This window comes from Lacinutrix sp. MEBiC02404 (assembly GCF_053601575.1).
This window is the reverse complement of the sequence record NZ_JBSHNV010000180.1, coordinates 1-57,671: the sequence shown is the minus strand read 5'-3', so window position 1 is coordinate 57,671 and position 57,671 is coordinate 1. Positions and strand designations below refer to the sequence as shown.

Sequence of the window (57,671 nt, the reverse complement as noted above, 5' to 3'; positions counted from 1 at the left end):
TTCCACACCACCTTGTGTTTCGGGGTTTACAAGCCATTTTTTACCACGATTCATTTTAAGTTGCAAAGTGTCTAGCAATGCAACTTCTTCCGTTTCTGAAATGCTCTTTTCTACTTTTTTAGTTTCTGGTTTACAACCAAAAGTTACAACCAAAAGAAGTAGCATTAAAGTATATTTTGTTTTCATACGTTTTTATATTTAATGTAAATTATGAATTTAAAAGTCTTTCCTCTTCGATTTATATACGATTCTAAAAACGGGTAAAATCACCCAAACAGTTAACATTACGAAAGATACAATAAGTCCGAAACTTGTACCGAAAAATTGTTTAAAAACGGCTCCTGTATATCCCAATAATGCCGAGATATCTAATTTTAATAAGATTAGCGTTCTGGATAAATCGATAGGATTAAGCATGGTACCAAGCAAAGATAGTTTGTCTAGCGGATAATCTTCAAACATAATTAATGTCATTAAAAACAGTCCGTCATAAATTACCGCAAGAAACAGCCAAAGTAAGATGGCGTACCCAAAACCTTTGATTTTGTTTTCATTGGAAAGTGCAATATTAAAAGCTAATGCGGTAAAAATTAAGGTTAAAAATGTTCCTGTAATGAGCAACAATGAAAAATCCCAAATCGCACTACTTTCAAACAAACCATAAAAAACAAACGGAATTCCTAAACCTAGAATTAAACTCATAGAAAGCGATAATGCAACGCCTAAATATTGTCCTAAAAATATGGAAGATCGTTTTATAGGCTGCGCTAAAAGCAACTCTGTAAACTCTTGGGAATTATAATAATACATGACGCCAAAAATGGTTCCAATTAAAGGTACTAAAACGATAATAACATTCATTAAAGTAATTACTGCTTTGGATAAGTCGTTGTTTAAAAATAGTAACACAACACCAAGCAATAAATAGAATGCAAAATAGACGTAACTCCAACGACTACGCATTAAATCGAAAAAACTATATTTTAATATTTTAAGCATGATTATCTGTTAATATAGACGCAATGGCATGTTCAAAATCTTGCTGATTGGTCTTGGTTTTTAATTCGGAAATAGGTCCTTTAAAGTAAATTTTCCCTTCTAAGATAAATACAATTTCATCGGATATTTCTTCCACAAAACTCATGATATGCGAAGTAATAAGTATTGTTTTCCCTTTTGCCTTTTCCGATTGAATTAAATCTTTTAAACGAATCAATGAAATAGGATCTAAACCTGTTGTTGGTTCATCTAAAATGATTAATGGACTATTAAACATAAAAGCTAAAACCAGGTTTACTTTTTGTTTTGTTCCTCCAGAAAGGTTTCCTAATTTTTTATCTAAAAAAGGTTCTAACCGAAACAATGCTATTAAACGTTGATCTTCGTCTGTAGGTTTACGCAAATCTTTAATCATTTTAATTAATTCCTTCACCTTTAAATTACTCGGAAAGTTGGCTATTTGTGGTAAATAATCAATTTTATGTCTGTAATCCGAATTCTTTTTAATGTTTTCTCCTAAGACTGTAATTTCACCTTTATCTGGAATTACCATTCCTAAAACGGCTTTAATTAAAGTTGTTTTTCCGGAACCATTTGGACCAAGAACTGCAAAAATCCCGCCTTCATTAATCGTTAAGTCCAAACCACTTAACACTTGGTTTTTTCCGAACTTTTTATGTAAATTTTGAATGGTTACCATGTAATTTTTTTAATTTGTGGATTGTTATCAAGTAAATCATCTGGAGTAAAAACAGGCGACACTTTTTCAGAAAAATCAATAATATCTATAAACATACTACGCAATAAAATAATGGTTTCTGGCGTACGATTTACGATGTACGAAAACAGTTTAACAGGTCGAAAAGGGATATCTCCTACACCATTTTTATCGAGATCATAACCGGTATAATTGCTCCAATAGTTTTTATCAAAAATATTATCATTTACATTACTATTATATGCAATATCGAAAGAGTTATAGAGAAAATTATTTTGGGTAAACGTATTGGTATAGCAAGCACCTTTTACCTTAATTGCCCAACCATTATTCTTGAAATTATTGTGTTTATATACAATTCGGTTAGAACCTTCTATATTAATACCAATGGTATTATCTTCAAAAGTATTCCCTGTAATTTCGGCATCATTAATTTCTTTAAGTAGCATACCATACGATGCTGTTCCCCAATTTTCTTTAAAAAGGTTGTTATACATTTTTATACGTTTAGAAAACATTACAGCAACTCCAGCGCCATTATTTTCGAAAGTATTATCCTGATAAACATCATCATTAGAAAACATAAAATGCAATCCGTAACGCACATTTAAAGTGCTTACATTATTTTTAATAGTACAAAAATCCGAAAATTCTAAATAAATTCCATCCCGAACATGTTGCACAAAATTATGTTCAATTTGTACATTTTTACTATACCACAATTGTATACCGTTTCCGGAATTGTATTCTTCCACAGCATCCCCAATTATCTTATTATGATAGACTTTGCCATCTCTTGATTTTTCGATATAAATTCCGAAGAAAAGCTTTTCTAATACCAAATTCTGAATCACAAAATTCTTGCTATTCTTTACTCGAATAGCAGCATAATCTTCGGTATAACTGGTACCAACATTAATAATGAATAAACCGTCCACGGTTACATTATCGGAAACAATGGTGATAATTTCACCTTTTAGCTCCCCATCAATTATAGGATAATTTTCGCCTATAATAGTTAGCGGCTTATCGACTATAATAGTATGCTCTTTGTAAGTTCCTTTTTTAACAAGTATGGTATCGAAATCCTTAGCTTGACTTATAGCTTCTTTTAAACTGGAAACAGGACATGTTTTACAAACGGCAATAGTTTGCGCAATGGAGGTATTATTAATTAAGATAATTATAAGAAAAAGAAAAATATTTTTCATAACACTATTCTTTAAGATGGACCAGTAGCGCTTCCCAAGAATATAATTCGCCTCCTTTTTCAGATTGAACTTTTTCTGCATCTTCTTTATTTTTAAAAGCGGAGAGAAAAGCTCCCATTGGACTTGGAATATTCTTACTTATTAAAAAGGTTGCTTGTGTTGCATCTATTAGTGTTTCGGGTTCTGTGAAGTTATTCGTTAAATAAAGTTTAATTTGTGAAGTATCAAAATCTTCCATAAAATGCACCATACACTCGGAAGCATCAAATTTATAAACTTTACCTTTTTTAGTAACAATTTCTGCTGCGTGAATTTTATCTACTATAGTCATTTTACAAAACTGACAACCATCACTACCATATTCTATGGCTTTTGGTGATACATTACAGCTTATAAAAATTAAAAGTAATACAAGTACAGAATAGTGTTTTAGTGTTTTCATTTTTTTAGTGTTTTGAAAATGTAAAATTACTATTTTGTTTTCTTTATACTCATTTTTCGGCCTAACCAAAAAGCGACAAGTGTTAAAGACATTCCTATAAACATTAAGTATCCTCCAGTATGTGGTAAAGAAGTAACATCAAAGTTTAATAGTTTTTTAAAACCAATTAATGGTGGTTTATACGACATTGGTGTACCGTCTGGATTGGTTACTTTTATAATTGCGTGCGGATCTAAATTTCCTCCATAATCTACTAACCAATTATTAAAATCGTACATCCCTAAAATACCAAGTACGGACATAAATAGAAACCAGCCTAAAAAATATTTATAGCTAACTTTCTCAAAATAACCTAACAGACCAATAACAACACCTAACATAGCCATGCCAAATATCACCTTTGGAAACATAGAGAATTCCCACATTTCGTCTGCTTTTGGGATGGTTTTCATTCCGATATAGTGATTTAATCCATCTATATTTTGTAAATCAAATTCAGATACGCCTTTAATACCATCAATATAAATATTCATTCCTAAAGGATCTGGATATTGAGGTGCTCCAAGCATAATGTTCCATAACGGAAATTTAAAAAGCCCTAATAACAGTAATGAACCAATAATCATTATAATGCTAGCCTTTTTCATGGTATTTAAAATTTAATGTTATTCAATTACGTGAAGTTTCTGTAGTAACAGATTGTAGTGTTTTAGAAAGAAAGGCGAGAGCGAAATAAACAACTCTCGCCTTTATTAGAGAAATAAACACTAAAACAAAACTTCTCTAATTATTTTTAATTAATTATTCAATATCTTCTCCAAGAGACCACTTGATTGGTGTGTCTGAATTTGCAGCAGATACTCTAATATATCCTTGCATTTCCTGGTGTAAAGCAGAACAGAAATCGGTACAGTAAAATGGCCATACACCAACTTGTTTTGGTTCCCAAACAGATGTTTTTGTTTGCCCTGGCATTACTAGTAATTCTGAATTGTTTTGACCTATTACCGCAAATCCATGAGGTACATCAAAATCTTGTTCTAAATTAGTCACGTGAAAGTATACTTTGTCTCCTACTTTTACACCTTCAATATTATCTGGTGAGAAATGACTTCTAATCGTTGTCATGTAAATATGCACGTCTTTACCTTCTCTAACCACCTTAGTATCATCATCTGATTTAGCTGCATAAGGATGCTTATTATCTGCTAACTTATAGATTTTTTGAGATTGCTCTTTAATGATACTTGCTTCCATTGCTGCAGCATAATGTGGTTCTCCATGTGTTGGGAAATCTAAAAGTAATTCCATTTTATCTCCAGAAATATCATACAATTGCGCAGAATGCTCCATTTCTGGACCTGTTGGCAAGTATCTATCTTTGGTAATCTTATTCATTGCAAACATGTATTTACCTTGTGGTTTTCCAGAATTTCCTCCAGGAATAGTTAAGTGACCCACAGAGTAATATGTAGGTTTTCTATCTATAACTTCCCAAGTACCTAATTTCCATTTTACAACTTCAGAAGAAATAAAGAATGTAGTATACGCATTTCCTTTACCATCAAACTCTGTGTGTAATGGTCCTAATCCTGGTTGCTCTACAACTCCTGCTAAAACATCTTCGAAGTTTAAAATTGGAATTCCGTACGCTTCCCCTGCAAATTTTTTGTTTTCAATAGCATCTAACATTTTTGTAAAGGAATGCACCGTTAAATTAGCCGATAATTTACCATTACCTACAATATATTCTCCAGAAGGATCTACATCACAGCCATGCGGTGATTTTGGTGTTGGTATAAAAAAGACAGCACCAGGTACCTCTAATGGATTAACCACACGTACTTCTTTTTTCATAGTAGAAGTTGCGGTATGTGTATCTTCGTCATATAAATTGTGTGCATAATTAGCAGGCATCATTGTTCCTCCTCCATTATTTACATATTCTTCAATTTTTTTCCAGTTTATTGCTGCTATAAAATCTTTATCATTTTGTGAAGCATTAACCTCTAAAAGCGTGCTAGCTTCTTCTGTATTATAGGTAGTAAAGAAGAACCATCCATGTGATTTTCCACGTCCAGGATGTGATAAATCATAGTTAAATCCTGGCATCAATACTTGAAATTTTATATCCATATGTCCTTCTACAGGATCTACAGAGATAAAAGATAACGCCCCTTTAAAGTTCCCTTTATATTCTTTAATAGGCATATCTCGTTGCGGAATTGGCACTGAAAAACGTGTTCCTGCAACGACATACTCTGTGTTTTCAGTAACAAAAGAAGAACTGTGATTACCTGCACTATTTGGTACCTCAATAATTTCTTCGGTTTCAAATGTGGTAAGACTAAGTCTTGCAATACGTGGTGTATTGTTTTCATTTATAAATAGCCAACGACCATCTAACTCTCCCTTAGATTGCGAAATATCTGGATGATGCGCATCTCCCCAAGGGATAAATCCATGTGAAGTGTTTAACATAGGTTTCGTTTCTTCTGAATACCCATAACCAGAGGTTGGAAATTGAGAAAACACAGGAATTTCTTTAAACATTCTACCAGAAGGCAAGCCGTAAACCGTTACGTTACCGCTGTAACCTCCAGATAAAAAGGCGTAATGCGAATCGTACTCTCCCGGAGCAACATATACTCGTTCGGCAACATTACTCGCTAATGCACCAGATTTAGAACCTGATTTGTTGCCGTTATTACAACTTGTAAACCCTAAAAGGATAACGAGCATTGCAATACTTGATGTTATTATATTTTTCATTTTTTATTATTCTTTAGTTCGTATTTTAATTATTCTGTTGGAGGTAATAAAACTTTGTCTATTACATGTACAATTCCATTTCCTGCAGGTATGCTTGCCAATATTTTAGCTCCTCCAATCATTGGTTCACCGTCTATAACTTCTACTTTTACATACCCATTATTAGCTTGTCCTAATTTTTTAAATTTCTTTAAAAAGTCTTTAGAGTAGTTTCCAGGAGTTACATGATACTTTAAGATATTAGCTAAAGCATCTTTATTTTCTGGTTTTAGCAAATTTTCAACGGTACCTTCTGGTAGAGCGGCAAAGGCTTCGTTAGTTGGTGCAAATACCATTAGTGGTCCTGCATTTACTAATACGTTTTCTAACTGTGCTGCTTGCACCGCTGCAACTAAAGTAGTGTGATCTTTAGAGCCCATTGCAATACTTAGAACAGTGGTACCTACATCTCCCTCAATAAAGGCTTGACCTGATTTTTGTGTTGTGGCTTCCGTCTTTACTTGTGTAGGTGTATTTTCATTATTGTCTTTGCAAGCACTTACTAAAGCCATCGTTGCAAAAACAAGAAACAAGTTTTTAATTGTTTTCATAATGGAATTATTATAAGGTTCTAAAATATTCTAATACTGCTCTAGCATCTTCTTCTGTAAGGTGTTGGTTTGCCATTGGCGCTCCATTAAATTCTATTAATAATTCTTTAGCTAAAGGATCTTTTTGAGTCATTTCTTCTGGGTTTAAAATCATATTCATTACCCATTCTGGAGTTCGTCTTTCTAAAATACCTGTTGGTGCTGGACCAATAAATTTTTTATCTGCTCTATGGCAAGCGGTACACATTTTTTTGTACACATCTGCGCCATGTGTAGCCATTTTTTGATCTACTTCTGCACCAAGCGTAACAGAAGTAATTGGACCAACACCTTTATTAGATAAATCTATTTTTTTAGATGCAGGAACTTTTTCTGCTTTAGGAGCTGTCGCTTTTTCTGTTGTTGCTTTCTTTTGATAAGAGAATCCTTCTTTTTTCTTTTCTTCTTTGCCTCCACAACTTATTAGAAGTGTTACAAATAATACCATCAATACTTTTAGTGTTGTTTTCATCTGTTTTAGTTAATTGTTTATTTTAATACTTCAAAAATACGTCCTAAAATTATGTTAAAATATGACATTTATCATATTTCGGATAAAAATGTCTTAATTGAAATTTAGTCCTCAAAAAAGCCAAACAATGTTTGGCTTTTTACTCACTTTAAAAATTTATTTAACTAACTTAAGACCTCTTTTTAAAGTGAAAAATCAATATTTTTTTTTATAGAATCAGCGTTTCCTCTAATTATTTATAATTAAATTTTAAATGTCATCACTGGTAATGTAGAGTGGTTTGCAATGTCTTCAGAAATACTACCTTCAAAAAAATGTGCTAAACCAGTTCTTCCATGCGTTGCAACAGCAACTAGATCTGCACCTATAATATTAGAGTAATTTAAAACCCCTTTTTCAATAGAATAATCATTTACATAAGCCACCTCTTTCATTTTATCTAGATTGCCTTCTGCAGCTTTTAAAAAGTCGGCCACACGTTTTTCTATTTCTGTAGAACTTCTAAATCTATTATCTGGAAGGTTTACATATACCAAATGCATTTTAGCATCTAATGCTTCGAACATTCTACTTGCATTTAAATATGGTTTTATTGCTTCTTCAGAAAAATCGGAAGCAAAAATCACGTTTTCAAAATCTGTTAAAATAGGATTCTCCTTTATAACTAAAACCGGAATATTAGAGTGTCTTACTACTTTTTCGGTATTAGAACCAACAAGTACTTCTTTTAATCCACTTGCACCATGAGAACCCATTATGATTAAATCTACACCCTGTTCTTTAGCTACCTCACTAACCTCACTAAACACTTTAAAATGTTTTACTAATGGCGTTACCTTAATATCTTTTAAATAGGCTTTATCTAAAAATTCTTGAAACCTTTTTTCTGCAAGTTTTAAATAGAAAACGGTTTCTTCTTGTTGCATATTTTCTGCATTAGAAATAACTGCGTTAGAAAGTTCTAACATGTGTAATGCTACAATTTCTGCATTATATTTTTTAGCTAAAACAGCTGCGGTTTCTAATGCATATTCTGAATGCTCAGAAAAATCTATTGGTACAATAATTTTTTTCATGATATTTTGTTTTAAATGGTCATTGAAAATAGTTGTGCTTCGGGCTTATTACGTTGTAAAAGCAAATCGAAAGCCATACAAATATTTCGAACAAAGGGTTTTCCTTTTTCTGTTATTATTATTTTATTGGAAAAGATTTCAACTAGTGCATCTTGTTCCATTTCTTTTAATTTTATTAATGTATCTGGTAATTCTGAAAAATAATTTTCTGTTGCTGACCAAGAAGTTTCCAATTGGCACATGAGATTTAAAATATGATTTCTAATAATTAAATCTTCTTCGTTTAAAATATGACCACGATATATTGGGATGATATCTTCCTCTATTAAATGGTAATATTCTTCTAATCCTTTTACATTTTGCGCAAAACCATACCAACTATCACTTATGGACGAAACTCCAAGTCCTATCATAACCTGCGTTTTAGAAGCACTATATCCCATAAAATTTCTATGCAACTCTTTATTGGTTGTAGCTTGATATAGAGCATCTGTTTGTAATGCAAAATGGTCCATTCCAATTTCTACATAATCTGCTTCAAACAACATTTTCTTCCCTAATTCGTATTGGTTTCTTTTACTTTCAGGAGTTGGTAAATCGCTGTCTTTATAACCACGTTGTCCATTTCCTTTAATCCAAGGTACATGTGCATAACTATAAAAGGCAATTCTGTCTGGCTTTAATAACTTGGTTTTATTAATGGTTTCTTCTACATGTGCTTCGGTTTGAAAAGGCAATCCGAAAATAATATCATGACTTATCGAAGTATAGCCAATCTCTCTCGCCGCTACTGTAACACGTTTTACGTTTTCAAAAGGCTGTATTCTATGAATTGCTTTCTGAACGGTTTCATTATAATCTTGCACACCAAAACTTACACGTTTAAATCCTAAATTAAAAAGTGTTTGTAAATGCGCTTTAGTGGTATTGTTTGGATGCCCTTCAAAACTAAATTCATAATTTTCAGCACGTGTGGCTTTTCTTAAAAGACCTTTAATTAAACGCTCTAAATTTTGTGGTGTAAAAAAAGTTGGTGTTCCTCCACCTAAATGTAATTCCTTAATATTTGGTTTCGTTTGTAAAAGATTACAATACAAATCCCATTCTTTTAAAACTGCAGTGATATATGGAGACTCTACTTCATGTCTTTTAGTAATTCGTTTATTACAACCGCAAAAGGTACATAAACTTTCACAAAATGGTAAATGAATGTATAAACTAACACCTTCTGCATCATTACTTTCTTGAAAAGATTGTATTAACGATGTCTTCCATTTTTTTAAGGAAAAGGTTTCGTTATTCCAATAAGGAACAGTAGGATAACTCGTGTAACGAGGTCCTGCAACATTATATTTATTAACTAGTCCGTTTACCATACCCCAAAACTACATAGGTTAAATCATAAAAAATATGACATATATCATATTAATAAAAATGGATAGCATTAAGATGTTCGGTTGTGCTTGCATGAACGCTTTTATCTACTTAACTTTACGGAAACATTTAAAAATTAATCATGAAAATCACAAAACCTTTAACAATATTAGCAGTTAGTTTATTATTATTTACTTCCTGTAAAGAAGAAAAAAAAGAAACAGAGACTCCAGTTATAACAACTACGGAAGCAACTAGTTCTTTTATTATAAAACCGGAAGCAACTTCTGTAAAATGGACGGCATTTAAAACAACAGACAAAGTACCAGTTGGTGGAGAGTTTGCAACGCTAAATTTTAAAAACAAATCTGGAGCTACGCCGGAAGAAGCTTTAAACAATTTAGAGTTTACCATTCCTGTAAGTAGTTTATTTACTAAAGACGACACTAGAGACGCTAAATTAAAAGCCTCTTTCTTTGGCGCTATGTTAGATCCTGATTTAATAAAAGGAACCATAACCAATACGAATGGTAATTATATCGCTTCTATAACTATGAATGGTGTTACTGCAGATTTACCTTTAGATTACAGCATTAGCGATGAAAGACGTGTAACAATGAAAGCTACCATGGATCTTAAAAACTGGAATGCTTTAAGTGCTTTAGAAACATTAAATAAAGTTTGTTTGGATTTACATAAAGGAGCAGATGGCGTAAGTAAGACTTGGGAAGATGTAGAAATAGTAATCACTACCTATTTACGCGATAAATAAACAACTAAAACCCTTCCGTTTTATAATTTGTTTTTCCCTAAATATATTTTAACTTTAGTACTTAATCTAAAACCTGTATAATAATGAAAAGAAGTAGCATTTTTATTTTAGCTTTAAGTATGCTTTTTGCAATTGGTTGTAAAAAGGAAGTAAAACAAGAAACAGGAACGACCAAAGCGATGACCGCTAAAAAAGTGAAGATGAAACTGGAACCAAAAAGCGATAGTAAGGTGAAGGGTGATATTGCTTTTACGGAAGAAGACGGAAAAATTAGAATGGTTGCTATTATTGAAGGAATGGATCCAGGAACAACACACGCCATGCATATTCATGAAAAAGCAGATTGCTCTGCTGCAGATGGGACTTCCTCTGGAGGACATTGGAACCCAACAGCACAACCGCATGGAAAATGGGGAGATACTGCTGGATACCACAAAGGAGATATAGGCAATTTAACTGCGGAAGAAAATGGTAGAGCATATCTAGAGTTTTCTACAGACGAATGGTGTCTAGGTTGTGGAGATCCAAATAAAGATATTTTAGGAAAAGCTATTATTGTTCATGCTGGAGCAGATGATTATGGTCAACCAACAGGAAATGCTGGTGGACGCATAAGTTGCGGAGGTATTATTGAATAAGAATCCTACATTTATAAAAATAAAAAAGCACCGTTTGGTGCTTTTTTTATTACTTATTAATTTACTACATTACACAACTAATAATACTATATGCATTTAGACCTACTGGTTACTAAATTTCAAGACAAGGACGAAAAAGCCTTTGAAACACTTTACAATATGTATAGTGATAGTATGCATGGTGTTATCTATAATATTGTTAGAGATCATGACATTGCACAAGAAGTTATGCAAGATGTTTTTATAAAAGCATGGAATAACGCAAGTACGTACTCTTCAAAAAAAGGTCGGTTTTTTACTTGGATTCTAAACATAGCACGCAATGCGGCGATAGATCAAACACGTTCTAAAAACTTCAAAAAGGCAAAACAAAACCTTAACTCCGATTTTTTCGTAGATATCATTGAAAGCAACGAAAGCTTAGATAATCAAACAGATGCTATTGGCATTAAAGGATTTGTATCTAAATTAGCTGCAAAATGTAAAGAAGTAATTGAACTGTTATATTTTAAAGGATATACACAAAAAGAAGCTTCCGAAACATTAGAAATGCCAATTGGTACAATAAAAACAAGAAATAGAAAATGCATAAGCGAATTACGTAATATGCTAGAAGTTTAATATGGATATAAAGGAATACATAGCATCTGGAATTTTGGAACTTTACGTTGCAGGTACGCTTTCTGAAGAAGAAAGTAAGGAGGTCTATAGACTTACTTTAAAACATCCTGAAGTTCTTGACGAGGTTTTAAAAATTGAAGCAGCAATAATTAAACTTACAGCAGCAGCTTCGCCAAGTGATAGTAAATTACTCTATCCTTCTATTAAAGAAAAAATAACAACAGATACCACAAAAGTAATACCTCTAGATACAAAACCTAACAAACAATGGTTTACGTACGTAAGTTGGGCAGCTTCTATTGTATTTGCTGCAGGTTTTTTATATTTCGCTAATCAAAACAACCAGCTTAAAGAACAAATACGTGTTGCTGATATAGATAAAGAATTACTGGAAGTACAAATAGAAACAGGAAATTCTAGTTTAACCGAAGCTAAAAAGCTTATTTCGGTATTAAGAGATAAAGATATTATACCAGTTGCACTTGCAGGACAAGCGGTTTATCCGGAAGCATACGCAAAAGTATATTGGGATAAAAAGAGTAATAGTATTGTATTAGATGCGCAAGGTTTACCAGAACCTCCAAAAGGAAAGGTATACCAAGTATGGTCTTTAAAGTTAAACCCTTTAACACCCACAAGTTTAGGTATAATAGCTGATTTTTCTACAGACGAAAACAAACTATTTACTATAGAAAATGCTAATGCGTCTGAAGCATTTGGTATTACATTAGAGCCTGAAGGAGGAAGTGAATCTCCTACTCTAGAGCAACTTTACACACTTGGTGCTGTTGCTTCTACACCTTAAAAAATAATATTATTTAAAACAATTCTTTCTACAGATAGAACCTTAAAACGGTAATATCTGTAGAAATTCTTATGCGAAAATATTGTGTTTATTGGTAATGCAACACGGTGATTTGATAAATTAAGGACTCGAATAGGATTGCATATTTCAGTTCTATAAACAGGTCAAAATCACTATATAACCTGCGTTTTTCCTATTAAAGAATTTCCTTCCTAAAATAAATCCAAAAAAAATAATTTTAAAGTGTAACAAATACTGTTTTTTTTATCCAAGAGGTATAAACCAATTAAAAACAATAGTATTATGAAACATTGCATTAGAATTACCACCTTATTTTTATTCGCTATTATAATAAGCACCACCAATAGCTTCGGAATAAACAAAGAAATCAAACCGCTTAAAAACACAGAACCAAACCCTATTAGTATAGAAACTATTGGACAAGGAAAACCTATTTTATTTCTTCCTGGTTTTGCAACTCCGGGTTCTATATGGAAAGAAACTGCCATCAATTTAAATATAGATAGAAAATCTCACTTCTTCTCTTATGCAGGTTTTAATGGTAACAACCCCATAGAAATGCCTTGGTATGCTTCTATCAAGAAAGCAATACTAAAATATATAACCGACAATAATATGCAAGACGTTCTTATTATTGGTCACAGTATGGGTGGAAATCTAGCCGTAGATATTGCTGCGGAATTACCTAATATTATTTCAAAAATTATAATTGTAGAAGCATTACCTTGTATGCGAGAAGTGATGATGCCTCATGTACCTGCTGAAAGTCTATTTTATGAAACCCCTTACAATACACAAATGCTGGAAATGGACCAACAGCAATTTAAAAATATAGCAGTTATGATGGCTTCCAACATGACACTAAAAGAAGATAAAAAAGAGGTAATAACCAATTGGATGGTAGAAGCCGACCGAAAAACTTGGGTTTATGGATATACCGATTTACTAAAACTAGATTTAAGAAATGTATTACATAAAGTGACATGTGAAACACTAATATTAGGCGCATCGTTTCCAGATGTAAACATAGCAAAAGAAAACTATGAAAAACAATACACCAACTTACCTAACAAAACAATACTAATGGCTACCAACAGTAAGCATTTTTTAATGTTTGATCAACCAGAATGGCTTTATAAAACAATAAATGATTTTTTAGTGCATGAAAATAAATAAGAACGAAAATTTTGAAACCATATATCGTGAGCAACACCCAATGGTTTTACAAATGTGCTTGGGTTTTGTTAAAGGCGATAAAGATGCTGCGAATGATTTATCCCAAGAAATTTTTATTAGCGTATGGAGTAACTTAGACAAATTTAGAGGCGCATCTTCCTATAAAACTTGGATTTACAGAATAACAGTAAACACATGTTTACAGTATGTAAAAAAAGATAAAAAAGTAAGAATACTTACGCCCTTAGAAATAGAAAACCAAACGTCTATTACGAATTCCGATACCACGGAAAAAGATAATATATCGCAGCTATACCAAGCCATTGGACAATTAAAAAAAATAGATCGTCTAATAATTATGATGGTTTTAGAAAACCAAGATTATGATAGTATATCTGAAGTTATAGGAATTAACCCCATAAACGTTAGAGTAAAAATACACAGAATAAAAAAACGTCTTGAAAAAATAATGAAAAATGAATAACGATTTTAAAAACTTACAAAGTAAGTGGGAAGACAGCAAAAAAAGCATGGAACCTGCCGCTATAAACTTAGAGAACTTATATAAAAAAATAAAGCGTAAAGAAAAAGAGAACTACTTTTTCTATTATGGTACTATTAGTATTTTGCTAATTACACTAATTGTCATTTCCTTATTCTTTATTTATGTAGCTCCTGTAGAAGAAGTATTAAGTAAAATTGGAGCAGGGTTAATGATTTTAGGTTTAGTCTTTAGAATAGGTATTGAAGTACTTAGTATTCATAAAGCTAGACAAATAAATGTGTTAGATGACACCTTAAAAACGGCAGAGAACTCGATACATTTTCATCAATTTAGAAAGACCATTCATCAAGTTATTGCACCAATAATAATTGTTTTATACACCATTGGTTTTTTTATGATTACACCTGAATTTAGTGCTTATATGGAACTATGGAATATTATACTAATTGATATCTCCTATGTCGTTATTGGAATAATTCTTTTTATCGTGATTAAAAAAGGAGTCAACAAAGAAATGCAAAAACTAAGCGATATTGTGCAATTAAAAAATGAAATAACGGAATAAGCATTAAGAATAAACTACTAACATCGTTACATATTAATTGCTAAAACACAGAGTTTTCACAACACAAAACACAATTAAAACGCTAATAATCAACACTTAAATGCACCATGAAATAAGATTAACCTATCTTGTTAGGTAGAAAACATGAAATTATAGAAATCAACAACACTTAATACATGATAATTACGCCAATTCCGCCAGATTTGTATGCATACGCAGCACCTGATGCTGCGCATGAGGGTAATACTAAAATTAATATTACCACCCAAAATGCAGCGGTTAGTTTAGCAATTCAAAATGAAATCGAGCATATTAAAAAATTAAAATATCAGATCATCATTGTTCCTGGTTTTACACCCAGAGATATAACCAATCCACAAGGCGTTAATAAGAAAGAAATGAAACGATTGGAACGCGCTATAAAAGCCATGCGAAAATTCAATATACCTGTAATTATGGTTTCTGGAGGTAATGTTCGGCCGCCAAAAACACCAAAAAATGAGGCTTTTGGTATGAAACAGGCATTATTACAAAAATTCAACCTCAACGAAAGTCAGATAGCCATGGATCCATACGCTAGAACTTCGGTAACCAATATGAGAAATTGTGGCAGGTTTATGATTAAACATAATCTGGTAAGAGCGTTAATTGTAACCTCTTTTGGTCAGAACTTTTATTTTGGAGCGCAAGCAATAACCACCTATCAATCTGCAAGTAAAAAAACCTTAGGTTATAAGGTTGGAAAGTTTCGTTTTTTATCGCTTTACAGAACGAGCTTTATTCCAAGTATGGATGTATTGAGAAGAGATGATAATTCATTAGATCCATAAAAAAACATTCTTTTATTTGAAATTCATATGATTCTGCTTGAAAGTTATAATAAGACTTTCGTCGGAAATATAAGAAACTTCGCATCGAACTAAAACGATCATTATTTATGTACAAATCCTTATAAATCAGATTTTAGAAGAAACAATACTCCCTTATTAAATTTCTATTTCTTTGGTACCTTGGTATCAAACTCTGAAAAATTCTTCCTTTTTAAGGAAACGCTTAGACTATACCTTAGGAAAGCGCAATTTTTATTCCGAGTAAAATAAAGGCTAAACCGCTTAATTTATTTATCCAAATACCAGTGGTTGGATTGTTTTTAATTTTTTCAGAAAAAACACTTGCGAATAAACTTAAGCCTATATACCAAATAACACCAATGATAGCAAAGGTAAAACCCAACAAAATAAATGGAATAGGGTTTTCTATTTGATTCGGATTAATGAATTGAGGAAAAAAAGCCACAAAGAATAATGCAACTTTGGGATTTAATGAGTTTGTTAAAAATCCGGACCAAAAATCATTTTTCGAACTTTGCTGCTTCTTTATTTGGGTATCTACGGTTAAAAACGCTTCCTTTTTTATCAGTTTAAAAAAACCTAAATAAATTAAGTAAGCAGCGCCTACAAATTGAATTAATGAAAATGCGAATGCAGATTTAGCGATCAAAACAGACAATCCCAATGCTGCAAAAAAAGTATGCGTCAAAACACCTGTATTAATACCTAGCGTAGCATAAATACCAGATTTCTTACCTTGACTAATAGACTTATTTAGTATAAACAGCGTATCTATTCCTGGTGTCATAATAAAAAATAAAGCTGTTATTGCAAAAGTGATAAAATTTTCAATTCCCATAATCTGTTTTTTTATTTCGTAATTAAAACAACAAGACAAAGAAATAATTTTGACACCTTTAATAAAATACATATTTTCAACCAACTAATGCAAAAAACGCATTAATCATGACGATTCAACAAATAAAGTATTTTCTAGCGCTTGCTAATGAGCTTCACTTCTGGAAAACTTCGGAAAAGATATTTATTTCCCAATCTACATTAAGCAGGCAAATTAAATCGCTAGAAGACGAACTAGGAATACAACTTTTTGAAAGAGATAAAAGAAATGTAAAACTCACGGATGCTGGAAAATTTCTACAAGAAAACTGGACAAATGCCATAAACAATTTAGATCAGATACAAGAACAGGCAAAAAAAATTGACCAAGGAACTTCTGGTTTTGTTTCCATATCGTATCCTGGTTCTATTGCATTTAGTTTTTTACCAAAATTCCTGAGTGTTTTAAACACCAATCTTCCGGATTTAAAATTAGAGCTGACAGAACCAACAGATGAAAATCACGAAAAATTATTGTTAGATTATAAAACAGATATTGCCTTTAATAGAGATGAAATAAAAAACGCGAATATTGAATCTTTAAAGTTATACGCCGAACCTATTTGCTTGGTTGTACCAAATAATCATTGGTTAAACAACGAACCGATACAAGACCTTAGTGAGTTAAAGAACGAAAAATTCATTATATCTGGTTTGCATCAAGCTACTTTTTTCGCCTCCCTTTTAAGGAACTTATTTAACAAGCATGATTTTGAGCCCAAAACAGTTATTGAATCTGATTTTGGCGGCATGATTTTAAATCTGGTATCTAAAGAACTAGGAATTTCTATTCTTCCATATTCCTTTAAATTTGCCAACACACACAACGTGAAATTTATTGAACTTAATGAAGAAATAAATTTATACATCAACTGGCGAAAAAAAGAACCAAACAAAACAATAAAGCGATTAATTGATTATGCCAAGAATATTGAAATAGAAACTAGTAAAGTATAAAAATAAAGAAAACGCTAGTTTATTTCTAAACATAGCGTTTCCTAACCAACAAAAAACTTCTTTAAAAACTCCCTTAAAATTTTTCTAGATTATATAGCATATATCGTTACTTGTTGGCATATAATATATTCATCTTATTAGAAGGTATAACTAATACTTCCTTTTATAAAAAACGGTGTACCAGGTGTAAAGTGAATTTCTTCAACAGACTGTGCTTCGTTTTGTAATCTAGATTCTGTTGCAAATTGTGTTTCATTCCAATCTAGGTCAAACATATTTTCTATAACCATACCAAGAGTTACGTTATTAAAGGTATAGTTAACATTAAAATCGGTTACAAAATAACCTTCAGCAACTATAGAATCATCTTCATTTGCCGGTCTATCATCTATAAATCGGTATCTAATTCCGCCTGAAAAACCATTTAAATCTTGAACAGACAATCCTCCTGCCATGGTGAAATCTGGTGCTAACGGAATATAATTTGCTCCATCTGGCTCTTCTACACTCCTTGCATGTGTAAGTGTTGCATCGGTATCGAAATACAGCCAATCATTAAATTGATAGCGCAATCCTAAATCCAATCCGTAACGTTCACTTTCTCCACTTGGCTCTACAATTCCTGCATCTCCAACATATACAAATTCTTGTTCTGAAAATAAATACCATAAGGCAGAGTTCACTACTAACTTTGAAAATGGCTTCCAGATATTTCCAACATCTACTCCGTACGCTCGTGGTAAAATTTCTTTTCCATTTTCTGCTACTACTACTCTAGTATCGTTGGAATGAAATCCAATTCCCGACTTTACAAACAGTTGTAAATTGTCTTTTGCATCATAGAAAAAATTTAGTTTCGGACTAAGGATTGTTTTTGATTCGGATAGTGTGCCTTGCGTAGGCTGTAATTTATCATTATACATAAACTTAAAATAGTCTAAACGTAACGCTGGAGCGATTGTAAGCTTCCCTAATTCTACCTCAGCAGAAACAAAAGCGTCTAAATTGGTTTGGTTAATATCTCCTAACTGCACAGGCTTTATAACGGTTGTTTTGTTTAGTGTTTTTGTTAATTCGGTATCGTTTGCAATATCGTGTCTTAAACCTAATCCGTAGACTAATTTTAATGGAGCATTACCTACAACTAAATCTTTAGTAATCTCTGTGTTTACGCCAAAAATGTGTCTGTTTTCTTTTTGTTTTATCTGATCTCCATGTATTGGATCTTCTAAAAAGAATGTAAAATTAGAATATAATTCAAAAGCATAATGCGAATAAAACGCATTGGTTTTAAGTTTTGTATTCTCTGAAATATATTTGTTATATACCACATTAAAGTTTGTACGTTCTGTGTTACCACCTTCGGTATCGTCAATGGCTCCAAAACGAGAAATGTTTCCATTATCTACTTCTCTTTGCGGTATTTGCCCAGAAGCATCCCAACGACTTGTAAAATGCGAAGCCGTTAAAGAAAGCTTATTATTGTCTGGTGTGTACATTACATATTTACCAAAAAGATTTAATCGGTTAAAGTTTTGAGGCGACTCAAAAGGTCCGTCTGTTGCAATATATTCTGCCGCTATGTATGCATTTTGATTTTGCTTATCTTCTAACAAGTTGAACATAGCCAACGTTTTTAAAGAATTAAATTGTCCTGCAGAAACTTTAATAGTGCTTTCTTTTAAATAATCTTTAGTTGAAAAATCTACATATCCCGCAGTATTAAAATCACCTTGTTTTCCATAATAAGGTCCTTTTCCAAAATCTATTTTATTTATGGTTTCTGGAATCACAAAGTGTAAATCACTATATCCTTGACCATGCGCATGAGAAACCATATTTACTGGCATACCATCTACACCTATGGAAATATCTGTTCCGTGATCTATATCAAAACCTCTTAGAAAAAGTTGCTCTGCCTTTCCTCCTCCTGCATGCTGACCAATAATTAATCCTGGTACTTTTCTTAATATCTCTTGTGATGAATTTACTGGTGTAATTGCTAAATCTATTTTTGTAATCGTATTCACAGCATCTAACTGTTCGGTTAGAACAAGCTCATCTAGCATCAATGTTTTACTTTCTAAAGTAATTTCCAATCCTTTATAAAGATGACTTTTAGCAACAATTATAGTTTGCTTTTTAAAACCAAGTAATCCTATATTTAAGGTATCCCCAACGGTATTATTTTCTAAAATAAAAATCCCGTTTGTTAAGGTATGTGCGTGTGTATTTGCATTGGTATTAAACACATACACATTTTCTAAAGGCTGTATAAAATTATCTGTTATTTTCCCTTTAATATTTTGTGCAAATATTGTAGAAACGGAACAAAATAAGATGATCGCTAGTATTATATTTTTCATATTTAAATTTTAAAATAAGCGAAATTAAATATTTTTTATTTCTTTTTCTACTAAAGGACCAAGTTCAAAGCTGCTTTCCAGTAATTCTTTTTTAAGTTTTTTAGCTTCCGATAATTTACCATTCGCTTTATATATTTTTGCTAGATGATACATCGCTTCTGGTTCAAAGGTTTTATTTAAAACGTTCTCTTCAGCTATATGTAACGCATTTTCGAAATGTCCTTTATTATAGTATGTCCAGGCTAATAAATCATAAGATTGTGCTGTTGGTCTATTTTCAATTTCTAATCGAGAAAGTGCTAAAGCTTTGTCGGTAAGGTTTAATTCTTCAGCAAATAGTTTTGCGTTGTATGCATTATACATATCGCCATATTTAGAGTTGTTAACTGCTTCGGCGTATAATGTTAAGTTTTTTGTTTTAGCAGATGTATCGTTACTATATTCTGCTATTTCTGCTTTTAGTAAATAATAATCTGGTGCAATATGTTCTTTTGTTATGGTATTTAAAATACGTAGTGCCTCATCCGGATTACGCTCATAAGAATATACTATCCAAGCAATACCTTTTTTTGCATAGGCATCATTTGCATTTATGGCTAATGCTTTTAAATAGTAGTTGTATGATTTTTCTATTTGTCCGTCATGCCCGTAATAATCCGCAATATTAGTATACGCCCATAGCATTAATCCTTTGTTTTTAGACGACTCTGCAATTGCCATTGCTTTCTCCATATATTTTATGGTAGACGTTAAATCTCCTTCATGATCACTCCATTTAGACAAGCGAATTAAAAATCCGAAATCGCTTAGATTTTTTACCTGTGCTAAATAATGAGATGCTTCTTTAGCGTTTCCTAATTCTAAATGCACATCAAATAGCATTTTTTGTGTTCCTTTTAAGTTTTCACCAATAGTTTCTGCTTTTTCTAAAAGCGTCAATGCTTCTTTAAAACGGTGTTGTGAAATATAGTTTCTAGCTAAAGCACGCAGATAACCAGAATTAGTATAATTAAGTCTTTCATTAGCCTTCATTAGGCTTTCTTCTGCATGAATTAAATAATCAATATTTCCTGTTGCAGTAAATAACTGAGATTGAGACGCTGCTAATTTTACTAAATAAGGATATTGATTAGGTTCTTGTTCTAGCTTATTTTCCCAAAATTCATGATCTCCTTGAATAGTTTGCAATGTCTCGCTCTCTGTTAATTCTAGATATGCGCTGTAATCATTTAGACTTGTTATTTGCTTATTACTTTTATTACAGCTTGTTATTGTTAAGACTAGTAATAAAATAAATAGTAGTTTATAATTTGCTGTTTTCATTTTGTTGGTTTTTGTTGTTTTGTTGGTTGTAATTGTAGGTAGTCTGGTTGTTTAAAAAACATTAGAGTGCGCTATACACACTCTAATGCTATTATATATTTTACCAAGCAGAAGCTAAGTAAGGAAATGAGGCAGAAAAAGGCTTATCGTTAGCATCTACATTATCGTTAGATAATTGCGGATTTTCAGTAAAATCTTCACCACCAAATATTAATAATAATTCTACTGTTATTACATCATCGGTTAAATTTCTTCCGGTTAACAATGCTCCAGATACTGGATTAAAAAAAGTAGTTTCTCCATCTAATGAAAGATTAAGTACATCTGTAGCTAATAATCCTGTAAATTCTGCAGAAGTTTGCATTAAAGCATTCCTATCTCCTGGATTAGCAAAAGCAGGGCTTAAAGCTTCTAAATTATTTTGAAACATAGTTTGAAAAGCAGCACTCTGCGTTGATGGTGTAGTTACATTAAATGTGTTTTTACTAGCCGCACCAACAAATACAGTATTCACAGCTGGTCTACCCATTTGGTCTTGTTGCGCATACGTTCCAGAAAAGTCTGTTTCTGTTGTTGTCATTTCTACACTAGAATTATCATCATCGCTAGAGCAGTTAAATGCAAAGGCTGAGATTAATATTGCGCTTAGTATTAATTTTATATTTTTACTCACGTTACTTCTATTGTTTAAGTGTTCGTGAAAATTCTTTGAATTTTTCATAATTGTACGTTTTAAATAAGTTAGTTTTTATTGTTTTGTTTTCGCTTCTACCCAAGTATTGATAGTTCCTGAACCACCAACCATAGATTTTGGCACTTCTACTACAATAGACATTACATTTGTTCCAGCAAAGGTGTCTGAACCTGGACTATTAAAGCTTGCCGCATTACCTGCAATGATCTCACCGTACTGTGCAAAATCCATAAAGAAAGGATCATCACGAGGACCAGCGAAAAAAGTCATTCCTGCGTTTGTTGTTGCTATTGCACCCATTCCATAAGTAGAAATAGCTACCGATGATTGTACTGCATTTGTTTCGATAGCACTATCTAGTCCTACACTTCCTGGTGCCGTTGGACCAAAGAAATACATTTTACCATCTCTTGGTATTGCTTGTATTACTAAGTCTTCTACATTATCACCTGTTGTGTCCATGTTAAATTCTATTAATACATTTTCATCAAATGCTGCTGAAGCTGTTGCACTAGGGCTTAAAAGTCCTTGTACATTTGCAATAAATACAACATTGTTTGGGTCTTGCGCTTGAAATGCGTAGAAATCTGTGATATCTGCTGCACCACCTGCAACTGCTGGAGCTTCAATGTGATCTGCCGCTACCATAAAGAAACCAGCTATTGTTAAAGCTCCAATTCCTAAAATAATTTTTAATTTTTTACTCACGCCATTAAAATTGTTTGCGTGTTCGTGAAAACTTTTAGTGTTTTTCATAATAAATGAGGTTTTAGTTAATTAATTTTTGACTCTCAACCATACCTACGCAAAAAAGATAAAGTCGGTTTTAAAAAAGTTTAAATAGTTTTCTTTTACAGAAAAAATTATCTTTACACCAACTTAATAAATCAACTATGAATCCATCGGCAAATGGCTGGATAAATAAACTAGTAAAAACGCTAGAAGTCAATAATACTCTAGAAGAATCTTCTAATAATGCCTTTTATTTAGCATTAAGAGAAAGCGGATTTATCTATGGAAATAATGTTGGTATAGTTGAAAATTTATTGGATAAAAAAGATTTTACAAATGAAGAAATTTGTAAAACCAACCTTTTCTTGGCCCTATATTTTTCACATAAAAAGATAGATAATTCGGAAAACTTCATAGATAGCACTATAGAATTCTATACGCAGATTGAAGAATATAAGACCTCTTACTTTAAAGAACTTCTAGGTGAAAAAAAATCGGCAGGACTATTAGAAAAAATAATTCATAAGCGGGTTTTAATTGATGACAACCTCATCTCTAAAAGCTTTAACTATTTTATTACAAATGCCCTATTATATATAGATGTACTTGCCTACAAACACTATTTAAGGAATAAAACAATAACCGTCAACTATATTAAGAATTTAGAATCTTCACTAGAGACTATTGTTTTATGTGTTTTAAATGCGAAACAAACGAAGAGCGAATATGACACTAGTTTAATTAAACTATTTGAACAATCGTTACGCTATCAAAAGAAATATAATATTACCTATATTCAAGCAATATCTTTTATTAATAGCGAGTTTGAAACGCAGTATATAATAGACATGGCTTGTATGGCAACTTGGACAGATGCATCTATTGATAATAAAGAACATGCCTTTTTAAACCAGTTGGGAGCAGATTTACAATTAGAACAGAAAACGGTTAGCGAAGCTAAAGCCTCTATTTCTCTGTTTTATCATACGTATAAAGAGCAGATTGTTTTGCTTGGTTCTAAAAATATTGTAAAAACTTTTTACGATAATTCGAGTAAAATGGTAAGCAAGCTTATTTCTAGAAATAGTAAGCGTTTGTATAAAGAATTGGGTGAAAGCAAAGAGTTAGTGCGTTTAATCTCCCAATCCACGGTTAGAGATCTAAGCGAAGAAGAACAAAAAAAAGTACAAAGTCAGTTATTAGATATCTTTAAATCGATACCAAGTTTAGCTATTTTTATGCTTCCTGGCGGCGCATTATTACTTCCTTTAGTTATAAAGTTTATACCAAAATTATTACCTAGTGCTTTTGATGATAATAGAATTGAAGAAGATTAACGTTTATGTGCTCTATTTTCTATATAATTTAAAATAGCGTCTTTAGTGGTAAACCAAACGCGACCTTCTTTATGTGCATCTATTTTACCTTGCCTTGCTAACAAACTAACATATTCTTGTCCATAAGGGACATCTGGTTCTTTAACAATATTAGAAATTGCATCGTACTCTTGATCATTATTAGGAATAGTACTTAAATAAATATTTAAACTACGCTCTACAGCTTGACACATAAGTAACATAAGCTTAAGATACTTACCGTTATTTGCTTGATTTAAAGCTTCATAATATTTTTTCCTATCTGTTGTTAAAATAATAGCTGGAGGAAAACCTGCTTTCATTAATAGTAAATTCATAGCAAGACGAACGGTTCTACCATTACCATCAAAAAACGGATGAATATGTACAAATTGGTGATGAAAAACTGTAGCTAACTCTACGGCATTTAATTGCATAGGATTTGTATTCACAAAATCCACCAAGTTTTCAAGTAAATCTGAAACTTTTCGTGCATTTGGCGGAATAAAATTAGCACCAGAAATACGAACAGCAGCATTTCGCAATCTACCAGCAAAATCATTTTCAATTGCTCTTAAAAATAAAGCATGCAAAGACAATATATCTTTACTGTTTAGTTTATAACTAGGCTTAATTAAGCCATATAAATAATGTATTGCATCTTCATGGTTTTTTGCTTCAAAGTGCTCACGTAAAGATTTCCCTTTTATTGTAATACCTTCTTGCAAAACCATTTGTGTTTCACGTAAACTTAAAGTATTCCCTTCTATGCTGTTAGAATTATACGTCCATTCTATTAATAAAGATTCTCTAATGCTATTTAACGAAGCACTAGGCAAAGGTCTGGCCGTATTTAAAAGATTTAGCTTGTCTTGTAATCTTAAAAAGGTTGTATTTAATTCTTCTCTGTATGTTAACTTAAATTCTACCACATACAAATATACAAAATCGGAAGGAGAGTAAAAAACACCTTGCCGATATTATAAATTTACTCCAACCAATTTTTAAAATCCTTAACGCGCTCTCTTGCAACGATTACTTCTTGTTCGTTAAAGGAATTTAATTTTATTTCTAAACGCGAATTGGTGTAGCTTACCATATCTTTTATTGCATGAATGTTTACAAAGAATTTTCTGTTAATTCGGAAGAATTGCTGTGGTTCTAATTCGTTTTCTAATTGTTCTAGCGTTGTATCTAATAAATAGTTTCTTCCTTCTGTAGTATATAAATACGTTCCTTTGTTTTCACTGTAGAAACACTCAATATCCTCTATATTAATGAGTTTTAAATGTTGTCCGACTTTAACTGAAAATCTTTTCTTGTATTCCCGTTCTATAGGATTCACTAAAAGTTTTTTAATATCCTCAAAATCTAAAGTAACATTTTGTTTTGTTGGGATACGTGTTTTGTACTTGGCAACTGCTGTGGCTAAGTCCTCGTCATCAATTGGTTTTAATAAATAATCGATACTATTTAATTTGAAGGCTTGCAACGCATATTCATCATAAGCAGTAGTAAAGATTACGGCAGATTGAATATCGATACTTTCAAAAATCTCAAAAGATAATCCGTCACTTAATTGAATATCTAAAAAAATAAGATCTGGATGGGCATTTTCATTAAACCACTGTATAGATTCTTCTACAGAATGCAACATGGTTTCTGCCTTTACTCCTAAAGTATCGAGCATACGTTGTAAACGTCTTGCAGATGGCTTCTCGTCTTCTATAATTATTGTTGTCATAGTACTATTTGCGTTAGCGATTGAAACGTTATCCTTTTTATGTGGTTTTTACTGCGAAAGCAGGAAGAACTGCATAAAAAGATTTAAGTGGAAAGCGCGACCCTTGTGGTAACGCCCAAAAATTACTCCCATTTCTGATTTTCTTCTTTCTCTAAATATTCTTGCACTTTTTTATCTTCCCAATTCTGACCAAAAATCATATTTTTCCCAAAAACGCCCATGGCATGAAAAGCGATTCCTATGCCCCAAAACGTCCAAATGGCAAAGGTTCCAAATTCAAAAAAAGAATCATTAAAAGATTTCCCTTCATTTAAATCGCTAGAAACTTTACTCACGGTAATAAAAATGTTTACCGCTAAATACCAAAAAAAATGCCAGTAGAAACCTTTTAATTGCTTGACACGTTTTTTAGCTTTATCATAAGCTTCTTGACTACTCTGTTGGTTTTCGTTGTACATTTATAAACTGTAATTTACGTTCATGATTTCCTTATTTAATCCCATTGTTGGTGTTTCTCCTCCTTCTCCATAAACTTCTTAATCTTACGTTCTTCCCAATCACTACCAAAAACAAAGTTTGGTAAGAAAACAGAAAGAGCATGTATAATAATTGCGATTCCCCAAGTACCAAAGGTTATAAAATTATGTATTTGAAAATAACTTTCACCTGGTTCTAAATTCTGAATATTTATAAATACAAAAATCAAGTTTATTATAATATAAAACAGTAAGTGTGTATAAAAGCCTTTTATTCTTTTTACTTGCTTTCTTGCGCGTTCTACACGGTCGTTATTAAAAGATTTTGTGTCCATAATTATCGCCATTTATTTTGTTGCTCTTCTTTTTCTAAAATCTCATTTATTTTACGCTCTTCCCATGTTTTACCATAACCAAATACGGTAAATCCATGAATTACAACTCCCATTCCCCAACCAAACATTGGAAACCAAAACCATTGAAAATTCCATGAAGTTGAGTAGTTTATAAATATTAGAAATGGGATAACTAGGCAATAGGAAGTTAGATTGCCATAAAAGCCTTTGATTTCTTCTACGCGTTTTTTTGCTCTATAATAAGCGTCTTCTTTAGTGTTTGTATTTATACGTTCCATACTTGTGATTTGTTTTGTTAGCATTGGTATTGCGACTGCAAAACGGTTTGCTTCTTGATTGATGTGTACTTTTTTGGTAGTTAATAATTGGTAACGTTGTGTAATATTATTTAAACCAACACCACTACTCTTTTTCACTATTTGCTTGATTTGCAAATTATTCTCTACGATTAGATTTCCATTTTCTTCATATATTTTTATATGTAATGGTTTACTAGAAGTAACAATATTATGCTTGACTGCGTTTTCTAATAGCAGCTGCAGCGATAATGGTACTACTTTACTTTCGGGATTGGTGGCTTGCTTCGGAATTTCAAAAACAATGCTATCTTCAAATCGCATTTTTAAAAGCGACATATAGGTTTTTGCAAAGGCTAATTCTTCATCTACAGAAACCAGGTCTTTATTTTTTTGCTCTAAAACATAGCGATATACTTTAGAAAGCGATGTGGTGAACTTTTGTGCGTTATCTGGATTCTCTTCAATTAAACTTGTTAATACATTTAGACTATTGAATAAGAAATGCGGATCTAACTGATTTTTTAAAGCATCAAACTTTGCACTTGCCGTTCCTGCAATTACTTTTTGTTCTTTAATTTTATTTTGCTGTAGTTTATTGAAAAAGTAAAAGGCATGAAATGTAATAACAATAGACAGTGTAATCCATACACCAAAAGAATAATTCCTCCAACTTTCTTTAGTTATAAAGGTTTCAAAAGTAGTCCCATCATAAACCACGGCGGTCATTGCTCTTAAAATAAACAAACCGATAAGTGTTATTATTATGGAACCTACAATTCCTATAATTAGACGTGTAACACTGATACTATTTTTAGTTTCCCATGTTCTATTTTCTAAAAAATTAAAATAGTACATATTAGAATACCCTAAAACGAATGCATACAACTGGTAAAAGCCAAAATTGATTGAAAAATCTTGAATACTTTTAAATGCAAATCCGTTATAAAAAGCATTACCAATAACAAATACGATACAGCCTATTGCAAATGTTAATATTATATTTTTCAGGTTTTTACTCATGGCTCTTAGTTTGTGTATTCTGTTCTATTTACAGCTAGCAATAATTTCTTGGGCGCGTTCTCTTCCCCAATTTGGATGAAATTCTGTTTCTGGTTTAAAGGTAGCAAAAAGTTCTAAAGCCCTTTCTACTTCTGTACAAAATGGTTGGATGTCTTGCCCAAAATAACGTGCGCCACCAATATTCCAATCTGCTTTGTTTAAAACAACTCTTGGATTATTGGGTGCTAATTTTTCTGCTTGTGCATATAGCGCCATTACTTTAGCCGAATACATCATACCATAAGTTGCACCATCGCTTGCCACATAAACCGTGTATAATATGGCTTGCATTACCATGATTTCGGGATTGTCTTTAGAGATTGCAGTGGCATCATTTAAAAAGCATTGTGCTTGATCTAGTTGCACTTTTAAAGCATCTGCATCTTGCATTTTACGAAACCCATCTAAAATTAGAGTTTCTGCTGCATAATAAGGAGGCAACCAATTATCTGGTTCTGCTTTTGCGATACGTTCAAAAAGTTGCGAAGCTTCTATAGGATTCGTTTTCCAAAGGTCTAATGCTTTATGCATGCCTTGTTCGTATTTGGTTTGTGCAGTAACGATACTTGTTATCAATAAAGTTACAATGATGATTAGATGTTTCATTTTATATTATGGTTTTAATGGTTATACAAATATCTATGGAATCTACTTGTTTTAAAAAAGTGTTCTACTGAACTGTTATTATTTTAGGACAGACTGTTATAAATTATCTAACTGATTATCGGTTCCTTTTTCACTAATAGTCCAGAAGAATCCAACAAAAAAGAATTGATCGGTTGCAGGACGTAAACTTCTACTTGCAAAATTGCCATTTATGTCTGGTGTGTTTGCAAATTGATAACCGTTAACATTTTTAAAACCTAGCGCATTGTTTACCGATAGATACAGTATTTTTTGTGGCGAAATCAAATATGCCCAGTTAATACTTAAGCTATTGTATGCTTTTGTTTTCTGATCTAAAAAACCGGTTGTATTCGGATTGCTATACGTTCTGCCAGAAGCTAGAGAATAACTCATACCTACTTGACTTCTCCAATTGTCAATCCAATATTTACCAACGACGGAAAGATTGTGTGTATTCGCAAAATTTGGCTGTGCAGATTTTGAATAATTAAGGTAGTTTCTCTCACTATCTAAAAACGAATAACTCACCCAATAATCTACATTTTTAATACTATTGCTATCTCTCCAAAACAAGTCGATTCCTTTGGCAAAACCATACCCTTTGTTGTTATAATTACTATCAAAGCTGGCAAAATTGCTATCGTATTTCACTAATTGATCATAATCTTTATAATAGGCTTCTGCACGAAACAATTGTTTTTTACCATTATACTGATAGTTTAAAATATAATGCGAAGTCTGCTGCGCTTGCAAATCTTGTTCAAACTTTAAGATGCTACTATTAGGGTTCTGATAAAAATCGCCATACGCCAACGAAACCTGACTTTTTGCTGACGTTTTATACGCCATCGAAACTCTTGGAGAAAGTGTTACTTCATCAAACAACGCGCTATGTTCTAATCGCAATCCAGCTTTTAAGGCTAGTTTTCTAGAAAAGAAAATATCTGCTTCGGTGAATGCTGCGCTAATATTATTGTTAAATCCGTAATCTACGGAAGGTGTAAAAGTATCCTGATACCCTTCGTTAAAATTGGTTGCTAAATATTCAGCGCCAAAATTTAATTTAAAACGATTATTAAAACGATGTTTCAGTTTTACTTTACCATGAAAAGAGTTTTGTGTATCTTTAATAGCTGCATCGTCGATGTTTATTTTATCGTTGGCAAGTGTATAACTCATTCCGGTTTCTAAAGTCCAAGAGTCGCTTAACATTCCTTTATAGGAACCATTAAAATACAAGTTGTTATTTTTCAGTTTAAAGTGCACACCTTCAGAAGCATTTATATCTTCCTGTGTCAATTCAAAATTAGTAGATTCAAAAGCGGTATATAATTTTAACATGCCGTTATTGACTTTCTGACGAAAAACAGCCTCACCAGAAGCAAACTCGGCAGGTTTCTTCCAATCGTTTCTACTATTAAAAACAGCATTATAAGGCGCCAAATTAATATAGGAAGCATTGACACTTAAGGAGTTGTTTTTCCATTTTTGCGTATTACCAAGAGAACCTCCAAGCGTCATAATACCAATATCGGTTTTTTCTTGATCGGGTTCTCCTGTAGTATTTAAAAGTAAAACACTAGATAATGCTTGTCCGTACTCTGCCGAATACCCACCAGTAGAAAAAGTAATTCCGTCAAACAAAAATGGAGAATAGCGTCCGCGAGTTGGTGTATTATTGGTCGTTGGACTATACGGCGTAAAGACTTTGATACCATCAATAAATATTTGTGTTTCTTCTGCTTCACCACCACGAACAAAAAGTCTTCCATCTTCGGCAACCGTTGTAGTTCCTGGCAAGGTTTGTAATGCACCAACAAAATCACCCAAAGCACTTGCAGTGGTTACTACGTCTAAAGGTTTTAATACATTTACTTTTGAGTTATCTCCTGCAGAAAACGTTCCAGCAGAAAGAATAACGGTATCTAGAGAATTAATATCTTCTCGAAGGGCAATTTTTAAATCTTTCATATAAGAGATATCGCCAAGCATGGTGTAAGTCTCAAAGCCGACAAAAGAAACGATTAAATTTTGAGTTCCGGTTTCTTCGGTTTTAAAAGAAAACTCCCCTTTGCCATTGGTTGTTCCGCCGTCATAAGTACCTTCTAAATACACATTAGCTTGTACAATCGGATTATTTTTAGCATCGGTTACTATTCCGCTAATGGTTTGCGCAGCAAGTGAACAGCTGAATAAAAAGCTGAAGATTAGGATTACATTTTTCATAATTGACTGTTGGTTAATGGATCGATACTGCAAATATGTGACAGAAAGCAATTCCTAGAAATTAAAAACTACCGAATTGTAAAATAATACGGCTGAGATGTAAACGGAAGACGAAATACGTGGTAGTACGTATTTTTTAAACGAAATAAAAGGTATAACTTTATGCAACAAATACAAGGTATGACTACAGAACGAAATAATGAGAATCCGCAATTAATATCGTACAACCTTTTAAGGCAAATTATTGGTCTTTTAGGTATTATATTACCAATATTGTTAGTCGTTGGTGCTTTCTATTATGGCAATTGTGAGATTGTACAAAGCTCGATAAGTGATTATTACCATACGAAAATGCGAAACATATTAGTAGGTGTTTTATGCGCGGTTGCATTTTTTATGTTTACCTATAAAGGCTATGATATTAGAGATAGCATTGCGGGAAACCTTGCTTGTGTATTTGCGCTTGGTGTTGCCTTTTTTCCTACCGGAGTAGACACCCTTTCAGAATGCGCAGAACAATGCATTGTTTATGAACCTTGGATAAAAGCCGTACATTTTACTTTTGCAGGATTGTTTTTCGGGGTACTTATCTACTTTTCCCTATTTCTATTTACAGCATCTAAAACCCCTAAAGCGGAACTGGAGCCACATAAAAGAAAACGAAATATCATTTTTAAAACTTGTGGTTATGTGATGCTTGCATGTGTGGTTTTAATTGCTGTATACTTTTTCTATTTACAAGAAAAATTTCCAGAACTACAACATTTAGATCCTGTTTTTTGGTTAGAAAGCATAGCACTTTGGGCTTTTGGTATTTCTTGGATCACGAAAGGAGAACTGATTTTGAAGGATGATGAAACGGATAAGTAATAATAAAAACTTCTTATAATGGGAGTTGGCAATAATTAAAAAAACATTAAAATGAATCAAAATATATTTTTTACTTTTTTAATAATACTATGTACGTTTTCATCTTGTAAAAAGGTAAAGAAAGCAAGTTCACCAGCGGATCTTATGAGTAAACTAGAAATTGCCCTTGCATCTAAAGACGCAAAGACAATAGAAAAATATCTAATAACAGATTCTATTAGAACCCCAGAAATGGCTCAAGCATTATCGGAACTAATTGTAGCGATAAAAAACCCTACTCATAAACACCATTTTGCTAATCTTCCACAACCTTCACTAAATATTATGTTAAACTTATTAATCAATAATGAATTTTCTTATTTAAAAAACGGAAAATACAATGAACAACTTGAAGAGTTAAAAGTTGAAACAAAAGTAGCAAATCCCACTAATACATCTACAGTAACAGTTGTAGATATTGTAACGGTTAAGAAAACTAATAATGGATTTAAGTTTTGGCCTTATGCCATTGATAATAGTGCGATAATTTATACTAATGAAGTGTATAAACGGATTCCAGAAGCCATAAGTACGGACTCCATTACTCAAATAAAAAATATCAACCGTCTATTAGAGTTATATGTACCTGAAGAAGATAGAACTCTGAGAGAATAGAAATAATGGTAGCGGATAGGACTTTGAACGCCAATTGGGTTTCTACTGAAAATAGAGTACCAGCAATTTTTATTCTTCATGGAAACGGAGAGTCACTATCGGATTGGAAACCTTTACAAGCATATTTACTTAAAAAAAAGATAAAGCAATTACAATTTATATGAGCGAGGCTTTATCAAAATTCGCAGGAAATAAATAAAAATACATGGAAATCAAAACGAATGGACATAATGATGTTTATGCATTCTCTAAGGATAGTACTTGGAATCCATTTTTTGATTTTATGGAATAAAGTGTCAGCTGCTAAAACCGTATAAAATTTATTCTTGTTACTTTCCTGAAACGGAAAATCATTACTATTAAATAAGGTGTCTTTTCTTTTTGCTATCTTTAATTACACACAAAACGTTAGCAAAAACGGAATATAAAGATGAATAGAAAGGATAGAATACAAGACTTTTATAACAAGATGCCATCGATAAACGCAAAGAATATACCTATACAGCAACTAGAACATCTAACTGTAGGATGGCGTAATAAAGATTCTGCAAATGGCAGTTATCAGGCTGCTTCTGTATATCCATTTCAAGTTTGTAACGAAATCAAAAGTGTTTTGGATGTTGGATCTGGATTGGGTAGTTTTCTTTCCTATCTGAGAAATTCTAAAGGATTTGATGGCCACTATTTTGGCGTTGAAATATTAGAGGACTTTTATACCTATGGAAAAGAAATCCATATAAAGGACGCTAAAGCAACATTTGCTTGTGTCGATTTTCTAGAAATGCCTTTATCGGATGCTAATTTCGACTGGTCCTTTTCTATCGGTAGTCTTTCTGTAATTCAAGACGATCAGAATAAAGAAAATCGCGAGACTATTCTTAAGATGTATGCTTTATCCAATTTCGGATTTAGTATATTTTTAAATAACGCAGAAAAATGCAAGGTTTTACCAGGTCATAATATTAACGCCTTTGTGGATCTAATACAACGATTGCTTCCTAATTGCAAAGAAATTATTGTCAATCCATTTGGTGGAAAAAGCCTGCAAGCGAAGACCATGATTCATGTATTAAAATAAGTAAAGCTAAATAGCATCTATTAAACTTTAAAATAAATCATTATGGCAAACGACGACTCCTTCCAAAAATTAAAAACAGATATCCATATAGTTTCCGAAAAAGAAAAAAATTTACCACATGAAGCATGGCAGGTAATACTACAAAAACAAGGACGCGTGCCAGCTAATTTGGAAACCAAAGACAAATCAAAAACCAAAAACCAAAAATAATTTAGGAGTAGAAAAGGATGCACAGCAAAAAAAGAAATAAAACAATACTGCATAATTTCTGTAACCACTCCTCTTTCCTCCTATTTTCAAAAAGAAAACTGAAATTCATTCTCCTATTAAAAAAAGAGGAATGCTGCTTCATTACAAACTCCTGAAATGTTATTTATTGTTCCAACTGAAATGAAATAGGAATAGAATAAGGTACATTTACAGGTTTATTACGCTGTTTTCCAGGAATCATTTTTGGTAAAGCATCAATAATTCTACTAGCTTCCGTTTCTAAATATGAATTAGGACCTCTTGTTCTAATATTACTAATATATCCTCTACTATCCACAATAAACATCACATATACTTTTCCTTGTATACCCAACTCTTGTGCTTGTGCTGGATATTTAAAGGTCTTTTTCACATGTTCTAATACTTTATCGTTAAAGCATTTTTTTAGTTCATTATTATTTCCTGTACAACCTGGAAAAACGGGAACATTTTCTACAACTGCAAATGCAACCTCAATCTCTTCTTCTATTTCATCTATTACTACCACATCTTTTACTTCCACCACTTCGCGCTCTTCCATATATTCTTCCTGACTGGTTTCTGTACTTTCAATAACCGTTTCTTCCACTACTTCTGTGTCTTCTACTACTGTAATTACTTCTGGAGTAGAAACCTCTACTGGAGGTGGCGGAGGTGGTGTATTTAAATTGGTAATGGGAATATCTTCTTCTAACTCTTGTTCTATTTGAACAAAATCCTGCTTCCTAGTTTCTCCTTCATAAGATTTATATTCAAAAGCTTGCCAAGTAAACAATAGCATGAGATTTATTCCAATAAGAAAATAAATACTACTGTTTCTACCTACTTCAATATTAGGATTTTTCTTTAGTTCCATAGCATTAAAATTTATAGTAATTAAATTACTATTTTTTTTAATGAAATACTATGATAATTATCAGCTTTCAAAAATCAAAACACTGACTATTAATTGGTTAAATTAAATGTTACCATAAAAAAAATTCCCGCTTTCGCAGGAATTAGTACTATTATAAAGGATTAAGAAGTTCTTGTTTTCACAAGAATTCGTTATTACCTAGAGTAATTAGGAGATTCTTTAGTAATCGTTACATCATGCGGATGACTTTCATTAATTCCGGATGCTGTAATTTTTACAAACTGGCCTATTTCTTTTAAAGTCTCAATATCTTTAGAACCACAATACCCCATTCCTGCACGTAAACCACCAACAAACTGATGAATACTTTCATAAAGTTCTCCTTTATATGGTACACGACCAACAATTCCTTCTGGTACTAGTTTTTTAATATCGTCTTCTACATCTTGAAAATATCTGTCTTTACTTCCTTGTTTCATGGCTTCTACAGAACCCATTCCTCGATATGATTTGAATTTTCTTCCTTCGTAAATAATAGTTTCACCTGGAGACTCTTTAGTTCCTGCCAGCAAAGAACCTAACATCACTGTATCTGCTCCTGCCGCAATTGCTTTTGGTATATCTCCTGTGTAACGTATTCCTCCATCTGCAATTACTGGAACACCAGAACCTTTTATTGCTGCTGCTACTTCTAACACTGCTGAAAATTGTGGAAAACCTACTCCCGCAACTACACGAGTGGTACAAATAGAACCTGGGCCAATACCAACTTTTACAGCATCTGCTCCTGCTTCTACTAAATATTTAGCGGCTGCTCCTGTTGCAATATTCCCAACAATGACATCTAAATCTGGAAACCGCTTTTTAACTTCTTTTAAAACAAGAACCACACCTTTGGTATGTCCGTGAGCAGTATCAATAATTACAGCATCTACGCCACATTTCACCAAAGCTTCTGTACGTTCTACGGCATCTGCTGTTACACCAAGTGCTGCTGCAACCCGAAGTCTACCAAAGCTATCTTTATTCGCAATTGGTTTTTGCGTCACCTTAGTAATATCTCTAAAGGTTATTAAACCAGCTAGTTTATAATTTTCGTCTACAATAAGTAGTTTTTCAATTTTGTGTTTGTTTAAAATACCTTCGGCATCTTGTAGCGAAGTTCCAACAGAAGCAGTTACTAGATTTTCGCTAGTCATTACTTCTACAATTGGTCTTGTATTATCTTTTTCAAAACGTAAATCTCTATTGGTAACGATTCCTTTTAGCGTTCCGTTTTCGTCTACTATCGGAATTCCACCAATACCATGTTCTGCCATATTTTGTTTGGCATCTAAAACTTTTGCATCTAAGGTTAAAGTAACAGGATCTGTAATCATACCACTTTCGGCACGTTTTACTTTTCTAACTTCGTTTGCTTGTTGTGCAATAGACATATTTTTATGTAACACACCAATTCCGCCTTCACGAGCAATAGCAATTGCCATAGCACTTTCGGTAACGGTATCCATAGCTGCGGATACAATTGGAATATTTATTGTGATGTTACGTGAAAATTTTGTTTGAATATTGACTTCGCGTGGAAGTATTTCGGAATACGCTGGAACTAGAAGTACGTCGTCGTAAGTTAAACCTTCTCCTACAATTTTGTTGTTGTGTGCTGTCATGTTGCAATTAAGATATAATTGCATACAAATCTACGCTTTTTTTTCATTTAAAGCTTTAAAAGGAAAAGAAGTTGCTTTAATAGTTTTTAAATACAGATTATTTTAGAAGTGCTTGCTTTCTGGAAAACAATTGCAAAAGAATAATGAAAGCGGAAAGCGAAAAGGTTAGTGTCATTAAAGTACCCGAAAACATGACAATATATTTCATCCAAAGCAATCCTTTCCATAAAAAAAAGATACCTCCAAAGGTAAGTACCACAGAAATAAATGGTTCTATCATTAAGAAAATTTTGAGTTTTTTAGGCAAGTTAGTTGTGCTTAAAATAAGTCCGATTAAAAAGAAAATAATAGCCATAGATAAAATATGTCCATGTACTAAGGTGAGCATTTCTTGTTCGCTCTTTTTAAATTTCATTATAGTTGCATCTTCATCTGCTTCATTTCCTACATATTGTTCTTCAATACCGTTAGGAGCTGCGGAAGAGGTTTCACCAACAAACAATAATCCTGTAAAAAAGCCAATACTTAATATTACAACAAAGGTTGCAATAAGCAACTTAAGTTCTTTAGGAAACGTTTGAATTAAACCGTTAAGTTGCATTTATAGGATTTCTTTTTGGTGAAGGATTTTTAAAGATGCCAATAGGTTATTCATAGCATTTGTCATAGATCGCACAGAAATAGTCGCACCAGAAATTGCCATAATATTATCATTATACCGTAATTCATCTTCTTGTGTTTTTCCTATGAATTGTTTTAGCCAACGTTTGCTACCAATTTCTCCACCATAATCTTCTCTATACATAAGCACTTTGGTTTTTAAAACAATAAGTTCTGGATCTAATAGAACCAAATAATCAAATGTATCGGTTTTACTTGGTGCATTGGCAACATAGGCATAACCTAAAAGGGAATTTTCTGTTTTTATTTCGAATAAGTTATCGGTTCCAAAAGTAGCTGGTAATGTTTGCGCGATTTCCGAAGAAATAGGAATAGGATTAAACGCAAAAGCTTCTACACTAAAGGTATCTTTAATTTCTTTATCTACCTTTTTCTGCAAGTTTTTAGGCAAGTTAAAAGACAGTAAAGATATCGAGACGAAAAGTATAAAAACGTGTTTCATTTTCATTGTACAAATGTATATAATTATAGCTTATTATTTATCCCTTCCGTCTTTAAACTCTTCTAGTGCTTAAAGCCACCTTCCGTTAAAAAAATGGAAGGAGTTTTAATTCTCTTTCATAACTAGTAGCAGTGTCATGATGTGACGAGGTGGTTACGCATTAGCGATTGTAACGTTATCCTTTTTTTGTTTTCATTCCTTTCTAAAAAGGAATGAAAACAAAAAAAGATTTAAGTGGAAAGCGCGACCCTACGAAGCTTTTTTGCGAAGTAGGGTAATGCCCAAATTATTTTAAAACCAAACGCCGAAGCCAATATTTAACTGCCCTGTTGCTTCATTACCTTTTGCTGCATTATCTAAAACTTGGTAATCTGCTTTTACTACTGCTCCATTAGCAATGTGATAACTTAAACCTGCAGTCCATTCTTGTCTATTAAAAGCTAAATTTCTGGAAATTGCTGCATCTTTAGTCGCGGCATGCGTATCATATTGTTCATAACGAACAAAAGCATCTAATTTTTGTTCTTTAGATAATGGTAAAAGATTGTAAGCACTTTCTACATACCATCCTTTTAGTTCACTACCAAGATTTGCTTCGTTTGCCGTGTTATAAGCATCTGCATCACTAATTAGTGCATGAATATATTGTCCTCTAGCAGAAAAACGTTTTTTAATATAACGCGCATCTAAGCCAAACATATTAATACCTACATCTGCTCCTGGAGTTTCTTGAATATCGTCCTCTGCTTGGGTTCTTCCAAAATAACCAGATAATCCTAAACGCAAACCAGAAATACCATAATAATCTACTTTTGCAGAAAGGTTAGGTGTGTTAATAGTAGACTCTGCTCCTTTTTGTCGTCCGTTACGCAAACCATTACTTCCTCCTAAAGTTTTATCTCCATTTAAAGAGGTGAAACCATTAAAAATATATGCTTGGTAACGTAAAGAAGCATTATCCAATTTACCAGCAATACCTACTCCAATTTCTCGCCATGTAGTTGGTACAATGCTTTTGTCCATGCTTGGTCTTTCCACACCATTAAAAACGGTTGGCTCATGGTATTCATTAACAATTCCCATTGGTACTAACATTAAACCACCACGAATGTTTACTTTATCGTTTAGGCTATAGTTTAAGAATGCTTGTTCGATATACACTTCTTTAACGTGTTCGTATTCTATTTCTGTAACAAACTGTACTTTATCACTAAATTTATAGCCTAAAAGCATCACTAGTCTGTGTACATCTAGACTTCCATTATCTCCTTCTGGTTGGTTGTAATCTACTTGTGCATAACCACCAATAGTTATTCCTTTGGATGCAGAGCCATTTAAAATGTTTTGCGCTGCGTTAACTTGTTGATTTTTTGATGCTGTTGTATCTTGAACAACGGTTTGAGAAAACCCTATTGTTGCGGTTAACATTGCAATTGAAAGTAAAATTCTTTTCATTCTTTAATTCTATTTAGACTTATTATAAATAAATTATAATTTTTCGAGTGCAAAAATAGAAATGAAATTGAATTAGACCAATTTTATTTAGACTTATTTTAAATAAAAGAATATTTTATAGTTTAGGGCAACGTTTACAATTAGACTTCCCCTTCTTCTTATACTTTTTACAGCATTTAGATTTCTTATTCACATCACAGTAAACAAGACAGGATGTAATAATTACAGGCGCTAATTTGGGAGTAATATCTGTTTGCATTATTTTAATTTATTCTAAATAAGAACAAAATTACAAAAAAAAGATTCCAATAATGGAATCTTTTAACATTTAATTGTCAACCGTTTATCTATTGCTTCGCATTCGCTGCAGCAATAGCATTTACATCGCGATCAAAAAGGTAGTGACCAGATTTATCATTTCCTATAATGTTTAGCTTATCTAATAATGTTCTAGCAAGTGCTTCTTCTTCCAATTGTTCACTTACATACCATTGCATAAAATTATGGATACTATATTCTTTATTCTGTAAACTTTCAAAGATCACATGATTAATTTGTTCGGTAACAAAGATTTCACTCTGAAGAAATTTCTCAAAAAGTTCTATAATACCACTGTACGATTCTTTTGGTTTTTCTAATGCTGGGATGGCTACATTTCCGCTTCTTTCATTAATAAATTTTACAAGTTTAAGCATGTGAACACGTTCTTCTTCAGACTGACTATAAAAGAAATCTGCAACACCATTAAATCCATTTGCATCTGCCCAAGAAGCCATTGCTAAATATTGCATAGAAGCTTGTGCTTCAAATTTCACTTGGTCATTAAGTAATTTTTCAATAATAGTATTCATAGGTATAATTTTAAAAAGTGTGTGTGTTCGTTTATCTGTATAAAAGTATTGCATTTAGCACGAAACACCAAAAGCAAATTCCTATAAAATCGTTAAATTTAATGGTACTTGGTAAAGATTTTAGTGGCTTCGTTATACGCACTTTCAAAATACAAAGCATTCAAATCATGTGCTTTTTTAGTAGTTAAATACGAGAGTACTTTTTCGGTTGGCATATTACCTGTAAGTTCATCTTTTGCCATCGGGCAACCGCCAAAACCTTGAATTGCGCCATCAAAACGTCTGCATCCGGCTTTGTATGCTGCATCTACTTTCTCGTGCCATGAAGAAGGCGTGGTATGTAAATGTGCTCCGAATTCTATTTCTGGGTATTTAGGAATTAAATTAGAAAACAAATAGTTTATGTTTTCCGGATTAGAAGTTCCTACCGTATCGCTTAACGAAAGAATCTTTACTCCCATTTTACTTAACCGTTCGGTCCATTCTCCAACAATTTCTACATTCCAAGGATCACCATACGGATTACCAAATCCCATAGAAATATAGACTACAACTTGTTTGTTGTGCTTATGAGCGACGTCTAAAATATCTTGTAAAATAAGAACCGATTGCGCAATGGTTTTATGTGTATTACGCATCTGAAAGTTTTCGGAGATAGAAAAAGGATAGCCTAAATAATCAATTTCAGGATGCTCACAAGCAGCTTCGGCTCCACGAAGGTTTGCCACAATAGATAGTAACTTACTTGTCGTTTTACTTAAATCTAGTTGTGCTAAAACTTCTGCAGTATCTACCATTTGCGGAATCGCTTTTGGTGACACAAAGCTTCCGAAGTCCACCGTATCAAAACCTACTCTCAAAATAGACTGAATGTATTGTACCTTAAGTGCTGTTGGTATAAACTCTTTTATACCTTGCATAGCATCTCGAGGACATTCAATAACTTTTACGTGCTTGTTTTCCATATTAGGACCAAAGATAGAAAAGATTCGTGTTAACGAAAACGATTTAGATTTTAAAGTAATATTAAAATTGCAATTCCTATAAAAACAACAATCTGCAACCATTTTAATACTACACCTACGTTCTTATTTTGTTTGATATAATCGGAAATAGATCCTGCTAAAATAGCAATAATAGAAAAAATGATTAAGGAAACGCCCATAAACAGAAACCCTAAAATATAGAACTGTGTTATTGTACTCATGGTATCACTAAACAAGAATCCTGGAAAAAATGCCAAAAAGAAAATAGAAACTTTAGGGTTTAAAACGTTCATGATAAAACCTTGTTTAAACAACTGCATTAAGCTCTTTTTTGGCGCACTGGTATTATTAAACTCTATTCTAGAATCCCCTTTAAAAACCTTGTATGCTAGAAAAAGTAAATATAAAGCACCTAATAATTTTATTGCAAAAAACAAATTGTCGTTTGCTTTAATAATTGCAGATACACCAAAAGCTACTAATGTGGTATGTACTATACATCCTGAAATTAAACCAGCAACGGTTGCCAAACCATATTGTTTACCATTCGTAATACTTTGCATTAACACAAAAATATTATCTGGTCCGGGAGAACACGCTAACGCAGAAGTCGCTAAAACAAAAGAAAGAAGTAAATCGTAATCCAAGTTTCTATTTTTTTTTTATAAAAATAAGGTTTTAAATAGATAATCTATGCAGTAAGTATTCTAAAATAATTTCGACTATAAAAAAAAGCGAACCTCATGAAAAGAATTACACTTTTACTCTCTTTAATAGTATTAAGTATCTTTAATGATATACAAGCACAATCTATTGCTAGCTATACTATTGTTTTTTCAAGCACATGGAATGCAACAGATCATACTTCCATTCCGCCAAATGACCATTGGTCTAGATTAGTTGGTACTAATCATAATAGTAATGTTTCCTTTATAGAAGTTGGTACTATGGCTAGCCAAGGTATTGAGTTAATAGCCGAAAGTGGAACCAATGCTATTTTTGAAGATGTAGATGTACAAAATGCTATTAATGCAGGTAATGCAGAGCAATATATTTACGGTCCGTCTTTAGGTTCTGCTGCAGGAACGATTACTATTTCTGATTTGAATGTTAGTAGTGCGTTTCCAATACTTTCCCTATTTACAATGGTAGCTCCTAGTCCAGATTGGATGATGGCTATTGATGATTTAGAATTAATGGATACATCAGGTAACTGGAAAACCTCGATATCTATTCCTATGTTATATGTTTATGATGCTGGAACAGATGCTGGAACTAATTATACTTCGAGTAATGCAGATGTAAATACACCAATTTCCATTTTTGACGGCGCTAACGCAATAGCTCCTTTTAATGGAAATTCTATTGGTTCGTTAACGGTAACACTAACGAACTTGTTAAGTGTGGCCGAAGTAAATCCGTTAGAAAGTCTAAAAATATTCCCTAATCCGAGTACCGGAAACACAACGATAAGCAACGCTCCATCCATTAAAAATATAGAAATTTATAATATACTTGGAAGCATAGTAAAAAGTGTCCTCGTAGAAAACAACTCTAAAATAGAATTAAATCTAAATGCATTAAGTAAAGGAATGTATTTAGTGCGATTAACAGATGTTTCTGGAAATACAAAAACGCAAAAATTAATTTTGGAGTAACCCCTTATTTATTTTTTTAATAAGCGCAGGACCTTCATAAATAAAACCGGTATAAATCTGGACTAAGTCTGCTCCTGCTTCTATTTTTTCTAGTGCATCTTTTGCAGAATGAATTCCTCCTACTCCAATTATTGGGAATGCTTTATTACTCTTATCGGCTAAATATTTAATGACTTGTGTCGACTTTTCCTTAACTGGCTTTCCACTTACACCGCCATTTCCTATTTCGGTTAGTCTCGCTTCCGTTGCTTTTAATCCACTTCTATCTGTAGAAGTATTACTTGCAATTACACCATCTAAATTGGTTTCCGCAATAAGATCTATAATTTCATCTAATTGTCCGTTATTTAAATCTGGAGCAATTTTAAGTAGAATTGGTTTCTGTGTTTCAAACGTATGGTTCGCTTTTTGTACGGCTCCAATTAATTCTAATAAATAGTCTTTATCATTTAATTTTGCATGGCTACCAACATTTGGACAGCTCACATTAAGCACAAAATAATCTACATACGGATGCAAACCGTTAAAGCATTCCAGATAATCTTTGGTATAATCTTCCGGTTTTGTTTGGGTATTTTTACCAATATTTCCACCGATAATCACTTTCCCTTTATTCTTTTTTAATTGTGTAATTGCTGTTTCTAGACCTTCATTATTAAAACCCATTCGGTTGATGATTCCTTGATCATCTTTTAAACGGAATAAACGTGGTTTCGGATTTCCTGCTTGTCCTTTAGGCGTAACGGTTCCTATTTCTATAAAACCAAATCCGAAATTGGATAATTCGTTATATAAAATGGCATTTTTATCGAAACCAGCAGCTAATCCAACAGGGTTTTTAAAGGTTAAACCGAAGAGTTTTCGTTCTAGTTTAGCATCTTCAATAACATATAAACTTCTATACAAACTTGAAAATCCTGGGATTTTACAGGTCAAACGAATTAACGAAAAAGTAAAATGATGAATCTTCTCTGGATCGAAAAGAAAAAATAATGGTCTTAGTAGTAATTTGTACATCTATCCTTGTTTGTGCAAAAGTAATTCTAAAAAATGTGATTAACAATTTATATAAAGCGGATTAATCGTAACTTTGAACCCTAAAAGGTTATTAAGTTAGCGTACTCGAATTCTTAAAAATTATAGATATAATGATTTCAAAACAAGATATAATAAAGCGATTTGTAGGTTATGTAACAGTAGATACAGAATCGGATCCAGAAAGTGATACCACACCAAGTACAGCAAAACAATGGGATTTAGCAAATGCGCTAGTCGAAGAGCTGAAAGCTATTGGCATGCAAGATGTCACTATTGATGACAAGGCGTACATCATGGCTACTTTGCCAAGTAATGTAGACCATGAAGTACCAACGATTGGATTTGTTTCGCATTTTGATACGACTCCAGATTTTACAGGAAAAGATGTAAAACCTCAGATTATTGAAAGTTATGACGGAAAAGATATTATTCTAAATGCTGCGGAAGACATTGTACTTTCTCCTGATTATTTTGAAGATTTATTGTTATATAAAGGACAAACGCTAATCACAACTGACGGAACGACGCTTCTTGGAGCAGATGATAAAGCTGGTATTACGGAGATTATTTCGGCAATGGAATACCTAATTCAGCATCCAGAAATTAAACACGGAAAAGTTAGAGTAGGTTTTACTCCAGACGAAGAAATTGGTCGTGGTGCACACCATTTTGATGTCGAAAAATTTGGCGCAGATTGGGCTTACACGATGGATGGAAGTCAGATTGGCGAACTAGAATACGAAAACTTCAATGCTGCAGGAGCGGTTGTAAAAGTAAAAGGAAAAATTGTACATCCTGGTTACGCAAAAGGAAAAATGATAAACTCCATGTACATTGCGCAAGAGTTTATTAACTCGTTACCAAGATTGGAAACGCCAGAACATACCGAAGGTTATGAAGGTTTCTTTCACCTATATTCTATAAAAGGTGAAGTTGAAGAAACCGTTTTACAATACATAATTCGTGATCATGATAAAGAACATTTTGAAGCACGAAAAGAAATGATGCAAAAACTTACCGATGAGCTAAATGCACAATACGAACGTGAAGTAATTACCATTGAAATTAAAGATCAATATTTCAATATGAAGGAAAAAGTAGAGCCTGTAATGCATATTGTAGATATTGCGGAAGAAGCGATGAAGCAACTAAATATTAAACCACTTATTAAAGCTATTCGTGGTGGTACAGATGGTTCACAACTTAGTTATATGGGATTACCTTGTCCGAATATTTTTGCTGGAGGACATAATTTTCACGGACGATACGAATACGTTCCTGTAGAAAGTATGATAAAAGCTACCGAAGTAATTTGTAAGATTTGTGAATTGACTGCTGAGAAAAAATAATATTCCGCATTTCGTTAGTTCTTGTAAATAATCATAACATATAAAACTCAAATTCGCTTTAAAAAAAATGAAAAGAATAGTATTAACTTTTTCTCTTTGCCTACTCGCATTATTAACAAAAGCACAAGATGCAAGTGTTGAAAAATCTGTTTTTGGAGTGCAAATAGGAATTTTAGGAGCTTGGTTACACCATGAGGCCAAATTAACAAATAGAATTAGTCTTCGCAGTGAACTAGGTTTTGATACTGGTTTAACTATTAGAAGTAACTCCACAGATATTATTCTTGGAACAGCCATTTCGCTAGAACCAAGATGGTATTATAATATTAGTAAGAGAAAATCTAAGTCTAAAAGAATAGATGGCAATAGCGGAAATTTTATTTCTATAAAAACACAATATCATCCAGATCTAATCCTTGCTTCTAGTAATGACAATATTAATTTAATTAGTGATATTACCATTGTACCAACTTGGGGTATTCGAAGAAATATTGGTAAGCAATTTAATTACGAAGCAGGATTTGGCATTGGATACATTCATTACTTTAAAGAAAAAAATGTAAGAATTATAGGTGAAGCAGATGTTGCTGTTAATTTACATGCAAGAATTGGATATCGATTTTAATATTTTATAAAAGCCAAAACAAAATTGTTTTGGCTTTTTAAGTATTCTTAAAGAACAACGATTAATCTATTAAACATTATATTTCATACAAATATGAGCCAACACAGAAACAGAAATAAGAATTTAGGTTTAGCCGAATTAATAGCGATTGCTCTTGGAGGAATGGTTGGTGGTGGTATTTTCACCATACTAGGAATTTCTGTTTCCCTAATTGGAAATCTAACCCCATTTGCAATAATTATTGGTGGTTTAATTGCAGCTTTAGCGGCATATTCTTATGTGAAATTAGGGCTTTATTATAAAGATGAAGGCGCCACATATTCGTTCTTTAAACGTACCTATCCAAACTCCAATTTCTCGGCTTCTGCCATTGGTTGGTTTATAATTTTCGGATACATAAGCACGTTAGCACTTTATGCATATACTTTTTCATCGTATGCCATTAGTAGTACCGATTTTGCCGATAACATTTGGATTAGAAAAAGTGTAGCCATTGGTATTATCGCTGTTTTTACGTTTATAAATATTTGGAGCGTTAACGGAATGGGGAAAATTGAAGATTTAATGGTGTACACTAAACTTGTGGTATTAACCATTATTTCGGTAGTATTAATGACACACGGAACATCAGATTTTGGCACTTTTGTTGAAAATTTGGCTTTAGATTTAGAAAACTCTAGTATTTTTTCCATCTTAATTGTGGCATCCTTGACCTTTGTCTCTTATGAAGGTTTTCAACTAGTTATTAACGCGGTGAATGAAATGGAAAATCCCGAAAAAAACATTCCAAGAGCCATTTATAGTGCAATCACGTTAGCCATTTTGATTTACGTTGTAATTTCAATGGGTGCTTTATTTGCTATTCCTACCGAAGAAATTATAAAAAATAAAGAATTTGCTTTAGCCGCTGGTGCAGGAAATATATTGGGAAGTTTAGGTACAAACCTGGTAATTTTAGGCGCCATTTTAGCAACAAGTAGCGCAATTAGCGGAACCGTTTTTGGTTCCTCTAGACAAATGTCTGTTATTGCTAAAGACGGTTTTTTTCCCGCAATATTATCCATCCGAAAAAATAATAGTCCGCAAAATGCAATTATAGCAATGGCAACCATTTCTAGTGTTTTAATACTCGCTGGTGGATTAGAATTAATTCTAGAATTTGGTAGTGTTACTTTTCTTTTAGTTTCCTTATTAATGGCGATTGCCAATTTCAAAATTAGAGATAAAACAAATTCTTCGTATTTTTTAACCATACTTTCTATTATCGGATTAAGTATTGGTGGTCTTTTAATTTTATATTATGAATTCACAAATAATTGGCAACAAATGTTAGCCATCCTAATTTTATATACACTACTTGCTTTCGGAGCTTGGCGATTTTCAGAAAAGAAAAAGAATACACCTAAACTGGTAAATTAGATCCTTAGTATCTATATTAAAGCCTGCAGAAATAAAGGGCCAATTTAGGTTTAATTATATACTTATTAAAAAGACAATTTGTAATTAAGAGCATTGCCACTTTATCAAACGAATGGAAAAAAGGAATGGAAACAAGAGTTAATACAAATTAGAAAAACGTGAGTATTATCAAAAAATAAAACTGCATGATGACTGATCACTGCAAAATAAATAATTGAACTTAATTCTTTTGTTTGGCAAAATACTACTTGTTACTTGCATTTCACTTTAGTTACAGAAAGGTGAATCCTATTTTATAAAATTCGAAACCATTTTAAACGATATAAACAACGTCTACATCTTATTATCAAGTATAAAAATTAAAGACGCAAACTTCTATCAGAACAAAATAACTAGATACTTGAAACTAAAAAAGCATCCTAAATAGGATGCTTTTTTGTATAGAAATAAATTTATTTCTTACTTCTTAATTTCTGTTGGTGAAACGTTTAAGTTCTTACTCAATTCCAAAGAAATTGCAGAACGATCAAACTTTAACTTTCCAGCCATAGTTTCAATAACACAACTGTTATCTTTATCGTTAAGATCTGCTATTTTACCATGCAAACCACTTTTAGTAATTACTTTATCGCCTCTTTTTAGTTCGCTAGCAAACTTTTTTTCTTGTTTTGCACGTTTCATTTGTGGTGCAATCATAAAGAAATACACTACAGCAAACATTGCTATAAACGGTAAAAATTGTCCTATTTCTCCCATGTTTGTTAATCGTGGTTATGACCTTCGTGACCTGGTTGCGTACTAGACTTCATTTGTGTTGCTGCATTTGCTGCTGCAGGAATACCTTGTACTTGTTGCTTATTTGCTACAGGCGTTTTTACAGGTGCATTAGGATCTGCTTTTACAAAAGCTTTGATCTTAACAGTTTCTTTTCCTGTTTCTGTATTAGCAGTTACAGTAATCGTTTTAGAAACGGCATTTTTACCAGAACCATTATACTTTACTGTAAACTTACCTGCTTCTCCTGGAGCTAAAGGTTCTTTAGACCAATCTTGAGGTACAGTACAACCACATGTACTTTTAATATTTGTAATTACTAAAGGCGTTTTTCCTGTATTTTTATAAGTAAATACTGTTTCTACTGGAGTTTTAGCTTCAATTTCACCAAAATCATGCTCACTCTTATCGAATGTTAAAACTGGAAAATCACCAACATTAGCATCTCTTTCTGCTGCTTCTGCAACGTTTTTGTCATCAATTTTCTTTGATGCATCTTCTTTACATGAAGTAAAAGCGATTAAGCAAAATGCGCTTAAACCTAATAATACTTTTTTCATAATTCTTTTTTTAAATTGTTCAACGTTATTTTCGAACTGTAAATGTAATAAATTTTACAATTACAGCAATCCTCTACCTATTTTATTTAACTTTTTATCGGCTTCATATTCTTTCACCAACTTATCTAATACACCATTGATAAACACACTACTCTTAGGCGTTGAGTACTCTTTTGCTATTTCTAGATACTCATTAATAGTAACTTTTACTGGAATAGAGGAAAAGTTTAACATTTCACAAATCCCCATTTGCAATAATATATAGTCAATGCTTGCAATACGATCTGCATCCCAATTTTTAGTTTTTCCTTCAATTTCTGCAGCAAGAGTACTTTGATTTAAGATCGTTTTCTTTAATAAATCAATGGCAAACTTTTTATCGTCTTCATCTTTATACAAATCAGGTACAAAATAATTTGGCTTTGTGTTTTCCTTTACCTTTTTTAATAGTTTTAAAATAGCAGTATTAATTATAGGTAAATCATCTAACCAAGTTAAATTCTTATCTTCAATGTATTCGTAAAGTTTTTCGTTAGGCGCTATAATTTCTTTAAAAACATCCACAACAAAGTCTCTATCTTCTTTGAAGGTAGACGTTTTTGTTTGCATGTATTCGGCATACAAATCACTTGCTAATATTTCTCTGAAAAGAATATCTACATATTCATCATCTAACTGCCAGTTAGTGATTCTATGGTTTTCAATATCTGCTAGAAGTTCTGGGTCGTTTTTTAACAACAAAAAGACTTCGTTAAATACTAATTTCTTGTTTGGGTTTTTGTCTTCTGCGGTAGCGAGAAGCTTTTTTTGTGTTTTTTCTATGTTTATTTCCGCTTTTCTATGCACCTCAATTAATAAGGACATTAAAAGCAAATACAGGTTGTACATACCATCGATACTCTGTAATAAAAACCGCTGGTCTTTACTGAAATTGTCACTTTCGCCTCCTTTAAAAGCGTAAAGGATTTGCATAACTTTAATACGAATGTGTCTTCTATTAAGCATATAAAAAAGAACTTAGATTAAAAAAGGCGAAAGTAGTTACTTTCGCCTTGATATTATAGTGTTTTAAAAAGAATTATTTTGAATTTTCTACTTTTCTTGCTTCTATTCTACTTTTTGCAATATTAAGTGCCGCTTGATTGGTTGTTATTCCATTAGTATCTGCATTAGATAAAATTTCCAGCGTAGTATTATAGATGTTTTGTGTTTTACGCATAATTTCTTTTTTATCGTAACCTTCTAACTCTGCATACACATTAATAATTCCTCCAGCATTAATTAAAAAATCTGGTGCATAAACGATGCCTTTTTCTTGAAGAATTGCCCCGTGTTTTGCTTCTTCTGCTAATTGATTATTAGCAGCTCCTGCTATAATTTTTGCTTGTATTCTATTAATGGTATCATCATTAATTGTTGCTCCTAAGGCACAAGGTGCATAAATATCTACCGCTTCGCTATAAATATCGTTTCCGGTATAAATAGTTGCCCCGTATTTTTTGCTAACTTCTTGCAGGCGCTCTTGGTTAATATCAGAGATAATAACTTTTGCTCCTTCATTCGTTAAATGCTCCACAAGAGATTCACCAACATGACCAATACCTTGAACAATTACTTTTCTATCTTCTAATATATCGCTTCCAAATTTATATTTTGCAGCAGCTTTCATCCCCATAAACACACCATAGGCTGTTATTGGTGAAGGGTTCCCTGCTCCTCCTTTACTTTCAGAAATACCAGTTACGTAAGGAGTAACTTCACGAACTAAATCCATATCTGAAGTTTCCATACCAACATCTTCTGCAGTAATATATTTTCCGCTTAAAGAATGAACAAACTCACCAAACTTTCTCATAAGTTCTGGTGTTTTCTGGGTTTTAGCATCTCCAATAATTACCGCTTTTCCTCCGCCAAGGTTTAAACCTGTAATTGCTGCTTTAAAAGTCATACCACGAGAAAGACGTAATACATCATTTAAGGCTTCCCATTCATTATTATAATTCCACATTCTGGTACCTCCAAGTGCAGGTCCTAATACTGTATTATGTATTCCAATAATTGCTTTTAAACCTGTATCTTTGTCGTTGCAAAAAACAATTTGCTCATGATCATCGAAAGACATTTGTCCAAAAACTGGATCTATTTTTTTTAGATCATTTGCATTAATAACGTCTGAAACCATTTAATTTTAAATTTAAAGTTAGGGTTGTTGTTTTGATGATTTGTAAAAAACAACGTGCAAAATTAAACCAATATTCATGTAAACGCAACATAATTGGCATTAAATTATGAAATTGTTAAAAAATAAAATAAACACTACTCGTGTAAATGAAAGAATTACAACACTTAAATAAGTACTTTTTAAAATATAAGTTTAGTTTAATCTTTGGTATTTTTATAACTATTATATCCAAGATCTTTTTACTGTATACACCTAGACTCATTAGAAAATCTATCAATGTAGTAGATGAATATAGAAAAGGGAACATTACAGATATACAATTCGTAAAAGCAGAATTGCTTGAAAATATTCTATTTATAATTGGTGCTGCGTTAATTACTGGAGTACTTACCTTTTTTATGCGACAAACCATTATAAATGTATCAAGATATATTGAGTTTGATTTAAAAAACGAAGTCTACCAACAATACCAAAAACTGTCTCTAAATTTTTACAAAAAAAATAGAACAGGAGATTTAATGAATAGAATTAGTGAAGATGTTGGTAAAGTACGTATGTATGTAGGACCCGCAATTATGTATAGCATCAATACCATTACCCTTTTTATTATTGTTATTGGATCGATGTATAGCCAAGCGCCAAAACTAACCTTATACACGTTAATACCTTTACCAATATTATCTATTATTGTATTTAAAGTAAGTAAAGAAATACATAAACGAAGCACTGTTGTACAAGAGTACCTTTCTAAACTGTCTACTTTTACACAAGAATCTTTTAGCGGAATTTCTATTATAAAAGCCTACGGCATGGAGCCACAAACCTTTACTAATTTTGATACGCTCTCTACTACCAGTAAAGAAAAACAATTAAGCCTAGTAAAAGTACAAGCATTATTTTTTCCTACTATGATTTTACTTATTGGTTTAAGTAACTTGATCGTTATTTACATTGGCGGACAACAATATATCAATGGCGAAATTGAAAGCTTAGGTACCATTGCTGAATTTATTATATACGTGAACATGCTTACTTGGCCTGTTGCAACTGTTGGTTGGGTAACTTCTATAATACAACAAGCAGAAGCATCTCAAAAACGTATCAATCACTTTTTAAAAATAGAACCAGAAATTCAAAATAAGGTTAGCGAAGCTTCTATTATACAAGGAAGCATTACATTTAAAAACGTTTCCTTTATATATGACGACACCAATATTGAAGCTTTAAAAGATGTAAGCTTCTCTATAAAACCAGGAGAAACCTTAGCTATTATAGGGAAAACAGGTTCTGGAAAATCTACTATTCTAGATTTAATAGCTAGACTTTATGATATTAAAAACGGACAATTATTAATAGATAATAAACCAATAGATCAAGTAAACCTGAACAGTTTACGAGATAGTATAGGTTATGTACCGCAAGACGCCTTTTTGTTTAGTGATACTATTAATAACAATATTAAATTTGGTAAAGAAGACGCAACAGACCAAGAAGTGATACAAGCAGCAAAATATGCGCAAGTACACAAAAATATTATTGGGTTCACTAAAGGCTATGAAACCGTTTTAGGCGAACGCGGAATCACACTTTCTGGCGGACAAAAACAACGTGTATCGATTGCTAGGGCAATACTTAAAGATCCGCAAATATTATTGTTTGACGATTGTCTATCTGCTGTAGATACCGAAACGGAAGAGAAAATACTTAAAAGCTTAAACAAACTATCTAAGGGAAAAACAACTATAATTGTAAGTCATAGAATTTCTTCGGCTAAAAATGCAGACAAGATAATTGTTTTAGACGACGGAAAAATTGTGCAAGAAGGATCGCACGATACACTTATTGAAAAAGATGGCTATTACAAAGAGCTCTATGTAAAGCAACTATCTGAAAAAGCGTAGTCCTTTTATATTTTTCACTCCGTTATAAATTTATTATAAATCATCTGTTTAAAAATATTTATAATATTTAGTTGGTTGTTATGTATTTTTTTTTGATTTTTGGACTTCTATTAATGAAACCTTAATATAAAAACAAGACTATGGAAACCAATGGAATGATGGAGAAAGAGGAAATTTATTCTAAAGTATTAAGAGCAGGACGACGCACTTATTTTTTTGATGTTAGAGCAACAAAGGCAGGAGATTATTACTTAACAGTCACGGAAAGTAAAAAGTTTACTAATGATGATGGTTCCTTTCACTACAAAAAACATAAAATCTATATATACAAAGAAGACTTTACTGAATTCAATAGTATTTTAGCTGAAATGACAGATTATATTATATCTGAAAAAGGAGATGAAGTAATTAGCGAACGTCACCAAAAAGATTTTAAAAAAGAATATAACACCGAAGCTGTAGCAGAAAGTCCAATTGCTGAAGCAACTTCAGAAACAACGGAAACTTCGGAACCTGCAGAAAGCAGATTTACAGATGTAGATTTCGACGATATTTAATATCGAATACCATTAGAATTTTAAAACCGTCGCTTTTAGTAACGGTTTTTTTTTGTTTTAAAAACCCCTCTTTTTTAATAACAAAAATCACAATTGTAACCTGCTCCTCTCTTTAGCTAAAGAGAGGTGGATTTTCTAAAAGGAAATTCGGAGAGTTTGACTTAAAACGCGAAGCGGTTTTTACAAGCATTACAAACTCCTCTTTCTTCTAATTTTCTAAATGGAAAATTAAAATTCATTCTCCTCTTAAACTTAAGAGGAGAGCCACATACATTCAGAATTACAACTAATAAATTTGAAGAGTTGACCCAAAACGCGAAGCGGTTTTCATGTAAATTAAGCTTTCACATAATACAAAGCCAAAGTAGAAATCACCAAAACATATAAAGCAGTTACCTGCCAACCAAAGCATAAACCTAAAATCACGACAAGAATAAAAAACCAAATAGGAAATAGTGTAATATAAATCGCAAATCTAAAGGTTGCTACAAATTCAATTTCTTTAATTTTAGGTTTCACATAGTTTTTCCAAACCATAAATGGAAATATAAAATTTGCCAGAAGGATATATTTTATAACTAATTTTAAAAAACTAGTTTTAGGTTTTACGTGCTTCTGGCAAGCTTCAAAATTAGAAGCAATACATTTATTTACAGCTTCCGGATTTAAAAAATCTACTTGATTTTCTTCCAACTTGGCAATCGTTTCCTCATAATTCTCAGCAGGAATATGGGTTGTCAATTTTGAAATTCCCTGATTCACTTCCGCTTTAAGCGCATTAACTGCCTGCTTTTTATCTTTTAAAAGATAGTTTTTTGCAGCTATTGGCTTTCCGAAGAAAACAGAGGTACTATCCACAAATTGATCTGCTTTTATATAATTAACGCCAACAGGGATAATTTGCAAATCTAAATCTGGATACTTATCCAAGGTTTCGAAAACAATACGTGTAAAACCTTTACTTAGCGGTCTAACGGTTCGATTTAAATGATGGTTTCCTTCTGGGAAAATAGCAACTGCTTTATGTTGTTTTAAAATATTGGAACATGCAGAAAATATAGAATTATTGTTACTTACACTACTCCAACCATCTCTAATTCTATAAACAGGAAGCATTTGCAGACTGCGTAAAAACCTATCGACTATTGGTTTATTAAAAACCGAAGCTCGCGTTAAAAAGTAACAGAAACGACCTGATTTTGTGGCAATTAATAACGGATCGATAAGTGCATTTTGGTGATTACTTAAAAACAGCACTGGTTTGTTTTTGGGTACATTTTCCACATGATACACCTTAAAACTTTTGTAATAACAAAAAAGTCCTATTCTAATATACGTTCTTATAAGATGTAACCAAAGTAGTTTCAAATGCTTTCTTTTTTAGATTTTGAAGACCAATAAAAGGACAAACATAAACCAGAAACAATATGCCAAATCCCCCAAAAAGCGGCCATTAATGCCATTCCGCCAAGTCCGTTAAAAAAAGTAAAAATAAGTAATAAACCTAAACCAGAGTTTTGAATTCCGGTTTCTATAGCTAAGGTTTTTTGATTTTTAAAAGATAAACCAAAAGCTTTAGCAACAAAGAAACCTAAAGCAAGCGCTAAAATATTATGACTAATTCCAATAAGTAACACCTTATCGATATACTGATTAAAAATATCTAAATTGTTGGAAAAAGCAATAACAACAATACCTACAAAAACGAATATAGAAAAAGGTTTTAATATTTTGGAAAGCTTTTGTGCAAGCTCAGGCATTTTACTACGTAAGGTCATTCCTAATACTAGCGGAATACCTAAAATAAGTAGCACTAGTTTTACTAAATCGAAGAAATTTAGTTCTACATTCTGTAATAGTTGTGCTGTAGGTTGGTATAAATTTCCATAAAACTGAAAATTTATAGGCGTTAAAACCATGGCTAAAAAAGTTGCAAAAGCAGTTAAGCTAACGGAAAGCGCTGTATTTCCTTTTGCAAGATGCGTCATAAAATTAGAAATATTTCCGCCAGGACAAGCAGCAACCATCATCATACCAAGAGCAATACTAGCTTGTGGTTTTATAAACAAAATAAAAAGATAGGTTACAAAAGGTAATAGTACAAACTGCGAAAGTATACCGATTAAAACTACTTTTGGTTGCCTAAACAATTCTTTAAAGTCGTCAAGCGTTACACCAAGAGCGACGCCAAACATAACTACAGCAAGTGCTATGTTTAAGACCCAAAGTCCGTTGGAATCAAAATTAATTTTCACATCGTCTAACTCTGCCATACTTAAGCTACAGTAGTTCCGTTTTTAACTTTCATTTCCGGATTTAATAAAATAACATCTTTGTTATTTACAGCACCAACAACTAAGCATTCGCTCATAAATTTACCAATCTGTTTTTTCTTAAAATTAACAACAGCAACAATTTGTTTGTTTAGTAAATCCTCCTTTTTATATAAAGTTGTTATTTGCGCGGAAGATTTTTTAATTCCTAAAGCACCAAAATCGATGGTAAGTTGGTATGCAGGATTTCGGGCTTCCGGAAAGTCGTTCACCTCTATAATAGTACCTACTCGCAAATCGACTTTAGCAAAATCATCAAAATTTATTGTATTACTCATGCGCTAAATGTACAAAATATTGTTTTTGGATTTTAGATTTTGCTTTTTGGATTTTTATTTTTTTACATTAGTCAAAAATTAAGTTATGGCAAGAACACCATCTAATATGCTTCCGTTAGGGACTAAAGCTCCGAATTTTGAATTGTTGGATACCGTTTCCAATAAGCGATTACAACTTCAGCAATTAAAAGGAAAACGAGCAACTGTTGTGATGTTTATATGTAATCATTGTCCGTTTGTGATTCATGTAAATCCTATTTTAGTTCAAATGGCAAAGCATTATGAAGGTTTAGGTGTTCGATTTATAGCTATTTCTAGTAATGATGCGGAGAATTATCCGCAGGACGGACCAGCAGAAATGAAAGAGCACGCAAAAGATAACCAGTATCCTTTTGTTTATTTATATGACGAAACGCAGCAAGTAGCGAAAGCTTATGATGCAGCTTGCACTCCAGATTTTTATGTTTTTAATGCCGATTTACATTTAGTTTATCGCGGACAGCTAGACGATTCTAGACCTGGAAATGGCGTTGCTGTTTCCGGATTTGATTTACGTCATGCTTTGGATTGCATTTTGGATAAAACGGAAAACACAAAACTTCAAAAACCGAGTATTGGATGTAATATTAAATGGAAGTAAATCCGCTTGCTTTTGTGTAGTTTATTTTCTATATTTAAAGGTTGGTCTAAATATAAATTATGCAAGAAATCTACATTACTTTAAAACCTAAGAATTACAACTATGAAGAGCGAATTTTAATTTGTTTTGAATATAATATTGAAGTTCGAGAATATGTGAAGAAATTTCCATTAGTAAAATGGAGCCATTATTATAGCGAATATTATATTCCGTTTAGTAAAACCAATGTAAACAATTTGTATAAACATTTAAGAGCGAAACAGCATGTGGTAGACTATAGTTTGCTCATGAATAAATATCGAAAAGGAGAACAAAAACAAAATCTAAGTTTACAAGCTTTAAAGGAAGAGTTTATTTCCCCAATTAAAGAATTTGTAAAATGGATGCATCTAAGACGTTATAGCTTTAATACGATTCAGACTTACGAATCTATGTTAATTATGTTTTTTAAGTATCACCATTCCAAAAAAATCGAATTAATTACAAATGACGATTTAATAGATTTTAACACCAATTATATATTAGCAAATAATTACTCTTACACGTATCAAAATCAATTAGTAAATGCGGTTAAGCTTTTTTTTAAACAGACACAAAATTTAGAAATAGATTTAGAAACTTTAGACAGACCTAAAAAATCTCAGCGTTTACCGGAGGTTTTGAGTTTGGAAGAAGTGAAAGAAATTTTACATGGCGCAAAAAACTTAAAACACAAAACACTTTTATGTTTGCTCTATTCTTGCGGTTTACGAATTGGGGAAGCGTTAAGTTTACAGCTAAACGCTTTGGATCTAGAGCGTAAATTATTACATGTGAAAGCAGGAAAAGGAAAAAAAGACAGATATATACCATTATCGGTAACTATGATTATCCTTTTGCATAGATATTATAAAAGTTATACCCCAAAAGAGTATCTATTTGAAGGACAATATGGAGGTTCTTATTCAGCAGTAAGTGCTAGACAAGTATTAAAAAGAATATTAGCCCAAACCAAAATAAAAAAGCATGTTACATTGCATACTTTACGCCACAGCTATGCTACACATTTACTAGAAAACGGAACTGATTTAAGGTTTATTCAAGAGCTTTTAGGTCATAATAGTCCAAAAACAACTATGATCTATACACATGTTAGTACTATTAGTTTAGAAAAAATTAAAAATCCTTTTGATGATTTTGAAATTTAACCTAAATTTAGAAAAACAAACGATGTACCAATACACTACCTTTCACCTTTATTGGGTGTATAAAGATGTATTTTACAATTGTATAAGCTAGTTATGTTTAATAATCCCAGACTTCTGGAACTTCCCTTGTTCATTGCAATTAGCCCATTGTAAATTACAGAGTTTGCAATAAACTTGAATTGGAATACTGGATTTTGAGGAATAATTGTACCAACCCAAGCTTTCGATTGAAATCGGATGAGAGTTCTACTCTCAAATACGAATTTTGATTCGCATAAAGCTTGTATAAGGTAGTGAAATTTTCGGACAAAGTCAAGTATCAGAAACTATTAAAAGTTGATAACAACATATATTTACTAATACAAAGCGCTATTTGCTTCTAAAATCACGAACCATATCAGGCTTCATATAGTGCATAATTTTAAAACCATGCACATCGATCATGAAGTATCTATGTAGCGTCAGTGCTTACTACGTAATCTTGGAGATTCCCAACGGAATATCCAAATTACTAAACATAACAACGTATATATAAAATAGCTAATTGGTTGTTTAATCAATATTTTTTGTTTCTTTATAAAATATATACAAGCCGGAAAGACAAGTCATTATTTAAACGCTACTTTCCATATACGTATACGTTG

Annotated in this window: 61 protein-coding genes (1 of these 61 running past the window's edge); 22 read left to right on the top strand and 39 right to left on the bottom strand. The window is 32.3% G+C overall.

Features of this window, described 5'->3' with window-relative positions; genetic code table 11:
* The 11 genes from ACVCXO_RS09515 to hemN form a co-directional block, all read right to left on the bottom strand.
* Nucleotides 1–186, bottom strand: the start of a protein-coding gene (locus ACVCXO_RS09515; protein WP_452229361.1) for a hypothetical protein. 267 nt of this gene lie to the left of the window's left edge; the window shows 186 of its 453 coding nt (coding positions 1–186); it begins with the start codon at nt 184–186; its stop codon lies beyond the left edge, outside the window.
* A 30-nt stretch (nt 187–216) separates the two neighbouring features.
* Complete coding sequence (locus tag ACVCXO_RS09510; RefSeq protein ID WP_452229360.1) at nt 217–999, bottom strand: ABC transporter permease; 783 nt, start codon at nt 997–999, stop codon at nt 217–219.
* A complete protein-coding gene (locus ACVCXO_RS09505; protein WP_452229359.1) occupies nt 992–1,699 on the bottom strand; it encodes an ABC transporter ATP-binding protein in 708 nt (235 codons plus the stop codon). Before ACVCXO_RS09505 ends, ACVCXO_RS09510 begins: the two co-directional genes overlap by 8 nt.
* Nucleotides 1,693–2,928 carry a nitrous oxide reductase family maturation protein NosD gene (locus tag ACVCXO_RS09500; protein ID WP_452229358.1) on the bottom strand — a complete coding sequence of 412 codons (1,236 nt, stop codon included), beginning with the start codon at nt 2,926–2,928 and terminating at the stop codon, nt 1,693–1,695. The genes ACVCXO_RS09505 and ACVCXO_RS09500 overlap by 7 nt, the downstream gene beginning before the upstream one ends.
* 4 nt (nt 2,929–2,932) lie before the next feature.
* Complete coding sequence (locus tag ACVCXO_RS09495; protein ID WP_452229357.1) at nt 2,933–3,370, bottom strand: nitrous oxide reductase accessory protein NosL; 438 nt, start codon at nt 3,368–3,370, stop codon at nt 2,933–2,935.
* 29 nt (nt 3,371–3,399) lie between these two features.
* Complete coding sequence (locus ACVCXO_RS09490; RefSeq protein WP_452229356.1) at nt 3,400–4,017, bottom strand: hypothetical protein; 618 nt, start codon at nt 4,015–4,017, stop codon at nt 3,400–3,402.
* A gap of 154 nt (nt 4,018–4,171) precedes the next feature.
* Nucleotides 4,172–6,142 carry a Sec-dependent nitrous-oxide reductase gene (gene nosZ, locus ACVCXO_RS09485; RefSeq protein ID WP_452229355.1) on the bottom strand — a complete coding sequence of 657 codons (1,971 nt, stop codon included), beginning with the start codon at nt 6,140–6,142 and terminating at the stop codon, nt 4,172–4,174.
* 29 nt (nt 6,143–6,171) lie between these two features.
* Nucleotides 6,172–6,732: a fasciclin domain-containing protein gene (locus ACVCXO_RS09480; protein ID WP_452229354.1), complete on the bottom strand. Its 561-nt coding sequence runs from the start codon at nt 6,730–6,732 to the stop codon at nt 6,172–6,174.
* A gap of 10 nt (nt 6,733–6,742) precedes the next feature.
* Nucleotides 6,743–7,243, bottom strand: a complete 501-nt coding sequence (locus ACVCXO_RS09475) for a c-type cytochrome (protein ID WP_452229353.1) — start codon at nt 7,241–7,243, stop codon at nt 6,743–6,745.
* A gap of 242 nt (nt 7,244–7,485) precedes the next feature.
* Nucleotides 7,486–8,319, bottom strand: coding sequence for a universal stress protein (locus ACVCXO_RS09470; RefSeq protein ID WP_452229352.1), 834 nt, complete (start codon nt 8,317–8,319; stop codon nt 7,486–7,488).
* A gap of 11 nt (nt 8,320–8,330) precedes the next feature.
* The gene (gene hemN, locus ACVCXO_RS09465) at nt 8,331–9,695 is read right to left on the bottom strand and encodes an oxygen-independent coproporphyrinogen III oxidase (RefSeq protein ID WP_452229351.1); all 1,365 of its coding nucleotides are present in this window, start codon (nt 9,693–9,695) and stop codon (nt 8,331–8,333) included.
* 140 nt (nt 9,696–9,835) lie between these two features.
* Here hemN and ACVCXO_RS09460 point away from each other — a divergent pair, with 140 nt between their 5' ends.
* The 8 genes from ACVCXO_RS09460 (at nt 9,836) to ACVCXO_RS09425 (ending at nt 15,626) form a co-directional block, all read left to right on the top strand.
* Nucleotides 9,836–10,465: a YceI family protein gene (locus ACVCXO_RS09460; protein ID WP_452229350.1), complete on the top strand. Its 630-nt coding sequence runs from the start codon at nt 9,836–9,838 to the stop codon at nt 10,463–10,465.
* Between the two features lie 83 nt (nt 10,466–10,548).
* On the top strand, nt 10,549–11,103 hold the full coding sequence (locus tag ACVCXO_RS09455) for a superoxide dismutase family protein (RefSeq protein ID WP_452229349.1): 555 nt from the start codon (nt 10,549–10,551) through the stop codon (nt 11,101–11,103).
* Between the two features lie 90 nt (nt 11,104–11,193).
* A complete protein-coding gene (locus ACVCXO_RS09450) occupies nt 11,194–11,724 on the top strand; it encodes an RNA polymerase sigma factor (protein ID WP_452229348.1) in 531 nt (176 codons plus the stop codon).
* Between the two features lies 1 nt (nt 11,725).
* Nucleotides 11,726–12,529, top strand: coding sequence for an anti-sigma factor (locus ACVCXO_RS09445; RefSeq protein WP_452229347.1), 804 nt, complete (start codon nt 11,726–11,728; stop codon nt 12,527–12,529).
* A 303-nt stretch (nt 12,530–12,832) separates the two neighbouring features.
* Complete coding sequence (locus tag ACVCXO_RS09440; RefSeq protein ID WP_452229346.1) at nt 12,833–13,726, top strand: alpha/beta fold hydrolase; 894 nt, start codon at nt 12,833–12,835, stop codon at nt 13,724–13,726.
* On the top strand, nt 13,713–14,210 hold the full coding sequence (locus ACVCXO_RS09435) for an RNA polymerase sigma factor (protein ID WP_452229345.1): 498 nt from the start codon (nt 13,713–13,715) through the stop codon (nt 14,208–14,210). The genes ACVCXO_RS09440 and ACVCXO_RS09435 overlap by 14 nt, the downstream gene beginning before the upstream one ends.
* Nucleotides 14,203–14,796, top strand: a complete 594-nt coding sequence (locus ACVCXO_RS09430; RefSeq protein WP_452229344.1) for a hypothetical protein — start codon at nt 14,203–14,205, stop codon at nt 14,794–14,796. The genes ACVCXO_RS09435 and ACVCXO_RS09430 overlap by 8 nt, the downstream gene beginning before the upstream one ends.
* Nucleotides 14,797–14,972: 176 nt before the next feature.
* Nucleotides 14,973–15,626: a YdcF family protein gene (locus tag ACVCXO_RS09425; protein WP_452229343.1), complete on the top strand. Its 654-nt coding sequence runs from the start codon at nt 14,973–14,975 to the stop codon at nt 15,624–15,626.
* Nucleotides 15,627–15,861: 235 nt separating this feature from the next.
* On the opposite strand, the gene ACVCXO_RS09420 is transcribed toward ACVCXO_RS09425, so the two are convergent.
* Nucleotides 15,862–16,485 (bottom strand): LysE family translocator, encoded by a 624-nt coding sequence (locus tag ACVCXO_RS09420; RefSeq protein ID WP_452229342.1) that lies wholly within the window; start codon nt 16,483–16,485, stop codon nt 15,862–15,864.
* Between the two features lie 107 nt (nt 16,486–16,592).
* Between ACVCXO_RS09420 and ACVCXO_RS09415 the strand changes: the two genes are divergently transcribed.
* Complete coding sequence (locus tag ACVCXO_RS09415; RefSeq protein WP_452229341.1) at nt 16,593–17,480, top strand: LysR substrate-binding domain-containing protein; 888 nt, start codon at nt 16,593–16,595, stop codon at nt 17,478–17,480.
* 137 nt (nt 17,481–17,617) lie between these two features.
* On the opposite strand, the gene ACVCXO_RS09410 is transcribed toward ACVCXO_RS09415, so the two are convergent.
* From ACVCXO_RS09410 to ACVCXO_RS09395, 4 genes are all read right to left on the bottom strand, one after another.
* A complete protein-coding gene (locus ACVCXO_RS09410; RefSeq protein WP_452229340.1) occupies nt 17,618–19,846 on the bottom strand; it encodes a TonB-dependent receptor in 2,229 nt (742 codons plus the stop codon).
* A 24-nt stretch (nt 19,847–19,870) separates the two neighbouring features.
* Nucleotides 19,871–21,169 (bottom strand): cell surface protein, encoded by a 1,299-nt coding sequence (locus ACVCXO_RS09405; RefSeq protein WP_452229339.1) that lies wholly within the window; start codon nt 21,167–21,169, stop codon nt 19,871–19,873.
* Nucleotides 21,170–21,269: 100 nt separating this feature from the next.
* Nucleotides 21,270–21,890 (bottom strand): DUF4331 family protein, encoded by a 621-nt coding sequence (locus ACVCXO_RS09400; protein ID WP_452229338.1) that lies wholly within the window; start codon nt 21,888–21,890, stop codon nt 21,270–21,272.
* Between the two features lie 27 nt (nt 21,891–21,917).
* Nucleotides 21,918–22,619 (bottom strand): DUF4331 family protein, encoded by a 702-nt coding sequence (locus ACVCXO_RS09395; protein ID WP_452229337.1) that lies wholly within the window; start codon nt 22,617–22,619, stop codon nt 21,918–21,920.
* Nucleotides 22,620–22,756: 137 nt separating this feature from the next.
* Here ACVCXO_RS09395 and ACVCXO_RS09390 point away from each other — a divergent pair, with 137 nt between their 5' ends.
* Nucleotides 22,757–23,932 carry an LETM1-related biofilm-associated protein gene (locus ACVCXO_RS09390; RefSeq protein WP_452229336.1) on the top strand — a complete coding sequence of 392 codons (1,176 nt, stop codon included), beginning with the start codon at nt 22,757–22,759 and terminating at the stop codon, nt 23,930–23,932.
* Here ACVCXO_RS09390 and ACVCXO_RS09385 read toward each other — a convergent pair.
* The 7 genes from ACVCXO_RS09385 to ACVCXO_RS09355 all read right to left on the bottom strand — a co-directional run bounded on the left by ACVCXO_RS09385 (nt 23,929) and on the right by ACVCXO_RS09355 (nt 30,737).
* Nucleotides 23,929–24,882 (bottom strand): Fic family protein, encoded by a 954-nt coding sequence (locus ACVCXO_RS09385; protein WP_452229335.1) that lies wholly within the window; start codon nt 24,880–24,882, stop codon nt 23,929–23,931. The genes ACVCXO_RS09390 and ACVCXO_RS09385 overlap by 4 nt on opposite strands.
* A 56-nt stretch (nt 24,883–24,938) precedes the next feature.
* Nucleotides 24,939–25,694, bottom strand: a complete 756-nt coding sequence (locus ACVCXO_RS09380; protein ID WP_452229334.1) for a LytR/AlgR family response regulator transcription factor — start codon at nt 25,692–25,694, stop codon at nt 24,939–24,941.
* A gap of 122 nt (nt 25,695–25,816) precedes the next feature.
* Complete coding sequence (locus ACVCXO_RS09375) at nt 25,817–26,152, bottom strand: 2TM domain-containing protein (protein ID WP_452229333.1); 336 nt, start codon at nt 26,150–26,152, stop codon at nt 25,817–25,819.
* Between the two features lie 35 nt (nt 26,153–26,187).
* Entirely contained in the window at nt 26,188–26,505 is a 318-nt protein-coding gene (locus ACVCXO_RS09370) for a 2TM domain-containing protein (protein WP_452229332.1), read from the bottom strand.
* A gap of 2 nt (nt 26,506–26,507) precedes the next feature.
* On the bottom strand, nt 26,508–27,845 hold the full coding sequence (locus ACVCXO_RS09365) for a 2TM domain-containing protein (RefSeq protein WP_452229331.1): 1,338 nt from the start codon (nt 27,843–27,845) through the stop codon (nt 26,508–26,510).
* 24 nt (nt 27,846–27,869) lie between these two features.
* A complete protein-coding gene (locus ACVCXO_RS09360) occupies nt 27,870–28,490 on the bottom strand; it encodes a tetratricopeptide repeat protein (protein WP_452229330.1) in 621 nt (206 codons plus the stop codon).
* Nucleotides 28,491–28,586: 96 nt separating this feature from the next.
* Nucleotides 28,587–30,737, bottom strand: a complete 2,151-nt coding sequence (locus ACVCXO_RS09355) for a TonB-dependent receptor (RefSeq protein ID WP_452229329.1) — start codon at nt 30,735–30,737, stop codon at nt 28,587–28,589.
* A 162-nt stretch (nt 30,738–30,899) separates the two neighbouring features.
* Here ACVCXO_RS09355 and ACVCXO_RS09350 point away from each other — a divergent pair, with 162 nt between their 5' ends.
* From ACVCXO_RS09350 to ACVCXO_RS09335, 4 genes are all read left to right on the top strand, one after another.
* Nucleotides 30,900–31,607 (top strand): hypothetical protein, encoded by a 708-nt coding sequence (locus tag ACVCXO_RS09350; protein ID WP_452229328.1) that lies wholly within the window; start codon nt 30,900–30,902, stop codon nt 31,605–31,607.
* A 51-nt stretch (nt 31,608–31,658) separates the two neighbouring features.
* A complete protein-coding gene (locus tag ACVCXO_RS09345; RefSeq protein ID WP_452229327.1) occupies nt 31,659–32,261 on the top strand; it encodes a hypothetical protein in 603 nt (200 codons plus the stop codon).
* Between the two features lie 430 nt (nt 32,262–32,691).
* Nucleotides 32,692–33,339: a class I SAM-dependent methyltransferase gene (locus ACVCXO_RS09340; RefSeq protein WP_452229326.1), complete on the top strand. Its 648-nt coding sequence runs from the start codon at nt 32,692–32,694 to the stop codon at nt 33,337–33,339.
* 42 nt (nt 33,340–33,381) lie between these two features.
* Nucleotides 33,382–33,549 (top strand): hypothetical protein, encoded by a 168-nt coding sequence (locus ACVCXO_RS09335; protein ID WP_452229325.1) that lies wholly within the window; start codon nt 33,382–33,384, stop codon nt 33,547–33,549.
* Nucleotides 33,550–33,712: 163 nt separating this feature from the next.
* Here ACVCXO_RS09335 and ACVCXO_RS09330 read toward each other — a convergent pair whose 3' ends face one another.
* From ACVCXO_RS09330 to ACVCXO_RS09295, 8 genes are all read right to left on the bottom strand, one after another.
* The gene (locus ACVCXO_RS09330; RefSeq protein ID WP_452229324.1) at nt 33,713–34,444 is read right to left on the bottom strand and encodes an energy transducer TonB; all 732 of its coding nucleotides are present in this window, start codon (nt 34,442–34,444) and stop codon (nt 33,713–33,715) included.
* 194 nt (nt 34,445–34,638) lie between these two features.
* Nucleotides 34,639–36,111 (bottom strand): IMP dehydrogenase, encoded by a 1,473-nt coding sequence (gene guaB, locus ACVCXO_RS09325; protein ID WP_452229323.1) that lies wholly within the window; start codon nt 36,109–36,111, stop codon nt 34,639–34,641.
* A 97-nt stretch (nt 36,112–36,208) separates the two neighbouring features.
* Nucleotides 36,209–36,712, bottom strand: a complete 504-nt coding sequence (locus tag ACVCXO_RS09320; protein WP_452229322.1) for a hypothetical protein — start codon at nt 36,710–36,712, stop codon at nt 36,209–36,211.
* Nucleotides 36,713–37,171 (bottom strand): FMN-binding protein, encoded by a 459-nt coding sequence (locus tag ACVCXO_RS09315; protein WP_452229321.1) that lies wholly within the window; start codon nt 37,169–37,171, stop codon nt 36,713–36,715. It lies immediately after the preceding gene.
* 354 nt (nt 37,172–37,525) lie between these two features.
* Nucleotides 37,526–38,689 (bottom strand): hypothetical protein, encoded by a 1,164-nt coding sequence (locus ACVCXO_RS09310; protein WP_452229320.1) that lies wholly within the window; start codon nt 38,687–38,689, stop codon nt 37,526–37,528.
* Between the two features lie 347 nt (nt 38,690–39,036).
* Nucleotides 39,037–39,540, bottom strand: coding sequence for a ferritin (locus ACVCXO_RS09305; protein ID WP_452229319.1), 504 nt, complete (start codon nt 39,538–39,540; stop codon nt 39,037–39,039).
* Nucleotides 39,541–39,638: 98 nt separating this feature from the next.
* Nucleotides 39,639–40,505, bottom strand: a complete 867-nt coding sequence (locus ACVCXO_RS09300; protein WP_452229318.1) for a hydroxymethylglutaryl-CoA lyase — start codon at nt 40,503–40,505, stop codon at nt 39,639–39,641.
* A gap of 50 nt (nt 40,506–40,555) precedes the next feature.
* The gene (locus ACVCXO_RS09295; protein WP_452229317.1) at nt 40,556–41,173 is read right to left on the bottom strand and encodes a LysE family translocator; all 618 of its coding nucleotides are present in this window, start codon (nt 41,171–41,173) and stop codon (nt 40,556–40,558) included.
* 96 nt (nt 41,174–41,269) lie between these two features.
* Between ACVCXO_RS09295 and ACVCXO_RS09290 the strand changes: the two genes are divergently transcribed.
* On the top strand, nt 41,270–42,184 hold the full coding sequence (locus tag ACVCXO_RS09290) for a T9SS type A sorting domain-containing protein (RefSeq protein WP_452229316.1): 915 nt from the start codon (nt 41,270–41,272) through the stop codon (nt 42,182–42,184).
* On the opposite strand, the gene ACVCXO_RS09285 is transcribed toward ACVCXO_RS09290, so the two are convergent.
* Nucleotides 42,170–43,201: a quinone-dependent dihydroorotate dehydrogenase gene (locus ACVCXO_RS09285; protein WP_452229315.1), complete on the bottom strand. Its 1,032-nt coding sequence runs from the start codon at nt 43,199–43,201 to the stop codon at nt 42,170–42,172. The genes ACVCXO_RS09290 and ACVCXO_RS09285 overlap by 15 nt on opposite strands.
* Nucleotides 43,202–43,332: 131 nt before the next feature.
* Between ACVCXO_RS09285 and pepT the strand changes: the two genes are divergently transcribed.
* From pepT to ACVCXO_RS09270, 3 genes are all read left to right on the top strand, one after another.
* On the top strand, nt 43,333–44,571 hold the full coding sequence (gene pepT, locus ACVCXO_RS09280; RefSeq protein ID WP_452229314.1) for a peptidase T: 1,239 nt from the start codon (nt 43,333–43,335) through the stop codon (nt 44,569–44,571).
* 67 nt (nt 44,572–44,638) lie between these two features.
* Nucleotides 44,639–45,196 (top strand): hypothetical protein, encoded by a 558-nt coding sequence (locus ACVCXO_RS09275; protein ID WP_452229313.1) that lies wholly within the window; start codon nt 44,639–44,641, stop codon nt 45,194–45,196.
* Nucleotides 45,197–45,289: 93 nt separating this feature from the next.
* Nucleotides 45,290–46,615 (top strand): APC family permease, encoded by a 1,326-nt coding sequence (locus tag ACVCXO_RS09270; RefSeq protein WP_452229312.1) that lies wholly within the window; start codon nt 45,290–45,292, stop codon nt 46,613–46,615.
* 459 nt (nt 46,616–47,074) lie between these two features.
* Here the strand turns inward: ACVCXO_RS09270 and yajC are convergent, their stop codons facing one another.
* The 4 genes from yajC to ACVCXO_RS09250 all read right to left on the bottom strand — a co-directional run bounded on the left by yajC (nt 47,075) and on the right by ACVCXO_RS09250 (nt 50,131).
* Nucleotides 47,075–47,371 carry a preprotein translocase subunit YajC gene (gene yajC / locus ACVCXO_RS09265; RefSeq protein ID WP_452229311.1) on the bottom strand — a complete coding sequence of 99 codons (297 nt, stop codon included), beginning with the start codon at nt 47,369–47,371 and terminating at the stop codon, nt 47,075–47,077.
* Between the two features lie 5 nt (nt 47,372–47,376).
* Nucleotides 47,377–47,949 carry a DUF1573 domain-containing protein gene (locus tag ACVCXO_RS09260; RefSeq protein ID WP_452229310.1) on the bottom strand — a complete coding sequence of 191 codons (573 nt, stop codon included), beginning with the start codon at nt 47,947–47,949 and terminating at the stop codon, nt 47,377–47,379.
* 60 nt (nt 47,950–48,009) lie between these two features.
* Entirely contained in the window at nt 48,010–48,921 is a 912-nt protein-coding gene (nusB, locus tag ACVCXO_RS09255; RefSeq protein ID WP_452229309.1) for a transcription antitermination factor NusB, read from the bottom strand.
* A 106-nt stretch (nt 48,922–49,027) separates the two neighbouring features.
* Nucleotides 49,028–50,131 carry a Glu/Leu/Phe/Val family dehydrogenase gene (locus ACVCXO_RS09250; protein WP_452229308.1) on the bottom strand — a complete coding sequence of 368 codons (1,104 nt, stop codon included), beginning with the start codon at nt 50,129–50,131 and terminating at the stop codon, nt 49,028–49,030.
* A 146-nt stretch (nt 50,132–50,277) separates the two neighbouring features.
* On the opposite strand from ACVCXO_RS09250, the gene ACVCXO_RS09245 reads away from it, so the two are divergent.
* Both ACVCXO_RS09245 and ACVCXO_RS09240 read left to right on the top strand, forming a co-directional pair.
* Entirely contained in the window at nt 50,278–52,032 is a 1,755-nt protein-coding gene (locus ACVCXO_RS09245; protein WP_452229307.1) for an ABC transporter ATP-binding protein, read from the top strand.
* A 140-nt stretch (nt 52,033–52,172) separates the two neighbouring features.
* A complete protein-coding gene (locus tag ACVCXO_RS09240) occupies nt 52,173–52,589 on the top strand; it encodes a PUR family DNA/RNA-binding protein (RefSeq protein ID WP_452229306.1) in 417 nt (138 codons plus the stop codon).
* Nucleotides 52,590–52,925: 336 nt separating this feature from the next.
* Here ACVCXO_RS09240 and ACVCXO_RS09235 read toward each other — a convergent pair whose 3' ends face one another.
* From ACVCXO_RS09235 to ACVCXO_RS09225, 3 genes are read right to left on the bottom strand one after another with little or no spacing between them, the layout of a single operon-like run.
* On the bottom strand, nt 52,926–53,957 hold the full coding sequence (locus ACVCXO_RS09235) for a lysophospholipid acyltransferase family protein (protein ID WP_452229305.1): 1,032 nt from the start codon (nt 53,955–53,957) through the stop codon (nt 52,926–52,928).
* Nucleotides 53,954–54,862 carry a bile acid:sodium symporter family protein gene (locus ACVCXO_RS09230; RefSeq protein WP_452229304.1) on the bottom strand — a complete coding sequence of 303 codons (909 nt, stop codon included), beginning with the start codon at nt 54,860–54,862 and terminating at the stop codon, nt 53,954–53,956. The genes ACVCXO_RS09235 and ACVCXO_RS09230 overlap by 4 nt, the downstream gene beginning before the upstream one ends.
* A 2-nt stretch (nt 54,863–54,864) precedes the next feature.
* A complete protein-coding gene (locus ACVCXO_RS09225; RefSeq protein WP_452229303.1) occupies nt 54,865–55,200 on the bottom strand; it encodes a tRNA-binding protein in 336 nt (111 codons plus the stop codon).
* A gap of 85 nt (nt 55,201–55,285) precedes the next feature.
* On the opposite strand from ACVCXO_RS09225, the gene ACVCXO_RS09220 reads away from it, so the two are divergent.
* A complete protein-coding gene (locus ACVCXO_RS09220) occupies nt 55,286–55,840 on the top strand; it encodes a thioredoxin family protein (protein WP_452229302.1) in 555 nt (184 codons plus the stop codon).
* A 59-nt stretch (nt 55,841–55,899) separates the two neighbouring features.
* Nucleotides 55,900–57,027, top strand: a complete 1,128-nt coding sequence (locus tag ACVCXO_RS09215) for a tyrosine-type recombinase/integrase (protein WP_452229301.1) — start codon at nt 55,900–55,902, stop codon at nt 57,025–57,027.
* The last annotated feature ends 644 nt before the right edge of the window (nt 57,028–57,671 follow it).

Coding starts and splice junctions, on each gene's coding strand:
- ACVCXO_RS09270 (WP_452229312.1), top strand. CDS start 45,290: ATGAGCCAACACAGAAACAGAAATAAGAATTTAGGTTTAGCCGAATTA.
- ACVCXO_RS09445 (WP_452229347.1), top strand. CDS start 11,726: ATGGATATAAAGGAATACATAGCATCTGGAATTTTGGAACTTTACGTT.
- ACVCXO_RS09405 (WP_452229339.1), bottom strand. CDS start 21,169: ATGAAAACAGCAAATTATAAACTACTATTTATTTTATTACTAGTCTTA.
- ACVCXO_RS09345 (WP_452229327.1), top strand. CDS start 31,659: ATGAATCAAAATATATTTTTTACTTTTTTAATAATACTATGTACGTTT.
- ACVCXO_RS09390 (WP_452229336.1), top strand. CDS start 22,757: ATGAATCCATCGGCAAATGGCTGGATAAATAAACTAGTAAAAACGCTA.
- ACVCXO_RS09395 (WP_452229337.1), bottom strand. CDS start 22,619: ATGAAAAACACTAAAAGTTTTCACGAACACGCAAACAATTTTAATGGC.
- ACVCXO_RS09365 (WP_452229331.1), bottom strand. CDS start 27,845: ATGAGTAAAAACCTGAAAAATATAATATTAACATTTGCAATAGGCTGT.
- ACVCXO_RS09475 (WP_452229353.1), bottom strand. CDS start 7,243: ATGAAAACAACACTAAAAGTATTGATGGTATTATTTGTAACACTTCTA.
- ACVCXO_RS09495 (WP_452229357.1), bottom strand. CDS start 3,370: ATGAAAACACTAAAACACTATTCTGTACTTGTATTACTTTTAATTTTT.
- ACVCXO_RS09300 (WP_452229318.1), bottom strand. CDS start 40,505: ATGGAAAACAAGCACGTAAAAGTTATTGAATGTCCTCGAGATGCTATG.
- ACVCXO_RS09415 (WP_452229341.1), top strand. CDS start 16,593: ATGACGATTCAACAAATAAAGTATTTTCTAGCGCTTGCTAATGAGCTT.
- ACVCXO_RS09500 (WP_452229358.1), bottom strand. CDS start 2,928: ATGAAAAATATTTTTCTTTTTCTTATAATTATCTTAATTAATAATACC.
- ACVCXO_RS09470 (WP_452229352.1), bottom strand. CDS start 8,319: ATGAAAAAAATTATTGTACCAATAGATTTTTCTGAGCATTCAGAATAT.
- ACVCXO_RS09425 (WP_452229343.1), top strand. CDS start 14,973: ATGATAATTACGCCAATTCCGCCAGATTTGTATGCATACGCAGCACCT.
- ACVCXO_RS09450 (WP_452229348.1), top strand. CDS start 11,194: ATGCATTTAGACCTACTGGTTACTAAATTTCAAGACAAGGACGAAAAA.
- ACVCXO_RS09440 (WP_452229346.1), top strand. CDS start 12,833: ATGAAACATTGCATTAGAATTACCACCTTATTTTTATTCGCTATTATA.
- guaB (WP_452229323.1), bottom strand. CDS start 36,111: ATGACAGCACACAACAACAAAATTGTAGGAGAAGGTTTAACTTACGAC.
- ACVCXO_RS09250 (WP_452229308.1), bottom strand. CDS start 50,131: ATGGTTTCAGACGTTATTAATGCAAATGATCTAAAAAAAATAGATCCA.
- ACVCXO_RS09310 (WP_452229320.1), bottom strand. CDS start 38,689: ATGAAAAGAATTTTACTTTCAATTGCAATGTTAACCGCAACAATAGGG.
- ACVCXO_RS09305 (WP_452229319.1), bottom strand. CDS start 39,540: ATGAATACTATTATTGAAAAATTACTTAATGACCAAGTGAAATTTGAA.
- ACVCXO_RS09455 (WP_452229349.1), top strand. CDS start 10,549: ATGAAAAGAAGTAGCATTTTTATTTTAGCTTTAAGTATGCTTTTTGCA.
- ACVCXO_RS09360 (WP_452229330.1), bottom strand. CDS start 28,490: ATGAAACATCTAATCATCATTGTAACTTTATTGATAACAAGTATCGTT.
- ACVCXO_RS09330 (WP_452229324.1), bottom strand. CDS start 34,444: ATGGAACTAAAGAAAAATCCTAATATTGAAGTAGGTAGAAACAGTAGT.
- ACVCXO_RS09490 (WP_452229356.1), bottom strand. CDS start 4,017: ATGAAAAAGGCTAGCATTATAATGATTATTGGTTCATTACTGTTATTA.
- ACVCXO_RS09355 (WP_452229329.1), bottom strand. CDS start 30,737: ATGAAAAATGTAATCCTAATCTTCAGCTTTTTATTCAGCTGTTCACTT.
- nusB (WP_452229309.1), bottom strand. CDS start 48,921: ATGCAAATCCTTTACGCTTTTAAAGGAGGCGAAAGTGACAATTTCAGT.
- ACVCXO_RS09215 (WP_452229301.1), top strand. CDS start 55,900: ATGCAAGAAATCTACATTACTTTAAAACCTAAGAATTACAACTATGAA.
- ACVCXO_RS09370 (WP_452229332.1), bottom strand. CDS start 26,505: ATGGACACAAAATCTTTTAATAACGACCGTGTAGAACGCGCAAGAAAG.
- ACVCXO_RS09285 (WP_452229315.1), bottom strand. CDS start 43,201: ATGTACAAATTACTACTAAGACCATTATTTTTTCTTTTCGATCCAGAG.
- ACVCXO_RS09375 (WP_452229333.1), bottom strand. CDS start 26,152: ATGTACAACGAAAACCAACAGAGTAGTCAAGAAGCTTATGATAAAGCT.
- ACVCXO_RS09335 (WP_452229325.1), top strand. CDS start 33,382: ATGGCAAACGACGACTCCTTCCAAAAATTAAAAACAGATATCCATATA.
- ACVCXO_RS09245 (WP_452229307.1), top strand. CDS start 50,278: ATGAAAGAATTACAACACTTAAATAAGTACTTTTTAAAATATAAGTTT.
- ACVCXO_RS09350 (WP_452229328.1), top strand. CDS start 30,900: ATGCAACAAATACAAGGTATGACTACAGAACGAAATAATGAGAATCCG.
- ACVCXO_RS09230 (WP_452229304.1), bottom strand. CDS start 54,862: ATGGCAGAGTTAGACGATGTGAAAATTAATTTTGATTCCAACGGACTT.
- hemN (WP_452229351.1), bottom strand. CDS start 9,695: ATGGTAAACGGACTAGTTAATAAATATAATGTTGCAGGACCTCGTTAC.
- ACVCXO_RS09320 (WP_452229322.1), bottom strand. CDS start 36,712: ATGCAACTTAACGGTTTAATTCAAACGTTTCCTAAAGAACTTAAGTTG.
- ACVCXO_RS09480 (WP_452229354.1), bottom strand. CDS start 6,732: ATGAAAACAATTAAAAACTTGTTTCTTGTTTTTGCAACGATGGCTTTA.
- ACVCXO_RS09290 (WP_452229316.1), top strand. CDS start 41,270: ATGAAAAGAATTACACTTTTACTCTCTTTAATAGTATTAAGTATCTTT.
- ACVCXO_RS09220 (WP_452229302.1), top strand. CDS start 55,286: ATGGCAAGAACACCATCTAATATGCTTCCGTTAGGGACTAAAGCTCCG.
- ACVCXO_RS09510 (WP_452229360.1), bottom strand. CDS start 999: ATGCTTAAAATATTAAAATATAGTTTTTTCGATTTAATGCGTAGTCGT.
- yajC (WP_452229311.1), bottom strand. CDS start 47,371: ATGGGAGAAATAGGACAATTTTTACCGTTTATAGCAATGTTTGCTGTA.
- ACVCXO_RS09260 (WP_452229310.1), bottom strand. CDS start 47,949: ATGAAAAAAGTATTATTAGGTTTAAGCGCATTTTGCTTAATCGCTTTT.
- ACVCXO_RS09410 (WP_452229340.1), bottom strand. CDS start 19,846: ATGAAAAATATAATACTAGCGATCATCTTATTTTGTTCCGTTTCTACA.
- ACVCXO_RS09460 (WP_452229350.1), top strand. CDS start 9,836: ATGAAAATCACAAAACCTTTAACAATATTAGCAGTTAGTTTATTATTA.
- ACVCXO_RS09400 (WP_452229338.1), bottom strand. CDS start 21,890: ATGAAAAATTCAAAGAATTTTCACGAACACTTAAACAATAGAAGTAAC.
- ACVCXO_RS09275 (WP_452229313.1), top strand. CDS start 44,639: ATGAAAAGAATAGTATTAACTTTTTCTCTTTGCCTACTCGCATTATTA.
- ACVCXO_RS09435 (WP_452229345.1), top strand. CDS start 13,713: ATGAAAATAAATAAGAACGAAAATTTTGAAACCATATATCGTGAGCAA.
- pepT (WP_452229314.1), top strand. CDS start 43,333: ATGATTTCAAAACAAGATATAATAAAGCGATTTGTAGGTTATGTAACA.
- nosZ (WP_452229355.1), bottom strand. CDS start 6,142: ATGAAAAATATAATAACATCAAGTATTGCAATGCTCGTTATCCTTTTA.
- ACVCXO_RS09380 (WP_452229334.1), bottom strand. CDS start 25,694: ATGACAACAATAATTATAGAAGACGAGAAGCCATCTGCAAGACGTTTA.
- ACVCXO_RS09240 (WP_452229306.1), top strand. CDS start 52,173: ATGGAAACCAATGGAATGATGGAGAAAGAGGAAATTTATTCTAAAGTA.
- ACVCXO_RS09420 (WP_452229342.1), bottom strand. CDS start 16,485: ATGGGAATTGAAAATTTTATCACTTTTGCAATAACAGCTTTATTTTTT.
- ACVCXO_RS09340 (WP_452229326.1), top strand. CDS start 32,692: ATGAATAGAAAGGATAGAATACAAGACTTTTATAACAAGATGCCATCG.
- ACVCXO_RS09430 (WP_452229344.1), top strand. CDS start 14,203: ATGAATAACGATTTTAAAAACTTACAAAGTAAGTGGGAAGACAGCAAA.
- ACVCXO_RS09225 (WP_452229303.1), bottom strand. CDS start 55,200: ATGAGTAATACAATAAATTTTGATGATTTTGCTAAAGTCGATTTGCGA.
- ACVCXO_RS09505 (WP_452229359.1), bottom strand. CDS start 1,699: ATGGTAACCATTCAAAATTTACATAAAAAGTTCGGAAAAAACCAAGTG.